General features: G+C 61.3%; 35 protein-coding genes and 1 pseudogene. 27 read left to right on the forward strand and 9 right to left on the reverse strand.

What is annotated here, in order from left to right; all coding sequences use genetic code 11:
* Together BFL40_RS07545 and BFL40_RS07550 are read right to left on the reverse strand one after the other, a co-directional pair.
* The coding region (locus BFL40_RS07545; RefSeq protein WP_071483370.1) for an IS256 family transposase at positions 1–1,204 on the reverse strand (1,204 nt) is incomplete at its 3' end.
* Positions 1,205–1,306: 102 nt separating this feature from the next.
* On the reverse strand, positions 1,307–2,302 hold the full coding sequence (locus BFL40_RS07550; RefSeq protein WP_071483371.1) for a P1 family peptidase: 996 nt from the start codon (positions 2,300–2,302) through the stop codon (positions 1,307–1,309).
* Positions 2,303–2,610: 308 nt separating this feature from the next.
* Between BFL40_RS07550 and BFL40_RS07555 the strand changes: the two genes are divergently transcribed.
* The 5 genes from BFL40_RS07555 to BFL40_RS07570 all read left to right on the forward strand — a co-directional run bounded on the left by BFL40_RS07555 (position 2,611) and on the right by BFL40_RS07570 (position 8,801).
* Positions 2,611–5,049: a TonB-dependent receptor plug domain-containing protein gene (locus BFL40_RS07555; RefSeq protein ID WP_071483372.1), complete on the forward strand. Its 2,439-nt coding sequence runs from the start codon at positions 2,611–2,613 to the stop codon at positions 5,047–5,049.
* Positions 5,050–5,106: 57 nt separating this feature from the next.
* Positions 5,107–6,444, forward strand: coding sequence for an LLM class flavin-dependent oxidoreductase (locus BFL40_RS07560; RefSeq protein ID WP_071483373.1), 1,338 nt, complete (start codon positions 5,107–5,109; stop codon positions 6,442–6,444).
* Positions 6,441–6,572 carry a hypothetical protein gene (locus BFL40_RS34295; RefSeq protein WP_256254387.1) on the forward strand — a complete coding sequence of 44 codons (132 nt, stop codon included), beginning with the start codon at positions 6,441–6,443 and terminating at the stop codon, positions 6,570–6,572. Before BFL40_RS07560 ends, BFL40_RS34295 begins: the two co-directional genes overlap by 4 nt.
* A gap of 145 nt (positions 6,573–6,717) precedes the next feature.
* On the forward strand, positions 6,718–7,692 hold the full coding sequence (locus BFL40_RS07565) for an LLM class flavin-dependent oxidoreductase (RefSeq protein ID WP_235864684.1): 975 nt from the start codon (positions 6,718–6,720) through the stop codon (positions 7,690–7,692).
* A complete protein-coding gene (locus BFL40_RS07570; protein ID WP_071483374.1) occupies positions 7,689–8,801 on the forward strand; it encodes an LLM class flavin-dependent oxidoreductase in 1,113 nt (370 codons plus the stop codon). Before BFL40_RS07565 ends, BFL40_RS07570 begins: the two co-directional genes overlap by 4 nt.
* Here the strand turns inward: BFL40_RS07570 and BFL40_RS07575 are convergent.
* From BFL40_RS07575 to BFL40_RS07595, 4 genes are all read right to left on the reverse strand, one after another.
* Complete coding sequence (locus BFL40_RS07575) at positions 8,753–9,715, reverse strand: LysR substrate-binding domain-containing protein (RefSeq protein ID WP_071483375.1); 963 nt, start codon at positions 9,713–9,715, stop codon at positions 8,753–8,755. The genes BFL40_RS07570 and BFL40_RS07575 overlap by 49 nt on opposite strands.
* Positions 9,715–10,563: an EamA family transporter gene (locus BFL40_RS07580; RefSeq protein ID WP_071483376.1), complete on the reverse strand. Its 849-nt coding sequence runs from the start codon at positions 10,561–10,563 to the stop codon at positions 9,715–9,717. The genes BFL40_RS07575 and BFL40_RS07580 overlap by 1 nt, the downstream gene beginning before the upstream one ends.
* 53 nt (positions 10,564–10,616) lie before the next feature.
* Positions 10,617–10,922, reverse strand: a complete 306-nt coding sequence (locus BFL40_RS07585) for a hypothetical protein (RefSeq protein WP_071483377.1) — start codon at positions 10,920–10,922, stop codon at positions 10,617–10,619.
* 597 nt (positions 10,923–11,519) lie between these two features.
* Positions 11,520–17,789, reverse strand: a complete 6,270-nt coding sequence (locus BFL40_RS07595; protein ID WP_071483379.1) for a non-ribosomal peptide synthetase — start codon at positions 17,787–17,789, stop codon at positions 11,520–11,522.
* Positions 17,790–18,279: 490 nt separating this feature from the next.
* On the opposite strand from BFL40_RS07595, the gene BFL40_RS07600 reads away from it, so the two are divergent.
* Together BFL40_RS07600 and adeC are read left to right on the forward strand one after the other, a co-directional pair.
* Positions 18,280–19,074 carry a helix-turn-helix transcriptional regulator gene (locus tag BFL40_RS07600; protein WP_071483380.1) on the forward strand — a complete coding sequence of 265 codons (795 nt, stop codon included), beginning with the start codon at positions 18,280–18,282 and terminating at the stop codon, positions 19,072–19,074.
* The gene (gene adeC, locus BFL40_RS07605) at positions 19,074–20,543 is read left to right on the forward strand and encodes an AdeC/AdeK/OprM family multidrug efflux complex outer membrane factor (RefSeq protein ID WP_071483403.1); all 1,470 of its coding nucleotides are present in this window, start codon (positions 19,074–19,076) and stop codon (positions 20,541–20,543) included. The genes BFL40_RS07600 and adeC overlap by 1 nt, the downstream gene beginning before the upstream one ends.
* On the opposite strand, the gene hpaA is transcribed toward adeC, so the two are convergent.
* Positions 20,470–21,330 carry a 4-hydroxyphenylacetate catabolism regulatory protein HpaA gene (hpaA, locus tag BFL40_RS07610; protein WP_071483381.1) on the reverse strand — a complete coding sequence of 287 codons (861 nt, stop codon included), beginning with the start codon at positions 21,328–21,330 and terminating at the stop codon, positions 20,470–20,472. The genes adeC and hpaA overlap by 74 nt on opposite strands.
* A 128-nt stretch (positions 21,331–21,458) precedes the next feature.
* Here hpaA and BFL40_RS07615 point away from each other — a divergent pair, with 128 nt between their 5' ends.
* From BFL40_RS07615 to hpaI, 8 genes are read left to right on the forward strand one after another with little or no spacing between them, the layout of a single operon-like run.
* Positions 21,459–22,124 (forward strand): fumarylacetoacetate hydrolase family protein, encoded by a 666-nt coding sequence (locus BFL40_RS07615; protein WP_071483382.1) that lies wholly within the window; start codon positions 21,459–21,461, stop codon positions 22,122–22,124.
* Positions 22,121–22,891 carry a fumarylacetoacetate hydrolase family protein gene (locus BFL40_RS07620; protein WP_071483383.1) on the forward strand — a complete coding sequence of 257 codons (771 nt, stop codon included), beginning with the start codon at positions 22,121–22,123 and terminating at the stop codon, positions 22,889–22,891. The genes BFL40_RS07615 and BFL40_RS07620 overlap by 4 nt, the downstream gene beginning before the upstream one ends.
* Positions 22,892–22,896: 5 nt before the next feature.
* Positions 22,897–24,357 carry a 5-carboxymethyl-2-hydroxymuconate semialdehyde dehydrogenase gene (gene hpaE / locus BFL40_RS07625; protein ID WP_071483384.1) on the forward strand — a complete coding sequence of 487 codons (1,461 nt, stop codon included), beginning with the start codon at positions 22,897–22,899 and terminating at the stop codon, positions 24,355–24,357.
* 48 nt (positions 24,358–24,405) lie between these two features.
* Entirely contained in the window at positions 24,406–25,263 is an 858-nt protein-coding gene (hpaD, locus tag BFL40_RS07630) for a 3,4-dihydroxyphenylacetate 2,3-dioxygenase (protein ID WP_071483385.1), read from the forward strand.
* A gap of 15 nt (positions 25,264–25,278) precedes the next feature.
* Complete coding sequence (locus BFL40_RS07635) at positions 25,279–25,671, forward strand: tautomerase family protein (RefSeq protein ID WP_071483386.1); 393 nt, start codon at positions 25,279–25,281, stop codon at positions 25,669–25,671.
* Between the two features lie 46 nt (positions 25,672–25,717).
* Complete coding sequence (locus tag BFL40_RS07640) at positions 25,718–27,022, forward strand: MFS transporter (RefSeq protein ID WP_071483387.1); 1,305 nt, start codon at positions 25,718–25,720, stop codon at positions 27,020–27,022.
* Positions 27,023–27,033: 11 nt separating this feature from the next.
* Positions 27,034–27,837 carry a 2-oxo-hept-4-ene-1,7-dioate hydratase gene (gene hpaH, locus BFL40_RS07645; RefSeq protein ID WP_071483388.1) on the forward strand — a complete coding sequence of 268 codons (804 nt, stop codon included), beginning with the start codon at positions 27,034–27,036 and terminating at the stop codon, positions 27,835–27,837.
* 16 nt (positions 27,838–27,853) lie between these two features.
* Positions 27,854–28,654, forward strand: coding sequence for a 4-hydroxy-2-oxoheptanedioate aldolase (gene hpaI / locus BFL40_RS07650; protein ID WP_071483389.1), 801 nt, complete (start codon positions 27,854–27,856; stop codon positions 28,652–28,654).
* Between the two features lie 178 nt (positions 28,655–28,832).
* On the opposite strand, the gene BFL40_RS07655 is transcribed toward hpaI, so the two are convergent.
* A complete protein-coding gene (locus BFL40_RS07655; protein WP_071483390.1) occupies positions 28,833–29,792 on the reverse strand; it encodes a helix-turn-helix domain-containing protein in 960 nt (319 codons plus the stop codon).
* Between the two features lie 285 nt (positions 29,793–30,077).
* On the opposite strand from BFL40_RS07655, the pseudogene BFL40_RS07660 reads away from it, so the two are divergent.
* The 6 genes and pseudogenes from BFL40_RS07660 (at position 30,078) to BFL40_RS07685 (ending at position 36,770) form a co-directional block, all read left to right on the forward strand.
* Positions 30,078–30,615 (forward strand): annotated as a pseudogene (locus tag BFL40_RS07660) (2,4'-dihydroxyacetophenone dioxygenase family protein).
* Between the two features lie 69 nt (positions 30,616–30,684).
* The gene (locus tag BFL40_RS07665) at positions 30,685–31,944 is read left to right on the forward strand and encodes an MFS transporter (protein ID WP_071483391.1); all 1,260 of its coding nucleotides are present in this window, start codon (positions 30,685–30,687) and stop codon (positions 31,942–31,944) included.
* Positions 31,941–32,999: a 2,3-butanediol dehydrogenase gene (locus BFL40_RS07670; protein ID WP_071483392.1), complete on the forward strand. Its 1,059-nt coding sequence runs from the start codon at positions 31,941–31,943 to the stop codon at positions 32,997–32,999. Before BFL40_RS07665 ends, BFL40_RS07670 begins: the two co-directional genes overlap by 4 nt.
* A 10-nt stretch (positions 33,000–33,009) precedes the next feature.
* The gene (locus tag BFL40_RS07675; protein ID WP_071483393.1) at positions 33,010–33,735 is read left to right on the forward strand and encodes an SDR family NAD(P)-dependent oxidoreductase; all 726 of its coding nucleotides are present in this window, start codon (positions 33,010–33,012) and stop codon (positions 33,733–33,735) included.
* Between the two features lie 95 nt (positions 33,736–33,830).
* Positions 33,831–35,105 carry a carbohydrate porin gene (locus tag BFL40_RS07680; RefSeq protein ID WP_071483394.1) on the forward strand — a complete coding sequence of 425 codons (1,275 nt, stop codon included), beginning with the start codon at positions 33,831–33,833 and terminating at the stop codon, positions 35,103–35,105.
* Positions 35,106–35,138: 33 nt separating this feature from the next.
* A complete protein-coding gene (locus BFL40_RS07685; protein ID WP_071483395.1) occupies positions 35,139–36,770 on the forward strand; it encodes a GMC family oxidoreductase in 1,632 nt (543 codons plus the stop codon).
* Positions 36,771–36,877: 107 nt separating this feature from the next.
* Here BFL40_RS07685 and hpaR read toward each other — a convergent pair whose 3' ends face one another.
* Positions 36,878–37,300, reverse strand: a complete 423-nt coding sequence (hpaR, locus tag BFL40_RS07690) for a homoprotocatechuate degradation operon regulator HpaR (RefSeq protein WP_071483396.1) — start codon at positions 37,298–37,300, stop codon at positions 36,878–36,880.
* Between the two features lie 208 nt (positions 37,301–37,508).
* Between hpaR and BFL40_RS07695 the strand changes: the two genes are divergently transcribed.
* The 6 genes from BFL40_RS07695 to BFL40_RS07720 form a co-directional block, all read left to right on the forward strand.
* Positions 37,509–38,807, forward strand: coding sequence for an NAD(P)/FAD-dependent oxidoreductase (locus BFL40_RS07695; protein WP_071483397.1), 1,299 nt, complete (start codon positions 37,509–37,511; stop codon positions 38,805–38,807).
* 30 nt (positions 38,808–38,837) lie between these two features.
* Positions 38,838–39,203, forward strand: a complete 366-nt coding sequence (locus BFL40_RS07700; protein WP_071483398.1) for a cupin domain-containing protein — start codon at positions 38,838–38,840, stop codon at positions 39,201–39,203.
* 12 nt (positions 39,204–39,215) lie between these two features.
* The gene (locus tag BFL40_RS07705) at positions 39,216–40,037 is read left to right on the forward strand and encodes a molybdenum cofactor biosynthesis F family protein (protein ID WP_071483399.1); all 822 of its coding nucleotides are present in this window, start codon (positions 39,216–39,218) and stop codon (positions 40,035–40,037) included.
* Positions 40,030–40,833 (forward strand): SDR family NAD(P)-dependent oxidoreductase, encoded by an 804-nt coding sequence (locus BFL40_RS07710; RefSeq protein WP_071483400.1) that lies wholly within the window; start codon positions 40,030–40,032, stop codon positions 40,831–40,833. The genes BFL40_RS07705 and BFL40_RS07710 overlap by 8 nt, the downstream gene beginning before the upstream one ends.
* A complete protein-coding gene (locus tag BFL40_RS07715; protein ID WP_071483401.1) occupies positions 40,823–41,578 on the forward strand; it encodes an SDR family oxidoreductase in 756 nt (251 codons plus the stop codon). Before BFL40_RS07710 ends, BFL40_RS07715 begins: the two co-directional genes overlap by 11 nt.
* Before the next feature lie 243 nt (positions 41,579–41,821).
* Positions 41,822–42,002, forward strand: a 181-nt coding sequence (locus BFL40_RS07720; RefSeq protein ID WP_071483402.1) for a helix-turn-helix domain-containing protein, incomplete at its 3' end; no start/stop codon positions are given.

The raw sequence follows: 42,002 nt of genomic DNA on the forward strand, positions 1-42,002 counted from the left end.
CATTCTTCCAATCATGAGCTGCGCTGCCCCAGTTCGCAGTGATATTGCGTAAGCCCAGCCAGATCAACTTTGTCGCTGCTTCGTCCGTCGGGAAGTGGCCTCGGGTCTTAATGATCTTTCGCAATTGAGCATTGATACTCTCGATGGCGTTCGTTGTGTAGATCACTTTTCGTATCGCCGGGGGAAACACGAAGAACGGAATGACGCGATCCCAAGCGCGCTTCCAAGCAGCTACCACCGTCGGATATTGCCTGCCCCAAGGCCCTGTTTCGAAGGCCAGAAGCGCTTGTTCGGCCGTGTCCGCGTTAAGCGCTTGATAGATCGGCTTCAGTGCTTTTGCCAGTTCGCGACGCTTATCCCACGGTGCGTACTCAAGGCTGTTACGGATCAGATGAACGATGCAGGTCTGCAATGTCGCGTCAGGAAACACTGCAGCCAGGGCTTCGGGCATGCCTTTCAGACCGTCAGTTACCGCAATCAAGACGTCCTCGACACCCCGGATCTTCAGGTCATTGAAGACTTTCATCCAGAACTTAGCGCCTTCGGTTGTCTCAATCCAAATGCCCAGAATATCTCGCGTGCCGTCTGGTAAAACACCCAGCGCCAAGTAGATAGCCTTGTTACGTACCAAACCTTCATCGCGAATTTTGACGCGTAAGGCATCGAAGAAAATCACTGGGTACATCGGCTCAAGCGGCCGTTGTTGCCAAGCGGTGACTTCCTCCAAAACGGCGTCGGTCACCGAGCTGATGAAGTTGTGCGAGACGTCTGTTCCGTACTGTTCCGACAGAAACGCACGGATCTCACGCACCGTCATGCCTCGGGCGTACATCGCAATGATTTTGTCGTCAAAGCCGGTAAAACGGCGTTCATGCTTGGGGATCAAGATCGGCGCAAAGCTTCCATCGCGATCTCGGGGAATATCCAGGCGAAGTGGGCCGTCATCGGTCAACACTGTCTTACCGCTTTTTCCGTTGCGCTGATTGCTCGACTCCTCAGGGCGCTCCGCGCCCTGAGGATAGCCAAGGTGATGACCCAGTTCGGCACCGAGGGCTCGTTCGATGAGCGCCTTTTTGAACGCCATCGAGGCGTCCTGAATGGCTTCGGCACTCATCGGGCCACTGACGAACTGGTCGATCAGCTCTTTTGGAATCGATGGAAGGTCGCGCTGGGCCTCACGGGCCGGTTTCTTTTTGGTCGGCATACATGCACCTCTTCAACATGTTATGCCCGAACACAAAATTTATGACAGTCCCCTGTAAGGGCGAAACCATAAGCCGCCGTTACCGCAGCAACGGATATACACTCACCCAGCCCGCCCAAAAAACACCCCCCGAGCAATCGCCCGCGCCACACAATCCGCCGCCGCGGCCCCAATACACCCAATCTCCACCTGCCGCCGCGGCCCGTCCGTCAACTCAACCGCCGCCGACGCCAACGCAAAAACCGTATCCCCATCAAACGGCAAATGCGCCGGCCGCACCGCCCGCGCAATCCCATCCTGCGCCATGATCGCCACACGCTTGCACTCAGCAACCGTCAACCGCGCAGTACTCGCGACCACCACCAGCGTGGTATTCGCCCCAGCCTGCAAACGGCCCATGGAATCCAGGCGTGACAACTCAGGCATCGGATCACTGCAATCCATCACCTCCTCCGGCCGCTGACCACCAAACTCCCCCGCCACCTCCCAGGGCCAGGCCCAGAAAGTTTTACCGTCGGGCATATACACCGAGCCAATCGGATTCGCGACCACCAGCGCCGCGACGATCAACCCATCGCCCAAGTCCAGCGATGCCGTGCCCAACCCGCCTTTCAACACCCCCGCCATGGCCCCACGACCAGCGCCGACCGAGCCCAGTTCAAAATCTTCACCGACATTGGCCAGCGCTTCAAAGCCCAGGCGTCGATAAGGCGGCTCCAGGCCCCAATCCTTGTCACCACCATTGGCCAGGTCATGCAAGACGGCGGCAGGCACGATGGGAATCGCCGGCGCACCGGGTTTCAAATGCAGGCCCACTTCATCCTGGGACAGTTTCGCCGCCACCGCATCCGCCGCCCCCAGGCCGAATACCGAGCCGCCAGCAAACACCAGGGCGTGGAGCTGACCGACCATGTTTTCCGGTTCCAATGCGGCGGTTTCGCGCCCGCCTGGGCCGCCGCCGCGAATGTCGATGCTGGCGGTCCAGAAACCATCGGGGCGGATCACCGTGACGCCGGTGTCGACGTGCAGGTCTGTGGCGTGGCCGACCGTGAGGCCTGGGATATCGGTGAGGGCGTTGCGCGGGCCAGGTCTAGGCATACAGAAAAAGCTTCCTTGGGTTTAGGTATGGCGTGGGGTGAGCAAGGCGTGTGCCAAGCAGCGCAGTCCCGGCATTGCGACGCATAACTCGGGTCATGGAAAAACTCCCTGCACAAAAACCAACACCCTGCCCTCCTGCCTGTTAGAAAAACACCAACCCCGCTCTTAACACCATCACAACTCGTTGTTTTTAAACAGATTTACTAGATGGCACAGCCCTTGCTCTCCAGCCACTTACCAGAGCTTGAACCCAACAAGCCGACCTAGATCAAGGCCCAACGCCTTAACCCATTGGAGTGTTTCCCATCATGAATGCATCGCGCGCCGTCGGCCGCCGGCAACCCGGCAAGGTCTTCACCCACACCCTGTTGTTCCTCGCCCTGTGCGAGGCTGCGAGCTACAGCAGCCTGGCCCTCGCCGCCGACGCCCCGGCCAGCGACAACCCGCTGGACACCGTGGTGGTGATCGGCAACCGTGGCCAGGCGCGCACCCTGGCCGAGAGCCCGGCGCCGGTGGATGTGATTTCCTCCAAGCAACTGTTGGCCACCGGACAAGGTGACCTGACCCGAGCCCTGAGCAAGGTGCTGCCATCTCTCAACCAACCGGCCTCGTCGGGCTTCGGCTCCACCTCGGTGGTTCGCCCAATCAGCCTGCGAGGCTTGAACGGCGACCAAGTGTTGGTGCTGGTCAATGGCAAACGTCGCCACAACAGCGCGCTGCTGAACAACGGCACCTACCTCAACTCCGGCTCGCAACCGGTGGACCTGGACATGATCCCCACCGCCCTGGTGGATCACGTCGAAGTGCTGCGTGACGGCGCCTCGGCGCAGTACGGCTCGGATGCAATTGGCGGCGTGGTGAACATCGTGCTCAAGCAGAGCGACCACGGTGGCAGCTTGTCCACCAGCTACGGCCAGAACTTTGAAAACGGCGACGGCGAAACCGTACGCCAAACCGGCAACGTCGGCCTGGCCCTGCCCAACGACGGGTTTATCAACCTGGCCCTGGATGTGAAAAAGCAGAACGTCTCCGACCGTTCCGACGACGCGCCGTACACCGACGCCTCCGGCAACACCAGCCAGCGCCACACCTACTACGGCACCGGCCTGCCTGAGGCGAAGAACTTCAGCCTGGGTTACAACGCCGAGCTGCCGGTGGACGACGCCCTGACCTTGTATTCGTTCTCCACCTACACCCACCGCAACGCGGAAAAACCCCTGGCCTTCCACCAGCCATCAAGTTTCAACGGTATCCAGACCCCGTACCCGCAAGGCATCGAAGACAACCTGCGCTTCATCGAAGATGACTTCCAGGTTGCTGTCGGTGGCAAGGGCCAGGCCGCCGGCTGGGACTATGACGTGTCCAGCACCTATGGCCAGGACCATGCGCGGGCCACACTGACCGACACCTATAACTTGAGCTATGGCCCGACGTCGCCGACCTCAGTGGACACTGGCGTGAAGACCTTCAGCCAATGGACCAACAACCTCGACCTGACCCGCGCCTTCGACCTTGGCCTGTACAAGCCGACGCAGATTTCCTGGGGTCTGGAACAACGCTACGAAGACTACAAGATCGGCAAGGGTGACCTCGCCTCCTACGCCAGCGGGCCGTTCACCACCGGCGCCAATGGCGCGCTGATTGCGCCGGGAACCATTTCCGGGGCCGGTACCACCCCCGCCGACGCCGCCGAAAAAAGCCGCATCAGCCTGGCCGGCTACGGCGAAATCGGCCAGGACTTCACCGACAAATGGCACGTTGACCTGGCGGGCCGCTACGAGCACTACAACGACGGTTCCGGCACCACCACCAACGGCAAGTTCTCGACCCGCTACCAACTGACGCCGATCCTCGCGGTCCGCGGCACCTTCAGCACCGGGTTCCGCGCACCGTCGCTGGCCCAGCAGATCTACAGCTCCACCTCGCAAACCAGCGTCAACGGCCAATTGTTCGACTACCGCAACGTGGCGGTGAACTCCGATGTGGCCAAGGCCCTCGGTGCGACCAACCTCAAGCCCGAGAAGTCGACCAACTTCAGCCTCGGCCTGACCCTGCAACCCACCGATGCCACCAGCATCACCCTCGATGCCTACCAGATCAAAATCAAGGACCGCATCGCCCAGACCGGCTACCTTGGCGGTACCCCACAGATCAGTGCGATCCTCGCGGCGGCCGGGCTTAACCCGAACCAGGCGGTCACCTACTTCACCAACGCACTCGACACCACCACGCGTGGCGTCGACCTGGTCGGTGAGTATCGCCAGGACATCGGCGCCTGGGGCAACCTGAAATATTCCGCAGGCTTCAACTGGAACACCACCCAGATCGATGACATCCACGCCTCCGCCGTCGCCACCCAAGCACTCGGCCCAGATGGTGGCTACGATCGCCAGCGCCAGGGCAACCTCAAGTACGGCCTGCCGCAATCCAAGTTGCTGCTGGGCACGACCTGGACCTATGAAAAACTCGAAGTCGGCCTGAACCTGACCCGCTACGGCGAGTACACCCAGTACGGCACCGCCGCAGCCTTCGACCGCACCTTCTCTCCGGCGTGGATCACCGACCTGAACGTGGACTACCACCTGACCAAGGCGGTCACCCTGAATGCCGGTGCCAACAACCTGTTCAACCAGTACCCGGAACGCACCAAGCTGGCCAGCAGCTCGGGCGCCTTCCCCTACGGCAACTTCTCGCCTTACGGCACCACCGGCGGCTACTGGTACACCGGCGTGACCTACAACTTCTGACCCAGACCACAGGGCCGGTTCACTGGCCCTGTGCCTGACTTTGATGGGAGCCTGTTCATGACCCGCCGCACCGATCAACTCAAGCTGGGGGCTTTTCTTGCCAACAGCGGTCACCACGTCGCCGCCTGGCGACACCCCCTGGCCCAGGCCGACGCCAGCCTGGATTTCGAACATTTCAAACAGATCGCCCAGACCGCCGAGCGCGGCAAGTTCGACGCGCTGTTTATCGCCGATGTGGTCGCGTTGTGGGGTCACCATCACGATGCCCTGAGCCGTACCGCCCGTGCCGAACACTTCGAGCCGCTGACATTGATGTCGGCCCTGGCCGCCGTCACCACCCACATTGGCCTGATCGCCACTGCCACCACTACCTACAACGAGCCGTACCATATCGCGCGTAAATTCGCCTCCCTGGACCACCTGTCCAAAGGGCGTGCCGCGTGGAACCTGGTGACCTCCGTAGTTTCCGACGAAGCCTGGAATTTCGGCCGCGAGCATCACGTCGATCACGGCGACCGTTACCAACGCGCCGAAGAATTCCATGACGTGGTCAAGGACCTGTGGGACAGCTGGGACGACGACGCTTTCACCCGCGACAAGGCCAGCGGCGAGTATTTCGACCCAGCCAAATTGCACACCCTCAACCATCGCGGCGACCACTTTTCCGTGCGCGGCCCACTCAACGTCGCACGCCCGCCCCAAGGCCACCCGGTGCTGGTGCAGGCGGGTGCGTCCGAGCCGGGCAAGAACCTCGCCGCGCGTGTTGCCGAACTGATCTTTGCCCATGCCCATAACGTGGAGAGTGCCCAGGCGTTTTACCAGGACATCAAGCAACGCGCGGCCACCTTCGATCGCGACCCGGACCACATCAAGATCCTGCCCGGCGTCACCCCGTTTATCGCCGACACCCGCGAACAGGCCCAGGCGCTGTTCGAAGAGTTCCAGGCATTGATCGACCCGGTGCTGGGCCTGCGTTTGCTGGCCGACACCCTAGGTGATGACATTGACCTGTCGGGCCATGACCTTGACGGGCCATTGCCGGAAACCCCGGTAGGCCAGCGCGGCAGCCGCCGAGACAAAGTGTTGGAGCTGGCGCGCGACGAACAGCTGAGCATTCGCCAGTTGTACCTGCGCCTAGCTGGCGGCAACCCGGTGATCGGCACTGCCGAGGACGTGGCCGATCACTTCGAGGCCTGGTTCCAGGCGCGGGCCTGTGATGGTTTCAATGTGTTCTTCCCGTACTTCCCCGGTTCCATCGAGCTGTTTGTCGACCGCGTGATTCCGCTGCTGCAAGCCCGAGGGCTGTTCCGCCTGGAATATGAAGGCACGACCCTGCGAGGAAACCTCGGTCTGCCGCGCCCGGCCAATCGCTTTACCACCGGAGCAAGCGCATGAAACGCCGAACTCAGGGGCACAACGTGAAGATTGCCGCACCGCAAAGCGACCAAAGTGCACACGGCGGTGCATTCCTCTTCGGTCGCGAAATCACCGTCGGCCAGGCCTTGGGTTGGCAAAAACGATGAACGACACCGCCCACCGTAGCAGCTGTCGAGCCTTGGCTAGGCTGCGTAGCAGTGTATCTGACACAACGCGGTGCCCCCAACGCAGCCTCGCTGGCGCTCGACAGCTGCTACGCGGGAGTACGGAGATAATCGATGGAGCTTACGCATGCCCCTTGAATTCAGTTGGCTGATGCCCCTGTGTACCCCCGACTGGGCGGCGCGGCCTGGGCAGTGGATTCAACTGGCCCAGGCCGTGGAATACGCGGGTCTCGATGGCCTGTGGATTCCCGGTGGTGTGTTGTGTGCCGATAGCCTTGGCGTGGCGGCGGCGCTGTGCGCACATACGCGGCGGTTGCAGTTGTCGGTGAGCGTGCCGCCGGAGGTGATGCTTCCTGCCGCACTGGCCACCACCCTGCAAAGCCTGCAATCGATCAGCGGCCATCGGGTGCAGTTGCACCTACCGAATAGCGAGCGCAGCGCCTTTGGCGAATGGCTCAACCGTGACCAACGCAGCGAGCGCATTGGCGAGTACCTGGAAATCCTCCAGCAATTGCTCACGCCCAACGACACTGGACTCGACTATCAAGGCCGATACTTCCAACTGGAACACGCTGGCGTCGCCCGTCGCGAATTACCCGCGCCGCCCCTGGTACTGGACGACAGCCAAAGCCATACGCTGGTGGCCGCACATGCCCAGACCTGCCTGCTGACACCTGGGCATCCACAGTGGCTGGCCAAGGAAATACAACGCTGGCGGCAGATTCAACCGAACCTGGATTTTGCCTGCACCTTCGGCCTGATCCTCGGCGACAGCGAGGACCTGGCCTGGGAAACCGCCGCCAGATTGCTACCAGTGCCGGATCTGCCGGACGAACCGCTGGCCACCCTGCCCCGCGCCCGCCATCCGCTGCGCCAATGGGAGGTCCATCCGAACCTGCTGCAACTGCACCCTGGGCAACCGCTGATTCTGGTGGGCACCCCGCAACAGATCGCCACGCGCCTGCACGAACTGCACGGGTTGGGCTTGAGCCATTTGATCCTGGAAGGCGGGCCATCGGTGAGTGAGGTGCTTCGTTTTGGCGAGCAGGTCATGCCCCTGCTTTTTCCAACAAGCACTGCGCAAGGAGCGCCCGCACCATGAACGCTGATGTACGCCCGCCGATCCAATTGGATTGGTTTTTGCCCACCAATGGCGACGGCCGCCACCTCACCAGCAGCGGCCTGCCCAAGGTCGGGCTGTTCCAGCAAGGCGAACGCGCACCGACCCTGGACTACCTGCGCCAGATCGTACGCGCCACTGAACAGGCCGGTTTCGATGGGATCATGGTGCCCACCGCCAGCGGCTTCGAAGACCCTTGGTTGATCACCGCCGTACTGGCCCAAGAAGTACGTCGCCTGAAATTCCTGCTCACCCTGCGGCCCGGCACCGAACTGCCCGCCTACACCGCCCACCGCGCGGCCACTTTGCAGTTGCTCAGCGAAAACCGTCTGGCGTTGCACGTGGTGACCGGTTCTAGCCGCTTCGAACAGCGCTCCCTGGGCGACTTCCTTGAACACGATGACCGTTACGCGCGCACCGCCGAATTCCTGCAGGTGTTCCAAGCGGTATGGGCCGGTCAACCTGCGACGCATCCGGGGCGCTATTACCGTAGCGGCATCCCCACACCGATTGCGCCGGGTGCCGAGGTGCCGCCGATCTATTTTGGCGGCGCCTCCGAAGCCGCCGAACGCGTCGGCGCGGCCCATGGGCAAACCTACCTGATGTGGTGCGAACCCCCGGCCATGATCGCCGAGCGCATCCAACGCATGCGCGACCTCGCCGCAGCCAGAGGCCGCACCCTGCGCTTCGGTCTGCGCCTGCATGTGTTCGCCGCACCTACCGATGACGCGGCGTGGGCGCATGTGGAGCGCTTGCTGGAGGAAATCCCCAAAGACGCCATCGATCAGGCGCAACGGCAAATGGCAGCGTATGAATCGGTGGGGCAAAGCCGCCAGACACAACTGATGCAAGGCCGTGGCCGGGGCGCGCGGGAACTGGAAGTATCAGCCAACTTGTGGGCCGGGGTGGGTTTGGTGCGCGGCGGCGCGGGTACGGCGCTGGTGGGCAGTTATGCGCGGGTGGCGGAGCGGATCGAGGAGTATCACCAACTGGGGGTGGACAGTTTTATCCTGTCGGGTTTTCCCCATTTGGAGGAGGCGATTCATGTGGGAGCCGAGGTGTTGCCGTTGTTGCGCGTGATGGGTGGGTAGTGGGTGTGTACCTCACACATAAACTCCTTCGCTTGGACCTTGAGCCAATCAAACAGCCGGGCAATATCCGGCTCCGACTGTCGTCCATCTCGGCAAATAATGTAGTACGCAGCAGGTGACATCATTACAGGAGTGTTCAACGCCACCAATGCGTCGTCCTTCAACGCGTCATACACCAGTGCCGTCCTGCCCAAGGCAATCCCGCCGCCCTTTACCGCCAGGCTAATCGCCAGGCTGGAGTCCGGAAATCTGGGCCCATGGTGATACGGCGGCGCGGCCAGCCCCTGAAACGCAAACCAGGACTCCCACCCCGGACACACTTGATCATCAACCCGATGAATCAGCGGGTACCGCGCCATATCCTCCAACGCAATATCGCCATTCACACACAGAAACTCGGGTGAACAAACCGGGAAAACGGCATCGCGCATCAGCAGTTCGACATGGTGATCCGGATAGTCGCCATATCCCATCACAATCGCGACATCGAATTGATGAGCGCCTAGGTTGGCGCTACTCATGTCCGCACTGGTCAACACTAGATCAAGATTGAACGAGGCCTCGGTGTGAGAACCGTGCATCCTGGGAATCAGCCAGCTGGAACAGAGTGAGGAGGTGCACGAAAGATAAAGCGGCTGGGATTTGCTTGGGTTAAGCGAATGCAGCACAGCATCAAGTTCTTTGAAGAACCCATCAGTGACCGGCAACAGAGCCTGACCCGCTATCGTGAGTTTTACACCTCGCGAGTGCCGCTCGAACAACGGCACACCCCACCACTCTTCCAGACCTGCAATTTGATGGCTGATAGCACTGGCAGTGAGGTTCAACTCAGACGCGGCACGCGCAAAACTGCCTGTTTTCGCCGCACAGACGAAGGCTTGAAGCATCGGCGTAGGGGGCGGACGTTGGGCCATCAGGTGCTCACTTTGATCAGGATGATCCCGCAAACAATGACGAACGCTGAAAGCATCCGCCGCCAGCCGAACCCTTCATGGAAGAATAGCGCGGCAATAATGGCGCCGATAATAACACTGGTTTCCCGCAGTGCTGAGACCTTGGCCACCGCGGCCAACGAAAGCGCGAACAGCACCAGGCCGTAGGATGCCAGGTAAAAAATACCGCCCAACATCCCAACCCGCCAATGGCTGCGAATAGCCTGAGCGAGTGCCGCACGCTTTCTGAAAAATGCCAGCATCGGGATCGGAATGCTTTGGAATACTGTCAGGTAGATAATGTATTGCAGCACCGTCTCACTGGCTCTTACGCCTTTGGCATCCACAACTGTGTAGGACGCAATGAACGCACCCGCGCACACCGCCATCAGAATCGGCTTTAACATCTGGGCAGTCATCCTGCGTACAAACGTCAGGCTGATAATTCCCACACAAATCAGCAATACCCCCGCCATCGCCTGAAACGACAGCTGTTCATGCAGCAGAAAATAAGAGAACAGCGCAACCAATACCGGCGGTACGCCACGCATCACCGGATAAACCTGGCCGAAATCGCCCGTCTCATACGCCTTGATCAGAAATAGTCGATAGACCGTATTGAGTACGACGGAAATCAGCACATAGCCCCACACCTCCAGGCTCGGCAGATTGACCAATGGCAGCGCGGCCAAGCAGATCACCAACGCTGTGCCATCGACCATGGCCAAAGTTACAAAGCGGCTACTGCCGGCACGCACAACAGCATTCCAAGTAGCGTGCATAAGGGCGGAAATCAAGACCAATGTGATCGCGATGTCGGAGTTGTCCATGGGGCTCGGCTTTTGGAGGATATTGGAGGTTGTACGTTATGTGCGGCAGGGCATCATTGTTTGCGTAACCACATCCGTAACATGTAGCGATTTAGATCGTTCAAAAGCTCGGCATCATCAATCTCAGCGCGCGGGGCATTCATATCGATGAAATGCGTTCGGGTATGGAGAAACTTGTTGTCCACATAAATAAGGACTTGTGCGTGAAGCGGATCAATGCAAGCAGACTTCGTATCAAATCGATCTTTTTGGGTATCCGATTCGAACGTAGCTTTGACACTTAGCAGTTCACCAAATGCCACTTCTGAAAGCCTGACTTTAGATACTTCCTGGCGAAAGTTACTGAGATTAATGCTCATCGCAATCCGTTACGGTGGTTAGCTGGAGAAACTATTTAACTAAGCTTTCCGGGTTCGGAAAAAGCGAAACCTCATCAGGGCTGCCATCAAAATCCGTCATGGAAGCCCCTTCCTACAGACAACAACCATCACGTGATCGCTTGTGGCATTTGGTCATGGTTTGTAAAGATCACCGTGGACGCTCCATCGAGTGCCTGATACACCGAGGTGTCTGCATCGCAGGCAAGCCAGCTCCCACAGAAGAGCAAATCTGCGGCGTACACCAACTGCTTCTGATCTAGCTTTTGATCTACACCACTCAGGTCGGCTTTCAGGCCGCCGTGCTCTGCTTTTGACTTTGATCTTAGGCGCCCCATTAACCACGCTGGCCGTGCCGGAGTGCGGGCACACCGAGCCTAGGCGAGGTGCCGAGTGGTGGGGCAAGAGCGTTTTGGTTACTTTGCCGCTTTTGCAAAGTGACACGCCGTAAGGGCGTAACCAATAGCCGCCGTTACCCCAACAACGGATATGTACTCAAAAGCCTACCCCCAGACAAACGCCGCCCCGAACACCGCCATCACAGGCAAGCCCAGCCCCCACATTGACCGCATTCCAACGTCAGATCCGACGACGGCGGTTGAGTTGGGGGATCGCAGTTTGCGGCACCTCCACACGCTGTACCTGTGTCACGGCCCTGGCGGCAAGCTGCGCCAACGTCGGCTGGCTGAACAAAGCCCGCGCATCCACATCGAGCCCAGCCTTGCGCATCCGCGCCACCAGGCTTACCGCCAACAACGAATGCCCGCCCAATTCAAAGAAGTGGTCATGACGCCCTACCCGTTCCAATTTCAACACCTGCGCCCAGATGCCTGACATCAAAGTCTCCACCTCGCCCTGAGGTGCTTCATAGGCACGGCTGACCACCGCATCCAACCCCGGTTCAGGCAATGCCTTGCGGTCGAGTTTGCCGGCGGGGTTGAGCGGCATTGCGTCGAGCGGCACAAAGGCCGCCGGCACCATATATTCCGGCAATTGCTCCAGCACATGGGCACGCAATGCCTGAGGGGTCGGCGCCGGCTCGCGCAGGGTGAAATAGGCCACCAAACGCTCATCGCGAATCAATACCGCCACTTCACGCAACGCCGGATGCGCCGCCAGGCGTGACTCTATTTCGCCCAGCTCCAGGCGCACGCCGCGCAGTTTGACCTGGAAGTCATTGCGCCCCAGGAACTCCAGGTTGCCATCGGGCAGATAACGCACCAGATCACCCGTGCGATACAAACGGTCACCCGCCACAAACGGGCTGTCGATAAAGCGCTCGGCCGTCATGTGTTCCAACCCCAGGTAGCCCCGGGCAACGCCGACGCCGCCGATATGCAACTGACCGCTGACGCCCATCGGCACCGGCACATCGTGTTCATCCAGCACATACAAACGGGTATTGCTGATCGCCCGGCCGATCGGCAATTGCAGCGCGGGCACCGGCGCGCCGGGCTCCAGGGTCCAGACGCAGCTGTCCACCGTGGTTTCGGTAGGGCCGTAGACGTTGTGCAAACGCACGTTGGGCAAGCGCGCCTGTACGCCACGGGCCAAGGCTTCGGTAAGTTCGCCACCGCCGCACAACACGTCGGTGAGACTGGTACAGAGGGCCGACTCTTCGAGTTCGAGGAACTGCTGCAACATCGCCGGCACAAACTGGATCACCGTAATCTGTTGCTCGCGAATCACCTGCGCCAGGTAGGCCGGTTCGCGATGACCGTCAGGGCGCGCCAGCACCAGGCGCATGCCATGGGTCAACGGCCAGAACAGCTCCCACACAGAGCCGTCGAAGCTGAACGGCGCCCTTTGCAACAACGCACCGCCCTCGGCACTCGGACACAACCGGGAGGCCCAGTGCATCAGGTTGCACAGCCCGCGATGTTCGACCATCACGCCTTTGGGGGTGCCCGTGGAGCCTGAGGTGTACATCACGTAGGCCAGGTTAGCGACGCTCAAGCCTGGAACCAACGGGTTACCGGTCGGCGCCTGGCTCCAGCTGCAATGGTCGAAGTCGATGACCGGGATCGACACTTCGCCCGACACATCGCGGGTGGCCGCGTGTACCAGCAGCGCTACGGGTTGGCTGTCTTTGAGCATGTAGGCGAGGCGTTCGCGCGGGAAGCCCGGGTCCAGCGGTACATAGGCGCCACCCGCCTTGAGAATCGCCAGCAAACCCACCACCAGTTCCAGACCGCGCTCGACGCACAATGCCACCCGTGAATCGGGCTGCACCCCGCGCTCGCGCAGGTGGAAGGCCAACTGGTTGGCGCGTTCATTGAGCTCGCGATAGGTCAGTTGCCGTGCGCCCGCCTGCACGGCGATAGCGTGGGGGATTTGCCGTGCGCGGGCTTCAAACAGCGCCTGCAGGGTGAGCGTCTGGGGGGCGTCGGTTTCTGTGCTGTTGAAGTCAACCAATTGCGTGCGCAACTCGCTGCCGGGTAACACCTGTACCTCGCGCAGAAGGGTTTTAGGGGCGTGTTCAAGCGCGTCCACGAGTCCGTTCAACGCAGTATCGAGGTAGCCCAACAGTCGTTCGGCGCCGACCTTGCGCGGCGCCATAACCGTTAGACGCAAGCCGCTCGCGACGTCGTCCACCGTGATCATCAGCGGATAACTGAGGATGTCGTCACTGCTGAGCAAGGCGATGCCCGGCACTAGGTTCACATCCTTGTCGGCGCTCGTGTGACGGTAGTTGAGCAGGCTGTTGAACAGCGGCGTCGCGCTGCTGCAACGCTGCGCCAGCGCCAGGGACGCTTGTTCGTGGGCCAGCAAAGCGCTCAATTGGGTATGGGTATCGCTCAGCGCATCGGCCACGGTTTGCCCGACCAAACCTACCCGCAGCGGCAGGGTATTGATAAACATGCCCAGCGCACGGTCAGCGCCCTCGCCCGCCTGCAAGCGGCCCAGCAGCACGGTGCCGAACACCACGTCATTACGGCCTGATACGCGGCCAAGCACCTGGGCCCAGGCCAGGTGGAACAGGCTGGCCGCGCTGACCCCAAGGGCACGCGCCTGTGCTCGCAAGCGCTGGTTGAGGTGATCGGTTACCGGTCGCTCGAATGCTTCAATTTCAGCGCGATCCACCTGGTGCTCCTGCAAACCAAACGCCAGGGTCGGCTCGTCGACATCGGCCAGCCGCTCACGAAAGAACGCCTCATGCGCGGCCTGTTGCGCAGGAGAACGGCTCTGCGCCACCACATTGCGGTAGGGCACCGGCACGGGAAGCTGCGCCTGTTGACCGAGCAGATGCGCGCGGATTTCGTCCATCAGAAGCGTCACTGAGGTGGCATCATTGACCAGATGATGGAAGCGTAACCTGGCGATCCAGCGCTGGTGCTGCGGCTCTTCCGCGTAGTCCAGAGCCATCAACGGGGCCTGGCGCAAGTCGAGGGGTTGAGAGGGTTCGCGCAGCGGCTCAACCCGCAGTTGAGCCTCGCGCCACACCACCTGCATCGGCTGTTCAAGAGCGTCCCATACCAGGCTGGTGCGCAGGATATCGTGGCGGTTGATCACCTGTTGCAGGGCCTGGGCAAACGCGTCCAACTGCTCGCGGCGCGCAAAGCTGAACATCGCCTGCTGCTGGTACCGGTCGCGTTCATCGGTGATGTGGTGGTAGAGCAAGCCTTCCTGCAACGGCGCCAGCGGGTAGATTTCCTGCACGTTGGCAGCGCCGCCGGGAATACCGGCGACGATACGCTCAAGGCTGGGCGGGTCCAGTTCGGCCAGCGCGAGCATATCCGCCGTGATATGCGAGCAACCTGCCGGGATTCGATTGGCCGGCACCTCGACCTCGTTGCCTGCACTGGCGGCTGCCAACGCCACCAATGTCGGCTGGCCGAACAACACCTGCACATCGGCTCGCAGCCCGGCTTGACGCATGCGCTGCACCAATTGCACGGCCAACAGCGAGTGCCCGCCGAGTTCAAAGAAATGATCATGGCGGCCCACGTGCTGCACCTGCAACAGCTCGGCCCAGATCTGCGCCAGGGTGGTTTCCACGCCCGCTCGCGGCGCCTCAAACAGGCGTGTGACAAAGGCTTCCTGTGTGGGGGCCGGCAGGGCCTTACGGTCGAGTTTGCCGTTGGCGGTAAGAGGCAAGACTTCCAATTTCACATAGGCTGCCGGCAGCATGTAGTCCGGCAACGAGGCTTGCAGGTGGGCACGCAGTGACTCGACATCAACGCCGTGATGCTCGATAAACCATGCCAACAATTGCCCTTCGCGAAACTGCACCACGGCTTCTTTGATCGCCGGGTGGGTTGCCAACGCAGATTCAATTTCTCCCAGTTCGATGCGCACACCACGGATTTTCACCTGGTCGTCATTACGGCCCAGGTATTCAAGATTGCCATCGGGCAGCCAGCGCGCCAGGTCGCCGGTGCGGTACATACGGCCGTGGGTGAAGGGGTCGTCGAGGAAGCGCTCCAACGTCAGTTCGGGACGGTTCAAATAACCCCGTGCCACACCCTTGCCACCGACATACAACTCCCCCGCCACACCGATGGGCACTGGGCGTTGCTGTTCATCCAACAGGTACACGCGGGCATTGGCGATAGGGCCGCCGATATGCAATGGCTGGCCCACCTCAACACGCCCGGAAGTGGCGACCACCGTGGCTTCGGTGGGACCGTAGTTGTTGATCACCTCAAAGGTCTGCGCCCGCGTGTAGGCGCGCAACCGGTCGCCACCGATCAGCAAGGTGCGCAGGGTCGGATGCTCCAGGCGCTGGCTGAAGGCATATTCGGCCACCGGGGTCGGCAGGAAGCACACATCCAACGGCTGCGCGCGCCACCAGGTCAGCAGCGCGTCGATGTCTTCCGCGCCATCGTGGGCCGGCGGCAGGTGCAGCGTCGCGCCCACGCACAGTGCCGGCCAGACTTCCCAGGCCATCGCGTCAAAGCCAAACCCGGCCACGCTGGCGGTGTGGCTGCCCGCGTGCAGGTGAAAGGCCTGACAGTGCCAGTCCACCAGGTTCGACACCGTGTGGTGCTCGACCATCACCCCCTTGGGCAGCCCCGTAGAGCCGGAGGTGTAGATCACATAGGCAAGGTTCGACGGGGTGACCGCCACCCGTGGGCAGGTGCCAAGGTGGAAGGTCGGGCGGTCCAGTTGGATCACCGGCACCGCCAATGTGGGCAAGCGATGCAGCAAATCGTGCTGCGTCAGCACCACCACGGGGGCGCTGTCGTGCAGTAAATAATTCAGGCGCTCGTCGGGATGGGCCGGGTCCACCGGCACATAGCAAGCGCCGGACTTGAGGATCGCCAACAGCCCCACCAAAGTATCCAGCCCACGCCGGGCCAGGACCACTACGCGATCATCTGGCTGTACGCCGTACTCCAACAATCGGTGGGCCAAGGCATTGGCCTGTTGATCGAGCTGGGCGTAAGTCAGTTGCCGGCCCTGATACACCGCTGCGACGGCGTCCGGCGTACGCACGACTTGCGCTTCAATACGCCCGTGCAGGGTTTGCGGTGCGGCATTGGGCTGTGCGGTGGCATTCCATTGCTGCAGTTGTGCCTGTTCGGCAGGCGTCACCAGGGAAAACTCACCGACCGTCAACGCCGTATTTTCCAACCCTTGCTCCAGCAGCCAAGTGAAGCGCTGCGCCAGCGCCTGTACTTCGTCGTGCTGAAAGTACGCCTCGTTGTAGACGCAATGCAGGCACGCGGTGTCCTGGTAGCGGTTGCTGCGCAGGTGGATGGCAATCGGCAGCGGTTCATGGTGGTTGGACACCTTGATCGCACGCGCCTGGACGTTGCCGTAACGCAAGTCATGGTCATCCTGCTCGTAGGACACCGACAGGTCGAACAGTTGCCCGCGATCGGTACGGCGCAGGCCCAGCTCACGGTTCATCTCACTCAAGGGGAAACGCTGATGGCGGAAATCCTGCTTGAGCTGGTCGCGTACGCCACGCACCAACGCGCTGAAGGGTAACGACTCACTGAACTGAAAACGCACCGCGCTGACCTGGGTAAACAAACCGACGGTGGAACGAAAATGTGCGTTGGAACGGTTAAGAATCGGCAGCCCCACCACCCACTCATCGCGCTGGCTGGTACGGGTGAAATACACGTACATCGCCGCCAACAGCACATGGAAGGCCGAGGCCTGGTAACGGTTGGCGACTTGTTCCATACGGTTGAGCAACGCCACCGCAAAGGGCTGTACGAAGGTGTTGCTCAGCGCTTGGGCGTTGTGCCGAGGGGTTAGGAGCGGCTCGGGTAACACCTGGTATTTTCCCAGCCAATAGGCCCGGTCACGCGCGTAACGGGCGGATTGATGGTAGCGCTGGTCGATCTCGATAAAGTCGATATAGGACGGTGCCAGCGACTCCGGTTGCCGACCGTGTTCCAGGGCGGTGTACAGGTGCGCCAGGGATTGCAGCATCTGGCCAAATCCCCAGCCGTCGAGGATCAGGTGATGGGCCTGGGTGCCGAGGCGGTAGTGGTCTTCGTCGAGTTTGACCAGGAAGAAGCGAAACAGCGGCTCGCCTGCCATGGCATAGGGTCGGGCCATTTGCGCGTGCATCAATGCCTGGGTCGCGGCCTGAGGATCGGGCTGCGCGCAGAAATCATGCAGTGCCACGTCCACCGACAACACAGGGGCGAATGTTTGCCGAGGCAAGCCATTGGCGTCGCTGTGCAGTTGAATGCGCAGCGCATCGTGCTTAGCCACCAGAAGCTCGACGGCACGCTGGATCAAGTCGGGCGCTACGGCGCCGGCAAAGTCGACATAACCACCAATGTTGTACAGCGGCGAATCGCCCACACGCAGTTGGTCGAGCCAGATGTCCTGTTGAGCGCAAGTGAGGGGGAAGCTGGCCGGCAGGCTGGAGGAATGCTGCATAAGATCCTTCTCATGAGGGGCAGGCGCTGGCCGCGCAAGGTGGCCCATTACGACGAATTTGCCGGATTTGAGCATGGGGGTCGGGGGGTGTCTGTCACCCGAAACCCGGACATCCGAACCGACGAAAACGGGCTTGGCTGATGGTTCACTGCTGAAACGATTAAATGACTGTAGGAAATTGGCTACATCTGGCCGATGTCAGTTCTATCAGCGATTTAATGAAAATAAATATTTTCATTAACTATCAACTAGTTAATTAGATCTAAATATCATCCACCGCTTTTCGTAGGCGGAATACCCCATCAGAAGCGTCGAATTAATGACGTGGTTTTTGTGGCAGGTTGTGTCCCTAATTTCCGCTACATACGTAGGACAAATCCCTGTGGCTAAATAAAATCTCGAGTGCCGACTTACGTGCAAGCAACACGGACCGCCCCAAACAGACCCAGGGCGTCCGTCGACGGTTTTCGACATCAAGGATGAGATGGCTATGAGTCTGACCCGCAGTATTGGCAACACAGAAGGCCCGCATTTCTATGCCGAAATGGGTGAGTTGATTTCGAACAGTGGCGACGAGAACTTCGCTGCCAACATGCTGCATCTGGTGGACAAATGGGTGCCGATTCATCTGGTGGACCTCAGCGAATGGACGCTCGATGAACTGCGCGACAGCGTGCTCGACATCAAGCTGCTGGGTAGCGCCGGCCTGAAAAATGACCTGTCGCACACCCAAACCCTGCATTCACTTAAAGACCACCCGCTGCTGTGTGAAATGCTGCGCATGCAGGACCCGTTACTGATCCAGATGAAGGCCAAAGCCAACAGCGCGCACCCGCGAGGCACCTCGCACCAGTGCAATTTGGTTTCTCGTCAGGGCAATCGGCGCTGCGTGATTTCGTTCTACCGCCCGCCCAGCCAACTCGGGTTTTCCCTGCCTGAATTATCGTTTCTCAAGAGCCTGTCGGACACCTTGTTGCCGTTGATGGAGCGGCATGCGCAGGTCCTACGCCAGGCACCACACACGGAGGTCGAGCCGGCCCACAACCTGTTGGAACAGTCACAGTTGCAGCGCGAGTTCTACAAGCGTTTGTCCCTCAGTGATATCACCTTGTCGGCGCGGGAGCAGGAAGTCTGCCTCGGCCTGTTGACCGGCGGCACCGTGCCGCAAATGGCGGAAAAACTCAGCGTGAAAAACAGCTCGATCGAAACCTACCTCAAACGCGCCGCGGCCAAGTTAGGCGTGAGTGGCCGACATGGTTTGGCCAAATGGATGGTTGGCGCTTGATGAGCAAACGGACGATCACCACCGTAGGCTTTGCATGGATGCTCGGCGGTTGCTCGCTGATCCCAGAGTATCAGCGGCCCGCAGCACCGGTGCCTGCCCAGTACCCTCAAAGTGGGGTCTACAGCCTGGCTCAATCCGGCACCGTGGCAGTGAAGCCGGACTGGCAGCAACTGTTCCACGACCCCGCATTGCAACAGCTGATTGGCAGCGCATTGGCCAACAACCGCGACCTGCGAGTGGCTGCGTTGAATGTGGAGGCCTTCCAGGCCCAATACCGCATACAACGTGCGGACCTGTTCCCGGCGGTGTCCGCCACGGGTGCGGGCAAGCGTCAGAAGTTGCCCGCAGACGTCACCGGCACCGGCAAGTCTGCAATCACCTCCAACTATTCCGCCACACTGGGCATCAGCGCCTATGAACTGGATTTGTTCGGTCGAGTGCGTAGCCTCAGCGAACAGGCAATGCTCACCTACCTGGGCACCGAGGAGGCGCGGCGCAGCACACAATTGAGCCTGGTGGCCAACGTCGCCAATGCTTACCTGACCTGGCGCGCCGATCAGGAACTGTTGACCCTGGCACAGCAAACCCTGGTGGCTAACGACCACAGTTGGCAACTGACCAGCCGCAGTAAAAATGCGGGCAAGGCCTCGGCGCTGGACGTGGTGCAAGCCCGCACGGCCGTCGAAAGCACCCGCGCCAGCGTGGCCCGCTATCAACGCCAAGTCGCCCAGGACCTCAACAACCTCTCGTTGCTGGTGGGCGGCCCGGTGGATGAAAACCTGCCGTCGCGTCCACTGGCCGATGACCTGGTGGCGCGCTTACCTGCGGGCCTGCCGTCGGACTTGCTGCAACGTCGCCCGGATATCCTCCAGGCCGAATACCAGTTGCAAGCCGCCAACGCCAATATCGGCGCAGCCCGCGCCGCGTTCTTTCCTTCGGTCACCCTGACGGCCAACGCCGGCAGCACCAGCACAGAGCTGTCAGGGCTGTTCAAAGGCGGTTCGGGCACCTGGACCTTCCAGCCGCAGATCAACCTGCCGATCTTCAACGCCGGCAGCCTGCGCGCCAGCCTCGACTACGCGAAGCTGCAAAAAGACATCACGGTGGCAAAGTACGAAAAATCGATCCAGACGGCTTTTCAGGAAGTCGCCGACGGCCTCGCCGCCCGGCAGACGTTTAACGACCAGTTGGATGCACAACGGGATTTCGTCGCGGCCAACCAGGCCTATTACGACCTGGCGCAACACCGCTACCACAGCGGCGTCGACAGCAACCTGACGTTCCTTGACGCGCAGCGTTCGTTGTTCAGCTCGCAGCAGGCGTTAATTGTCGATCGCCTGGCGCAGTTGGTGGCGGAGGTGAATTTGTATACGGCCTTGGGTGGCGCGTGGAATGTCAGCGCAAGCCCGACTGCCGCAGCCGATACTCCCCCGGCGTCATCTGTGCGTAGCGAAGGAAAAACCGGCTGAAATACGCCGGGTCCTTGAACCCAAGCTGGTAGCAGATTTCATTCGCCGAACTGCCGGTGAACAGCAGCAGGCGCTTGGCTTCCTGCATCACTCGCTCAAGAATCAGGCGCTTGGATGGCAGGCCGGCCATGCGTCGGCAGACCTCATTGAGCCGCGCCTCTGTTACGCCGATCCCCTCGGCGTAACGCCCCAGCGGCCAGTGTTCCAGGTAGTGAGCCTCGATCAGTTCGTTAAAACGATGAAAGATGCGCAGGTCTTCATGCCGCGTCGGGCGCGCCGGCAGGCAGTTAGCGCAGAGGCGCAGCAGGCGAATCATGATCAGGCGCGTCAGGCTGTCCAATGCGCCAGCGCGCCCTGCCCGCTCGGCGTTGATCTCGCTGCACAGCTCTTCAAATAGCTGATCCAAGCCATCGGCATCTGCCGTAAGCGCCACACACGCAGCGCCTGAGGCGAGGCTGGGGTCGGCGTCAATCAATCCCCATACAAGCTGCTGGCGCACCGTCAGCACATGCCCGTCGGCATCGGCTTCAGTCACAAAGGCGTGAGGCACCGTGGGCGGCGTCAGGAAAAACATCGGCCCCGATTCAACGTACTGCCGGTCATCCAGATAAACCCGCACCGTCCCACTCTTCACGTAATGCACCTGGAAAAACCGGTCATGCCGATGCACAGGCATGTTGCGCCCGAAGAACCCCGCCAGGTTGCCGAGCTTGTCGTAATGCACCTCGGCGTCGCTGTAGCGCTGGTCGTAGACCTGCCCGATGTTGATGTTAGGAATCGGCTTCACGTTGCTCTCTTCTTGTTGTTTTCCGACTGAAGGATTTTGCCACGCTTGACGGTAGTTAACATATTAATTATAACGTTAACAACTTAACGAACTGCCTATGCAGCAGTCGTCACCGCCAGGAGAAACGCATGAGCCGTACCCTGCATGATGTTGCCAGCGGCACCCTGTTCGGCGTTGCGCTGAACTATCAGGGCCTGCTGGACCAGCATCTCGCCGCCTTCCAGCAGGCGCCATACCAGAAGCCGCCGACCAAGCCGGTGCTGTTTATCAAGACCCCGAATACGCGCAATCAGCACGACGGCGTGGTGCTGCATCCCCAGGGTGAACGCCTGCAACCTGGCCCGGCCTTGGGCGTGGTGATTGGCCAGCGCGCCAGCCGCGTCAGCCTGGAAAATGCCATGGCGCATGTGGCCGGTTACGTCGTGGTGAATGAGTTCAGCCTGCCGGAAGACAGCTACTACCGCCCCGCCGTCAAAGCCAAATGCCGCGATGGGTTTTGTGCCTTGGGGCCGGATCTGGTCGCACGGGATCAAGTCGCCAATCCCAATCAGCTGAGCCTCAAGCTTTTCGTCAATGGCGAACTGCGCCAGGAAAACTCCACGGCTAATTGGGTGCGGGATATTCCCCAGTTGATTGCCGAAATCAGCGAGTTCATGACCCTGTATCCCGGCGATGTGCTGATCACCGGCACACCGGAGGGCCGCGTGGATGTGCAGCCTGGCGACAGGGTTGACGTCGATATCAGCGGCGTGGGCCGCCTGACCAACACTGTCCAGGCGGAGGTATTGCCATGAAACACGCCCGTATCCGCTTTGAAGGTGAAGTCCATGCCGTGCAGGTAGAGGCCGATTACAGCGTGCGCCTGAACGATGGCCGGTTGCTCGCCGAAGAGCAGGTCGAGTGGCTGCCACCCGCCACCGGCAACATGTTCGCCCTCGGTTTGAACTACGCCGACCACGCCGCCGAGTTGGCCTTCACACCGCCCACCGAACCCCTGGCGTTCATCAAGTCCGTAGGCACCTACACCGGGCACCGCCAGGTCACCTGGCGCCCGGACAACGTCGCCTATATGCACTACGAGTGCGAACTGGTGGCGGTCATCGGCAAGACTGCACGCAACGTCAAGCGCGCGGATGCCTTGGACTACCTGGCCGGTTACACGGTGTGCAACGACTATGCGATCCGCGACTACTTGGAAAACTACTACCGCCCCAACCTGCGCGTTAAAAACCGTGACGCCACCACCCCGGTCGGCCCGTGGATCGTCGACGTGGCCGATGTGCCCGACCCGAGCAACCTGACCCTGCGCACCTGGATCAACGGTGAACTGCGCCAGGAAGGCAGCACCCGCGACATGATTTTCGATATTCCCTACCTCATCGAATACCTGTCCAGCTTCATGACCCTGCAACCTGGCGACATGATCGCCACCGGCACGCCTGAAGGCCTGGCCGATGTGGTGCCGGGCGATGAAGTGGTGGTGGAAGTCGAAGGCGTGGGCCGCCTGGTCAACCGAATTGTCAGCGAAGCGCAGTTCTTCAGCGCACGAAAAGAGGCTTGAGAAACGTGATCAAACATTGGATCAACGGCCGTGAGGTCGAAAGTAAAGACGTGTTCGTCAACTACAACCCGGCCACCGGCGAGGCGATCGGCGAAGTCGCCAGCGGCGGGCCTGAGGAAGTTGCCCTGGCGGTAGCCGCAGCCAAGGAAGCATTCCCAAAATGGGCCAACACTCCGGCCAAGGAGCGCGCACGCTTGATGCGCAAGCTCGGTGAACTGATCGAACAGAACGTGCCGCGCTTGGCCGAGCTGGAAACCCTCGACACCGGCCTGCCGATCCACCAGACCAAAAACGTGCTGATCCCCCGTGCCTCGCACAACTTCGATTTCTTCGCCGAAGTCTGCACCCGCATGGACGGCCACAGTTACCCGGTGGACGACCAGATGCTCAACTACACCCTGTACCAGCCAGTAGGCGTGTGCGGGTTGGTGTCGCCATGGAACGTGCCGTTCATGACCGCCACCTGGAAGACCGCGCCGTGCCTGGCCCTGGGCAATACGGCGGTGTTGAAGATGTCGGAACTGTCGCCGCTGACCGCCAATGAACTGGGACGCCTGGCGGTGGAAGCGGGCATTCCTAACGGCGTGCTCAACGTGATCCAGGGCTACGGCGCCACCGCGGGCGATGCACTGGTGCGCCACCCGGATGTACGCGCTATTTCCTTTACCGGCGGCACCGCCACCGGCAAGAAAATCATGCAGACCGCCGGCCTGAAAAAGTACTCGATGGAACTGGGCGGCAAATCGCCGGTGCTGATCTTCGAGGATGCCGACCTGGAGCGCGCCCTCGACGCCGCGTTGTTCACCATCTTTTCGCTGAACGGCGAACGCTGCACCGCCGGCAGCCGGATCTTTATCCAGGAAAGCGTCTACCCGCAGTTTGTCACCGAGTTTGCCGCCCGCGCCAAACGGCTGATCGTGGGTGATCCTCAAGACCCGAAGACCCAGGTCGGTTCGATGATCACCCAGGCGCACTATGACAAGGTCACCGGCTACATCAAGATCGGCCTCGAAGAAGGCGCCACCCTGCTCGCCGGTGGCCTGGAACGCCCGGCCAACTTGCCTGCGCACCTGAGCCGCGGCCAGTTTATCCAGCCGACGGTATTTGCCGATGTGAACAACAAGATGCGGATCGCCCAGGAAGAAATCTTCGGCCCGGTGGTGTGCCTGATTCCGTTCAAGGACGAAGCCGAGGCCCTGCAATTGGCCAACGACACCGAATACGGCCTGGCCTCGTATATCTGGACCCAGGACATCGGCAAGGCCCATCGCCTGGCGCGCGGAATCGAAGCCGGCATGGTATTTATCAACAGCCAGAACGTGCGTGACCTGCGCCAGCCGTTCGGCGGGGTGAAAGGTTCCGGCACTGGTCGCGAGGGTGGCCACTACAGCTTCGAAGTGTTTGCCGAGATCAAGAACGTGTGCATTTCCATGGGCAGTCATCACATCCCGCGCTGGGGCGTGTAACCCTCACACTCTGCACTCCAACAAGAATAAGTACTCAGGAGAATCATCATGGGCGAAGTGGTCCTGGCGGCGAAGATCTGCCACGTACCGTCGATGTACCTGTCGGAACTGCCCGGCAAGCATCACGGCTGTCGCGAATCGGCGATTGCCGGCCATAAGGAAATCGGCCGCCGTGCCCGCGAACTGGGGGCCGACACGGCGGTGGTGTTCGATGTGCATTGGCTGGTCAACAGCGGTTATCACGTCAATTGCGGCGAGCATTTCCAAGGCACCTACACCAGCAACGAACTGCCGCACTTCATCAAGAACATGGACTACGACTACCCCGGCTGCCCCGAACTGGGTGAGCTGATCGCTGCCGAAGCCAACCTGGCCGGCGTGCGCAGCATGGCCCATAACATTCCGAGCCTGGAGCTGGAATACGGCACGCTGGTGCCCATGCGCTACATGCACATGGACGTGCCGGAGGATGAAAGATTCAAGGTCATTTCCATCGCCGCGTGGTGCGCCTGGCACCGCCTGGAAGACAGCTTTGCGTTTGGCGCCGCAGTGCGCCGTGCAATCGAGAAGAGCGACCGCAAGGTGTTGGTGCTGGCGTCCGGCTCGCTGTCCCATCGTTTCTCGGACGATCGTCAGGCCGAAGCGAACATCCATAACTGGACCCGCGAATTCGACAAGCAGATGGACCTGCACGTGGTCGAGATGTGGAAGCAAGGTCGCTTCAAGGAGTTCTGCGCCATGCTGCCGGACTACGCCGAGCACTGCTTTGGCGAAGGCAAGATGCACGACACCGCCATGCTCCTGGGCCTGCTCGGCGGGCCCGACTACGCCAAGCCGGCGGAGATTATCACTGCGCCGTTCGGCAGTTCGGGCACCGGCCAGATCAACGCGATTTTCCCGCTGTAAACCTGGGAGAAACCCATGCCGCACTTTATCGCCGAGTACACCGACAACATCGAGCAACAGGCCGACCTGCCGGGCCTGTTTGAAAAGGTCCACCGCGTGTTGGGGGACAGTGGCGTGTTTCCCCTCGGCGGTATCCGCAGTCGCGGCGTGCGCCTGGACACTTGGCGCATGGCCGATGGCAAGCACGACTACGCCTTTGTGCACATGACCCTCAAGGTCGGCCACGGTCGCGACTTGGCCACACGCCAAGCGGTGGCCGAGGCGCTGTTCGCGCTTATCACCGCACACTTCGCCGAGCTGCAAGCGCAGCGGCTGCTGGCACTGTCGTTCGAGATGATCGAGCTGCACCCGCAACTCAACTTCAAGCAGAACAACGTGCATGCGTTCCTGAACAACCCGGCGGGCTGAATCCCGCCCTCCCCCTCACGGCCACTCAGACAAAAAGTACAACACCATGAGCACAGCCAATTCCACTGCCAGCCCTGTGCTGGCCGAGCACGACCGCACCCATCGTTTAGTGACCTGGCGCCTGATGCCCCTGTTGCTGGTGTGTTACCTGTTTGCCCATCTGGACCGCATCAACATCGGCTTTGCCAAGATGCAGATGAGCAGCGACCTGCACTTCAGCGACACGGTCTACGGCTTCGGCGCCGGGCTGTTTTTTATCGCCTACGCGCTGTTCGGCGTACCCAGCAACATCGCGCTGGACCGCATCGGACCGAGGCGCTGGATCGCCAGTTTGATGGTGGTGTGGGGCCTGTTGTCTACCGGCATGCTGTGGGTCGAGAGCGCCCGTGATTTCTACGTGTTGCGCTTTCTGCTCGGGGTAGCGGAAGCCGGGTTTTTCCCTGGAATCCTGGTGTATCTCAACCGCTGGTACCCGGCACGCCGCCGCGCCCAGGTCACCGCACTGTTCGCCATTGCAGTGCCGATGGCCGGAGTGCTGGGCGGGCCGATTTCCGGGGCAATTCTGGAGAATTTCCATGACGTGGGCAGCCTGCGCGGCTGGCAGTGGATGTTCCTGATCGAAGGCGCGCCGGTGGTGCTGTTAGGACTGGTGGTGCTCAAGTGGTTGCCGGAGAGTTTCGACTCGGTGCACTGGCTGACAGCCGAACAGAAACAGCAGCTACACGCCCAATTACGCAGCGAAGAACAACGCAAAACCATCACCTCGTTCGGCGGCATCCTGCGTGACCCGCAGGTGTGGCTGCTGGTGGCGGTCTATTTTGCGGTGATGCTGGCGGTGAACACCCTGGCGTTCTGGATGCCGACCCTGATCCACGGCGCCGGCATCGGCCGTGACAGCCAGGTCGGCCTGCTCAGCGCCGTGCCGTACCTGGCCGGCTGCTTTTTCATGATCGGTTGCGGACGTTCATCAGACCGTCATCGCGAACGCCGCTGGCACCTTTGCGTGCCGCTGCTGATGGCCGCCGTCGGCATCGCCGTGGCGGGCTTGGCGCCGGGCAATCCGTTGCTGGTGATGGGCGGGTTGGTGGTCGCCGGCATGGGCGCCAGCGCCGCGCTGCCGATGTTCTGGCAATTGCCGCCGGCGTTTCTCTCCACCACTACCCAGGCAGCCGGCATTGCCATGATCAGCTCATTCGGCAGCGTTGCCGCGTTCCTGGCGCCCTACCTGATCGGCTGGATGCGCGACGCCACCCAAAGCGCCAGCCTGGCGCTGTACGTACTTGCGCTGTTTATCGCCCTCGGCGGCCTGCTGGTGCTGCGCACCCACGCCGCCATCGTCAACCCACACTAGAGACCGTTGCCATGCTCGACTCCCAGCAAATCCTTGCGGCCGCCGCTAACCTCGACCGCGCCGAACGCAGCCGTGAACAAGTGCGCCAGTTTTCCCTCGACTACCCAGGCATCACGATTGAAGACGCCTACGCCATCCAGCGCGCCTGGGTGGCGCAAAAGATCAAGCACGGGCGCAAGCTGATGGGCCACAAGATCGGCCTCACGTCACGGGCCATGCAGGTGTCGTCGAACATCACCGAACCCGACTACGGCGCGTTGCTCGATGACATGTTTTTTGATGAGGGCAGTGATATTCCCTTCGATCGTTTCATCGTGCCCAGGGTGGAAGTTGAACTGGCGTTCATCCTGGGTAAACCGCTGAAAGGCCCGAACTGCACGGTGTTTGATGTACTCGACGCCACCGAATGGGTGATCCCGGCCCTGGAGATCATCGACGCGCGCATTCAGCAGATTGACCCGCACACCAACGCCACCCGCAAGGTGTTCGACACCATCTCCGACAACGCCGCCAATGCCGGTGTGGTGCTCGGCGGTCGCGCTGTACGGCCCACAGAGATTGACCTGCGCAAAGTGCCGGCGGTGCTGTACCGCAACGGCGTAATCGAAGAGTCCGGCGTCTCGGCGGCGGTACTTAACCACCCAGCCAAAGGCGTGGCTTGGCTGGCCAACAAACTGGCGCCGTATGACGTGACCCTGCTGCCGGGGCAAATCATTCTCGGCGGTTCGTTTACCCGGCCGGTGGCGGCCAACCCTGGCGATACCTTCCATGTCGACTACGACATGCTGGGGTCGATTGCCTGTCGTTTCGTTTGAACCCTGGAGGATTGTCATGGACATGCCCGTCAACCGCTTCAAACAACGTCTGCACAATCGCGAAGTCCAGATAGGCCTGTGGCTCGGACTCGCCGACGCCTATTGCGCGGAACTGGCCGCGAACGCTGGCTTCGACTGGTTGCTGATCGACGGCGAACACGCGCCCAATCAATTGCGAGACATGCTTGGTCAATTGCAGGCCATAGCGCCCTACTCCAGCCAGGCGCTGATCCGCCCGGTCATCGGCGACAGCGCGTTGATCAAGCAACTGCTGGATATCGGCGCCCAGACGCTGCTGGTACCGATGGTGGAAAGTGCCGCCCAGGCGCACGAACTGGTGCGCGCCATGCGTTACCCGCCCCATGGTATTCGCGGGGTCGGCAGTGCCTTGGCCCGGGCGTCGCGCTGGAACAGCATTCCTGGCTATCTCGACAGGGCCGATGAGCAAATGTGCCTGCTGGTGCAGATCGAAAACCGCGAGGGCCTGGCCAATCTGGATGCGATTGCCGCCGTCGACGGGGTAGACGGGGTGTTTATCGGGCCGGCGGATTTGAGCGCGTCCATGGGGCATCGTGGCAATCCGGGGCACCCTGAGGTGCAGGCGGCGATTGAGGAGGCCATCATGCGCATCGTTCAGGCGGGTAAGGCGGCGGGGATTCTCAGTGCCGATGAAAGCCTGGCGCGGCGCTATATCGAACTGGGTGCGACGTTTGTGGCGGTGGGGGTGGATACCACGGTGTTGATGCGGGGGTTGCAGGCGTTGGCCGGGAAATTCAAAGGTGCGCCTGTGGTTGCAGAGGTAGGCGCGGTGTACTGAGATTTCCTGTGGGAGGGGGTCTGCTGAGTACATATCCGTTACTTGGGTAACGGCGGCTGTTGGTTACGCCCTTACGACGTGTCACTTTTGAACAGCGTGTGCGGACCGGACACATAGTGGACACGTGTGCGGGGACATGGTTGACACATTATGGTCCGCAATCCGGTTTCGACCGCATCTAGCGGGCGCGCGCCTCGCTGGGGGTCATTCCGAAGCGTCCCTTGAAGGCGCGGGCGAAATGCGCCTGGCTGGAGAAGCCGTGGCGATAGGCTATTTCGGCGATGTCCAGGCGGCTTCCGCGAGGCGAGGCGAGTAACTGGCGGGCGCGCTCAAGGCGCTTCTCTTGCAGGTAGCGACTGGGTGCCCCGCCCTCCTGGGCGAACAGCCGCGCGAGGTGGCGACTGGAGATGCCGGCGGCGGCGGCCACTTGTTCACAACTGAGCGATGGGTCGTCGAGGTGTTCCTGGATGTGCTGCTTGGCTGCCAGTAGGTAAGAGGCGCTCAGCGCACTGGCCCGATGCTCGCCGGTGTGGTCACTGATGATGCTCGCCAGCAGGTTGTAAGCCTCTTCCTGGAAGCGTCCTGCGCCGTCCTCCCGAGGAGCGTCGAAAAATCCCTGGGTGCGCTCGCCGAGGGAGCGCACCAGCAGGCGCTGCACCGGGGTCTCGGCGCCAAGCTTCAGCGGTCCTTTAAAGTCACGCAAACAGCGCTCGGCGAAGTCATCCTGGGGAATGTCGAAGATGAGCTGACGCATCGGTCCTGAAAAGCCGAATACGTAGGGTTTGTCGGTTCGGTAAATCACCAGTTCGCCCGGCTGCAGCAGGTTGCAGCCATTGTCCTGGTAGAAGAACGATTGGTTGCCCAGGACCAGGGACACGAAGATCGACTCCTTGGGGGCCGCGCGGACCATCGAGCGGTCGCGCTCCACCACGTGTTCGTTGCCGCCGATGTTGGCCACCCGTAGGCGCTCGAGGCACACGTTGTCCTGGGTCGCGGTGAAACCGAATGGGGAATACGACGAACATTTCAGGCCAACCAGGATGGAGGAATTGTAGTCCTCCCAGAACTCCAGGCGTTGTTCCAAGGGCGTGTCCTGGGTGCTGGCCCGTCGGATTTCGAGCAAGGCATTTGCGGTCATTTTTATTCTTCTCGTTGAACGCTACGTGGACCTCCCGGACTTCAGGCAAGGCGTCCGGGTCAAGCCGCCGACGTTTCTCGATCGGCCGGAATGATGGGTGGCGTACGAACATTAATATCTTAATCAAGGCCGCCGTCAATCGCCCACATGATCGACGGCAGGGAGCTGCGGCGCTCCCGTACCAGCGATGTCCGAAAAAGCTAAGCATCCCGGCCGACAGGGTCAAACCCGCTCATCGGGTCCTCGTTATATTCGCCTCACCCATAACAACGTCAGATGCCAATCATGCCCGAAGCCGCCAACCGTGAATTCTGGAAAGACCTGCAACCCATCCCTAACTGCTTCAAGCCCGACGCAAAACCGGAAGTCTACCTGCACAACGCACCGACTGAGGACGAGAGCCTCTACGTGCCCTTCACCGAAACCGTGAAGTCGCGGCCGCTGTGGATCTCGCCGAGCGAGAACCGCTGGTGCGACATCCTGATGTCGACAACGGCGGGCTTGGTCAACCGNCCGCCACTACCACCCTCACGAGGTGTTCGCCTACACCATCAGCGGCAAGTGGGGCTACCTGGAGCATGACTGGACCGCCACCGCTGGCGACTTCGTCTACGAAACACCCGGCGAAGGCCATACCTTGGTTGCCTACGAGCACGAAGAGCCGATGCGTGCGTTCTTCATCGTCAAGGGCCCGCTGATCTGGCTCGACGAGAAGGGCAACCCTGATGGTTTCTTCGACGTCCACGACTACATCGCCATGTGCCGCGAGCACTACGAGAAGATCGGCGTTGGCGCCGCTTATATCGACTCCCTATTCCGCTGATCCGAGGCGCGCCGTTCCTTACCGACGCGCCCTTCCCTGCTGGCCGGCCAACCCGGCCTGGAGACCGACATGGCACATAATAAAAAATCCGCCAGTTACGAAAACGTCCTCCTCAGCGTGCTGTTCCTGACCTTCGGATTCGTCTTCTTCGACCGCCTCGCGCTGTCGTTCCTGTTCCCCTTCATGCAGAAAGAGCTGCAACTGAGCAACAGCCATCTAGGCATGCTCTCCTCAGTGCTCGCCCTGGCCTGGGCGGTGTCCGGCGCGCTGGTCAGCGCCTGGTCAGACCGCCGCGGCCAGCGCAAGCCGCTGCTCGTCGCTGCGGTGATCCTGTTCTCACTGTGCTCGGCGCTGTCCGGGCTCGTTGGCGGCTTCTTCAGTCTGCTGCTATTCCGCGGCATCATGGGCCTCGCCGAGGGACCGATCCTGCCGCTCTCGCAGTCGCTGATGGTGGAGGCCTCTTCACCGCATCGGCGCGGTCTGAATATGGGCTTGCTGCAGGGCTCGGCAGCCGGTCTGCTAGGCGCGGTCATTGGCCCGCCGTTGCTCGTAGCCTTGGCCCAGGCCTTCGGTTGGCGCCATGCCTTCATCGTCTCACTGCTGCCAGGTCTGCTAATCGCCTGGCTGATCTGGCGCTATGTACGCCCGGACCCAGCCCGCGAAAAGGTGCCGGCCGTCAGCGCAGACGCTTCGAAAGGCAGTCGCCTGGCGCTGTTGAAGAGCCGCAATATCCTGCTCTGCACCCTGATCAGCTGCGTGTTCGTCACGTGGTTCATCGTGCTGATCTCCTTTACCCCGATCTTCCTGGTTAACACCCGCGGCTTCAGCCCGACCACCATGGGCAACCTGATGAGCTGCCTGGGCGCCGCGTGGGTGGTCTGGGGGTTTGCCGTGCCGGCGATCTCCGATCGCATCGGCCGTCGGCCGACCCTGGTGATCTTCTCCCTGCTCGCCGCCTGCTGCCCATTGGCCATGCTCTACGCACCGGACGCCACCAGCCTTGGCCTGCTGTTGCTGCTGACTTACACCGGGCTCGGCTGCTTCACCCTCTTCATGGCCACCATTCCAGCAGAGACCGTGTCGCGCGCAATTGTTGCCACGGCCCTCGGCCTGATCATGGGGTTGGGGGAACTGATCGGCGGCTTCGTCGCGCCCACCATCGCAGGCTTCGCGGCTGACCGCTTCGGCCTGTCCATCGTCATGTGGATATCCTGCGGCGGCGCCCTGCTCGCCGCCGTCCTCTCGCTGTTCCTGCGAGAAACCGCACCGGCCGTACTCGCTCGCCGCGGCGCCCCGGTTACCACCGCCATGCAAGGAAACCAATCATGAAAGCACTGCGTTGGCATGCTGCTCGCGACCTGCGCCTGAGCGACCTGGAACTCCAAAGACCGGGTATTGGTGAAGTCGAACTACGGGTCGCCTACTGCGGAATCTGCGGCAGCGACCTGCACGAGTACCAAGACGGACCGCACTCGATTCCCCAAGCCGAGCCCCATCCCCTCTCTGGCTGCCGCGCACCGCTGACCCTCGGTCACGAGTTTTGCGGCGTGGTCAGCGCCCTGGGCGTCGGCGTCGTGGACCTGAAGGTCGGCGACCGGGTAGCGGTAGAGCCGGAATACCGCTGCGGCGAATGCCGCTACTGCCGGGAAGGTCGTTACAACCTCTGCGAGTCGATGGGCTTCATCGGCCTGATGGGAGACGGCGGATTCGCTGAACGGGCACGGGTGCCGGCCTACATGCTGCACCGCCTGCCGGAGACCGTGAGTTTGCGTCAGGCAGCCGTGCTCGAACCGGCAGCCGTCGCCCTGCACGCCTTGCGCCGCAGCAGCCTGGCGCCCGGGCAACGCTGCGTGGTGTTCGGCCTCGGCCCGATCGGTTTGCTGCTGGTGATGCTGGCCCGCCTTCGCGGCGTGGACGACATCACCGTCGTCGACCTCAGCCCGGAACGCCTGGCCCTGGCCGGTGAATTCGGCGCCACCCAGGTGCTCGACGCCAGGGACGGCGACGTGGCAGCGCGGCTGCGAGAAGGCGGCGCCATGGATTGCGCCTTTGAGGCGGCCGGCAGTCAGGCCAGTCTCAACGCCGCCCTGGCCAGCCTGCGCAAGGGCGGCGAGTTGGTCTTGGTGAGCCTGATGGGCGAGATCCGGCTGGACGCCTTCGACCTTGTCAACCGCGAGCTGCGCCTGCTTGGCAGCGTCGGCTACCGGAACGTCTATCCCGAACTGATTGCCCTGATCGCCGACGGCCATCTCGACCTGACCCGTGCGGTGACTCGCAGCGTATCCCTGGAACAGGCGGTGGAGCACGGTTTCGAAGCGCTGCTGCGGGACAAGTCGCAGATCAAAATACTGGTCAACCCCAATCCGGACCTGGCCGACGCCTAAGGAGCAACGTATGGTTTTTCAGGACAATCTCTATTCGCACCAGCAGGTGCTGGTCACCGGCGGCACCTCCGGCATCGGTGCCACGATTGCCGTCCATTTCGCAGAGCTCGGCGCCGAGGTCCTGGCCGTTGGCCTGGCCGCTGACGGCGAACACGCACTACGCCACCCACGGGTCCGACACCTGGAACTGGACATCACCGACCACCCACAACTGGAGCAAGTGTTCGCCGAACTGCCGGGCCTGAACGTGCTGGTGAACAGCGCCGGCATCAGCCGCGACCGTGACGAATACGACTTGGCGACCTTCGAGCGAGTGCTGCGCCTGAACCTGACCGCCGCCATGCACACCAGCCAGTTGGCCCGACCTCTGTTGGCAAAACAGGGCGGAAGTATCCTCAACATCGCGTCGATGTTTAGCACCTTCGGCTCAGCCGATCGCCCGGCTTACAGCGCCAGCAAAGGCGCCATCGTGCAACTGACGAAGTCCCTGGCAGGCGAGTACGCCACCGAAGGCATTCGGGTCAACGCCATCGCACCCGGCTGGATCGACACGCCGTTGGGTGCCGGCCTCAAGGCTGACGTCGAAGCCACCGGCCGGATCATGCAACGTACACCGCTGGCGCGATGGGGCGAGCCGGTTGAAGTGGCCAGTGCCGCCGCGTTCCTTTGCAGCCCCGGCGCCAGCTTCATCACCGGTGCCGTGCTGGCGGTGGACGGCGGCTACCTCTGCGTCTGACGCCTTATCGAAACGGGCTGGCCATCGCCCGGAACCGCCTGCGTGGCGCAGGCGGACGTGCGCAAAAAAAACAATAACAAGACGAGTACCTTGCCATGAAAACCCTTCGCATTCTGCCGGTGCTGTTCTGCACCAGCGTCCTGAGTCTGTCTGCGTATTGCGCCGAGAACACCCGCAGCGGGCCGCTGGCCGAACTCGGTGAACAACTCGAGCTGAACGGCGTGAGTCCCCACGTACAACTCTGGAGCCTGTCGATGAAGAACCTCGACACCGGCCCAAGGCCTAACAGTTTTGGCAACAGTGGCGACCTGTTCGTCGGTGCTGATGTCAACCTCGGCACCCTGGCCGGCCTCGAAGGCTCGGCATTTCATGTCGAAGAAACGGTCTTCATCCTCGATCAGGGCACCGGACAACCCACCTCACGCAACTGGCAAGGTGCCGCCGGCAGTTACTTCGGCGGAGCACCGATTCACAACGACATCACCAGCAACCAACTGAGCCTGCTGACCTTCGAACAAAAATGGCTCGACGGCCGGCTCGACCTGCACCTGGGACGCACCAATGCCCGGCGCTATTTCTACATCTACAACTGCGACACCGTGGTCACCTGCAATGACCCGATCATCGACGCCTCAACCGGCGTGCTGCCACCGCCCTACGGCGCCTGGGGCGGCTACCTGAAATACCAGGTGAACCCAAGCCTCTACGTACACGCGGGGGCGTTCGAGTCCAACCCGGTGGACTACCTGAAAAAGCGCAAGGGCCTGGACTTCAGCACCGACGACGCCAGCGGTACCAGCTTCCTGCTGGGGATCGGTAGCAAGCCGGGCGACGACACCACCCAGTACGAACTCAACGCTTATTTCAACTCATCAAAGCAGGTTGATCCCTTGACCGGTGCCAGTGACCACGGCACCGCCGGCGCGTTCTTCAAGTTCCGTCAAACGCTGTGGCGCGCCAACCTGCAAGGTGTGCAAGTGTTCGGTTCGCTGTCGGCGGCCGCCGATGACAAACAGCCCTTCAGCCATTTTGCCGAAGCCGGGTTGACCTATCTCGCGCCCTTCGACCGGCCCCAGGACAAGCTCAACTTCAAGACCAGCTACCTGCGAATCAACCCGCACCAACTGGAATTTCAGCAGCGGATGCGTACCGACAACGGCGGCGACCCGCGCCTGGGTGACCGGGATGTCTATGCGCTGGAAGCTAACGGTCACTTTGCCCTTAGCCGCAACGTGTCCATTGAGCCGAGCGTGCAGTACCTGATCAATCCGGACAACTTCTACAACCCTGGTGCCCGAGAGCTGAGCGGTAATGGCTTTGTTGTTGGGCTGCAAGTGATGTTGGATGTCGGCTCGATGCTGGGGCTCTGAAGCTGTTTTTCTATCGTCAACGAGGTAATTGTCATGACCCAATCCCCCGCGCGCACGTTCGACTACATCGTGGTCGGCGCAGGTTCGGCCGGCTGTGTGCTGGCCAACCGACTGTCTGCCGAACCCGGGGTTTCGGTGTGCCTGGTCGAAGCAGGGCCCAGTGATCGCACATTGTTTCCCGGGGCCTACATACGCACACCGGCGGGCATCATCCGCTTGATCGCCAATCCGAAATGGAACTGGATGCATCAGTTCGAACCCCAACCGGCCAGTGGTGACCACCCGATCCCCTGCCCTCGCGGTCGGGTCTGGGGCGGTTCCAGTGCGATCAACGGCATGATTTATGTGCGGGGCCACCGCAGCGATTACGATCGCTGGGGGGCGGCCGGCAACCGAGGCTGGGGCTACGACGACCTGTTGCCGTACTTTCGCCGCTCCGAGCATTTCGAGCCAGGGCCTTCGCCGTGGCATGGGCAGAACGGCGAACTGAACGTCACCCACCAACGCAGCCCAAGCGCAGTCAACTCAGTGTTCTATGAGGCGGCGGCGCAAATGGGCTGGCACTACAACCACGACTTCAACGGCGAGGAACAGGAAGGGTATGGCGCGTTTCACGTCACCCAGATCAACGGCGAGCGCTGCAGCGCTGCCCGGGCGTTTCTCTACCCGGCGTTGTCTCGACCGAATTTGACCGTGCTCAGCGAGACCCTGACTCATCGGGTGTTGCTCGATGGCAAGCGTGCCGAGGGTGTCGAAGTCAGCCAGGGAGATCAGACGTTCACGCTCAAGGCACGGCGTGAAGTGATCCTCAGCGCCGGCAGTATCAACTCACCCCAGCTGTTGTTGCTCTCCGGTATTGGCCCGGCCGAAGAACTGGCACGCCACGGGATTACCCAGCACCACGAACTGCCGGGAGTCGGGCAAAACCTGCAGGATCACCAGGACATTGTCTTGATGTACCGCAGCGACAGCGACCTGGGTTACGGGCTGTCTCTGCGCGGGGTGTTGCCGTTGGCGGCCGCGCCGCTTCAGTACCTGGCGGCGCGACGCGGCCCATTGACCTCGAACACCGTGGAGTCCGGTGCCTTTTTGCGCCTAGATCCTGCCGATACCGCGCCGCAGTTGGGTCTGATTGTCGCCCCGGCATTGAAGAACCAGCCCCAACGCCTGATTCCCGTAGGCCACGGCATCAGTTTGCACGTGGCGGTGATGCATCCCAAAAGCCGTGGCCAGGTGCGCTTGCGCTCTGCGGATCCGAAGGATAAACCGCAGGTGGACGGCAACTTCCTCAGCCATCCGGAGGATTTGAACACCCTGGTACAAGGCTTTCGCCTGGTGCGTAAATTGGCGGCGGCTCCAGCCTTTGCCGAGCGCTTGAGAGGCGAACTGGTGCCTGGGCCGAAGGTCAGCAGCACTGAGCACATCGAGCAGTGGATCAGGGAAAACCTGGGCACCGTGTTTCACCCGATAGGCACCTGCAAAATGGGCAACGACCCCATGGCGGTGGTCGATGACCAACTGCGTGTCCACGGCTTGCAACGGTTGCGGGTGGCAGACGCATCGATCATGCCGACCCTGATTACCGGCAACACCAACGCCGGCGCAATCATGATCGGCGAGAAAGCCTCGGACCTGCTGCTGGGCAAAGTACCGCCGCAGCGGTAGCACGTCAGATGCGCCTGTGGGTGGCCCATCGCGGCGACCCACGGATTCAAGCCTGCGTGCGACAAGTGGTGGGGCACATGTTGATCAGCCGGGTTTGAAAGATCACCTCAACGCTTGATGTTCTTCAAGTCATCCAGCAGACCCAATAGGGCCTCAAACTTCTCCGCCCCCAACTGATCCTGCAAACGCTGATAGTTGGCCTCCATGCAATGGCTCATCGACTCGAAACTCGCCTTGCCCTTGTCCGCCAAGGTCACCAGCACCCGGCGCTGATCCTGTTCGGCCTTACGCCGGTGCACCATGCCTGCGGTTTCCATGCGCACCAGCACCCCAGTCATGCTCGGTTTGAGGATGCAGGCCAGTTCCGCCAGCTGATAAATCTCCAGCTCACCGTGCTGTTCAAGGATGCGGATGATCCGCCATTGCTGTTCAGTCAGGCCGTGTTCATTCAAGGAGGGGCGGAAAAAACTCATGGCTGCTTCACGGGCTTGCAGCAGGGCCAAGGTCAGGGATTGACGAGGTTTAAGCATAGGGATCAGGGTCACGAAGTATTTAGTTAATAATTTAACGAAACTCTAGCATTCCCCGCCGACGAGCGCGCTATAACTTGTTTGTCGCACCGGCCCGTGGCGCGCTGAATCAAAAGCCTGGGCACGCAGGATCAAGACTTCCATCCCGTCAGGGCCCCTAATGGAGGCATCCGCTTTAGAGCCTTCCTTCACCTTTTCAGGCTGCGCCATGATCAACATTGAAACCCCCACGTATTACACCGCGACCAAGAAATACAACCTCAGCTTCCCGACCCTGGAACAGGATATCGACGCCGACGTCGTGGTGATTGGCGGCGGGTTCTCCGGCATCAACACCGCCCTGGAGCTGGCGGAAAAAGGCATCACCAATATCGTGGTGCTCGAAGCACGTTACCTGGGGTTTGGCGGCACCGGTCGCAACGGCGGGCAGATCATGGCAGGCATCGGCCATGACCTGGAGAAGATCAAAAAGGATGTGGGCGAAGACGGTCTGCGCCAGGTGTTCGAAATCAGCGACCTGGGCGCCGACATCATCAAGAGCCGCATCGCCAAGTACAACATCGACGCGGATTTCTGCCACGGCTACGGCTATATGGGCTTCAACGCCCGCCAGGAAAAGACCCTGCGCGCCTGGGAAAAGGACTTCAAGTCGATCAACAGCCAGCACGAAATCCGCTTTCTTGGCGGCTCCGACGTGCAGCAGATCATCGGTTCCAAGGCCTACAGCAGTGCCCTACTGCACATGGGCGGCGGGCATGTGCACTCGCTGAACCTGCTACTGGGCGAGGCCACCGCGCTGGCCAGCCACGGTGTGCGAATTTTCGAAAACAGCCCGGCCCTGGAAGTCAGCTACGGCGAACGCATCACCGTGCGCACCGGCCGTGGCTCGGTGCGCGCCAGCAAATTGCTGTGGGCCTGCGACAGCTTCCTCAACAAGCTGGAACCGGAGCTGCACCGCTCAACCATCAACACCTATGCGTTCCAGATGATGACCGAGCCGTTGTCCGAGGAGCTTATCCAGCGCATCAGCCCGATCCGCGGGGCCTACAGCGATATTCGTCCGGTGATCGACTACTACCGCGTCACCAATGAAAACCGCCTGCTGTTCGGCGCCGCTACGCCGTTGGTGGAGCATATTCCCGGCGACCTGAAAGCCTGGAACCGCAACCTCATGCTGAAGATTTTCCCTTACCTCAAGGACGTGAAAATCGATTTGGCCTGGGGCGGCCCAATGGCCTGCAGCCCCAACTTGTTCCCGCAGATAGGCACCTTGCCGGGACGCAGCAATGCGTTTTTCGTGCAGGGCTATTCGGGTTTTGGCGTCACCCCCAGCCACATCATCTGCAAGGTCCTGGCCGAAGGCATGAGCGAAGGCTCGGCGCGCTATGACCTGGTCAGCTCGATCCATCGCCCGACCATTATCGGCAAGGACGCAATCCGTCCCTTGCTGCTGACGGCGGGTAAATCCTGGCACCAACTTTCCGGCTACTGGAACGGGCGCCGCTAATTCTTTTTTCACTCATCAGGAGTAACTGCCATGACCCTTACCACCCTCAAGCACAACATCCAGCTGTCGGAACTCGACGCCTGGGGCACCGTGGCCGACCTCGGTTCCGAAATCCTCGAAGGCGAGGTTCGCGCCTTCGGCAAGATGACCTTCGGCGCACCCACCGACCCAGTCAGCAGCGCCTACTTCGGCACCACCCAGGGTAAATTCCGCATGGTCTACCCGTTCACCGAACAGGCCACAGTGGTCACCGGCGAAGTGGTGCTGACCGATGAGTCCACCGGCCAGTCCACACGCTACAAGGCCGGGGACAGCTGGTTCGTGACCAAGGGCACACCAGTGCTGTGGGAAGTGGCCAGCGAGAGCTTCGTCAAACACTACTTCGCCGTCGCGTAAGGGAGCGTTGCCATGACGAGTTCCCCAGACTGGATCACCGTGGGCGCACTCGCCGACGGTTTCGCCCCGCAAGCCTTTATCCTGCCGAACCTCGCTGATCTGGCCGGCCAGACCTTCACCCTGCACTTCGCCAATGGCTGGCAGATCGAACACCGTTTCGAGCAGGACCGCCTGGCCTGGCACGCCGCCGATGGCCACTCCAGCTGCAGCGCGACCTACCGCGCCACCTCGATTCGCCCGGGCCTGTACTTAGTGGACTTCATCAAGCATGAGGCTGGGCAAAGCTGGTCCATCAGCTTGGTGCTGGATACCGTCGGCGCGTCGTTCACCGCCGTGATCGGCAGCCTGCCGAACCAGCAGGAAACCCATGAAGGCCTCTACCACCGAGCCCTGGCCGGCAAGCCGCTGACCTCGGTTCAAGTCGACTTCCTGCACGGCAGCCTCGACCGTCCGTGGCAGGACGGCCACTGCCTGCACGCCCCGACCGACGAACTGGTGGGCCTGCGTAACAGGTATCGCTACAGCCCCAGCGAGGTCTACGAGCACATCTACCTCAACCCGCGCTTCTACGCCTGGCAATGCTTGAAGGGCGTGGAACAAGGCCTGTGCGACACCGACCGTTGCCATTACTACAAAATCGCCGACCAGCTGTACCTGTTTGTATGGCAGGAAAAGATCGTGCCCACCCTCGGCCTGGTGCTGATCGACCTGCAACAGCACCGCAGCGACGGCAAGATCTTCGGTTATGCCGGGGCGTCGTTTGATGCGCTGTCGAACTTCCCGGTCAGTTCCTATTGCGAGGTACTCAACCGCACGGAATACCCCCATGACTGAACCGCGCACAGTGGTGATCACCGGCGCCGGTACCGGTATCGGCGCCGCGTGCGCACGGTTGTATGCCAAGGAAGGCGCGCGGTTGGTGCTGATCGGCAGACGCCGTGAACCGTTGGAACAGGTCGCGCGTGACACCGGCGGCCTGATCCTGGTGGGCGACGCCGCCTGCCCGACCACCTGGGACGGCTTTATCCGGCAGATCAGCGAACACTACGGGCGACTCGATGTGCTGCTGGCCTGTGCCGGTGGCCATGGCCTGGGCAGTGCGACCCAAACCAGCCCCGCCACGTGGGAAGGTGCACTGCGCAGCAACCTGGACAGCGCGTTCTACAGCGCCCGCGCCTGTTTGCCGCTGTTGCAGGAAAGCGCGGGCAACATCGTATTGATCGGCTCCATCGCCTCTTTGGCAGCCGGGCCCGAGGTGTGTGGCTACACCACCGCCAAACACGCGTTGCTGGGGCTTAATCGCTCGCTGGCACGGGATTACGGGCCCCACGGCGTGCGGGTGAACGCGGTGTGCCCGGGCTGGGTGCACACACCCATGGCCGATGCGGAGATGCAGCCGTTGATGGACACCTATGGCGACACGTTGCAGCAGGCCTATGCACGGGTATGTGCTGACGTGCCGCTTCGCCGTGCCGCGCAAGCCGAGGAAATCGCCAAGGTGTGTCGCTTTCTGGCGTCCAGTGATGCGTCGATCATCACCGGGGCCACGTTGGTGGCTGACGGCGGCTCAAGCATCGTGGATGTACCGACGCTGGCCTTTACCCACATGGAGAGCGCGCATGCCAGATGATTTGGATTTCAGCGGGCAAGTAGTGCTGGTCACCGGCGGCGCCCAGGGCATTGGCCTGGGGATCGTCGAAGCCTTTGCGCAGCGCGGGGCGCGGGTGGTGATTGCCGACCGCCTGCTCCCACAGGCCCAGGAGGTGGCCGCCGCCTTGTGTGCGCAGGGTTACCGTGTCGAAGCCGTAGGCGTCGACCTGGCCGAGGCCGAGGCGGTGTTCGACTGCGTTCAAGGGCTGGCGCAGCTGGATATCCTGGTGCACAACGCCGGGTATTTTCCGCTGACGGCGTTTGCCGAAATCACCCCGGCGATCCTGCAACGCACCTTGGCGGTTAACCTGTCGGCGCTGTTCTGGCTGACTCAGGCGGCGTTGTCCAAGTTTCGTCAGCAGGGCCGTGGCTGTGTGCTGGTGACGTCTTCGGTCACCGGCAACCGGGTGGGTTATCCGGGGCTGAGCCATTACGCGGCGTCCAAGGCAGGGGTCAATGGTTTTATCCGCAATGCGGCGCTGGAACTGGCGCCGTTGAATGTGCGGGTGAATGGCGTGGAGCCGGGGATGATCGCCACGCCGGCGATGGGTAACCTGGGTGATACCGCGTTGAATGACAGCATCGCTGGCCGAGTGCCTCTCGGCCGTCTGGGTTCGGCGGCGGACATTGCCGGGGCGATGCTGTTTCTGGCCTCCGACTTGGCCAGCTACATTACCGGCCAAACCCTGGTCGTGGACGGTGGGTCTACTCTTCCAGAAGTCTGAAAACCGATTCAAATGTGGGGATGGCTTGGGCTTTGTGGTTGTTGCTGGCTCGCTGAGTACATATCCGTTTCTGCGGTCACGGCCACTTATGGTTCCGCTTTTACAGCGGGTCACTTTTGGAAAAGAGCCCCAAAAGTAACCAAAAGGGCTCTTGGGTATGACTCACCCACATAGGTAACAAATCAGTTCAAGCACATAGGTAACAGTTTTTAACTGGTACTGGTCGATTCCGAGGATCTGACCATGCCGTGGCGAGAGCTGAAACCTATGGATCTGAAAGTGATGTTCATTGCCGACTATTTGTCCGAGCGACTTAATTTCAGCCAGCTTTGTGCGGCTCATAGCATCAGTCGCAAGACCGGTTACAAGTGGGTGGCACGCTATAACGCAGACAGCGTTAATGGCTTGAAGGAATGCAGTCGCA

The sequence above is a fragment of the Pseudomonas costantinii genome (assembly GCF_001870435.1).
In the GTDB taxonomy this organism is placed as follows: domain Bacteria; phylum Pseudomonadota; class Gammaproteobacteria; order Pseudomonadales; family Pseudomonadaceae; genus Aquipseudomonas; species Aquipseudomonas costantinii.

Excerpts from the sequence above, each read along its gene's own strand:
- BFL40_RS07670 (WP_071483392.1), top strand. The coding sequence starts at position 31,941 with ATGAAAGCACTGCGTTGGCATGCTGCTCGCGACCTGCGCCTGAGCGAC.
- hpaR (WP_071483396.1), bottom strand. The coding sequence starts at position 37,300 with ATGCTTAAACCTCGTCAATCCCTGACCTTGGCCCTGCTGCAAGCCCGT.
- BFL40_RS07595 (WP_071483379.1), bottom strand. The coding sequence starts at position 17,789 with ATGCAGCATTCCTCCAGCCTGCCGGCCAGCTTCCCCCTCACTTGCGCT.
- BFL40_RS07635 (WP_071483386.1), top strand. The coding sequence starts at position 25,279 with ATGCCGCACTTTATCGCCGAGTACACCGACAACATCGAGCAACAGGCC.
- BFL40_RS07675 (WP_071483393.1), top strand. The coding sequence starts at position 33,010 with ATGGTTTTTCAGGACAATCTCTATTCGCACCAGCAGGTGCTGGTCACC.
- BFL40_RS07655 (WP_071483390.1), bottom strand. The coding sequence starts at position 29,792 with ATGACCGCAAATGCCTTGCTCGAAATCCGACGGGCCAGCACCCAGGAC.
- BFL40_RS07570 (WP_071483374.1), top strand. The coding sequence starts at position 7,689 with ATGAACGCTGATGTACGCCCGCCGATCCAATTGGATTGGTTTTTGCCC.
- BFL40_RS07695 (WP_071483397.1), top strand. The coding sequence starts at position 37,509 with ATGATCAACATTGAAACCCCCACGTATTACACCGCGACCAAGAAATAC.
- BFL40_RS07560 (WP_071483373.1), top strand. The coding sequence starts at position 5,107 with ATGACCCGCCGCACCGATCAACTCAAGCTGGGGGCTTTTCTTGCCAAC.
- BFL40_RS07580 (WP_071483376.1), bottom strand. The coding sequence starts at position 10,563 with ATGGACAACTCCGACATCGCGATCACATTGGTCTTGATTTCCGCCCTT.
- hpaD (WP_071483385.1), top strand. The coding sequence starts at position 24,406 with ATGGGCGAAGTGGTCCTGGCGGCGAAGATCTGCCACGTACCGTCGATG.
- BFL40_RS07575 (WP_071483375.1), bottom strand. The coding sequence starts at position 9,715 with ATGGCCCAACGTCCGCCCCCTACGCCGATGCTTCAAGCCTTCGTCTGT.
- hpaH (WP_071483388.1), top strand. The coding sequence starts at position 27,034 with ATGCTCGACTCCCAGCAAATCCTTGCGGCCGCCGCTAACCTCGACCGC.
- BFL40_RS07555 (WP_071483372.1), top strand. The coding sequence starts at position 2,611 with ATGAATGCATCGCGCGCCGTCGGCCGCCGGCAACCCGGCAAGGTCTTC.
- BFL40_RS34295 (WP_256254387.1), top strand. The coding sequence starts at position 6,441 with ATGAAACGCCGAACTCAGGGGCACAACGTGAAGATTGCCGCACCGCAA.
- BFL40_RS07680 (WP_071483394.1), top strand. The coding sequence starts at position 33,831 with ATGAAAACCCTTCGCATTCTGCCGGTGCTGTTCTGCACCAGCGTCCTG.
- BFL40_RS07685 (WP_071483395.1), top strand. The coding sequence starts at position 35,139 with ATGACCCAATCCCCCGCGCGCACGTTCGACTACATCGTGGTCGGCGCA.
- BFL40_RS07640 (WP_071483387.1), top strand. The coding sequence starts at position 25,718 with ATGAGCACAGCCAATTCCACTGCCAGCCCTGTGCTGGCCGAGCACGAC.
- BFL40_RS07565 (WP_235864684.1), top strand. The coding sequence starts at position 6,718 with ATGCCCCTTGAATTCAGTTGGCTGATGCCCCTGTGTACCCCCGACTGG.
- BFL40_RS07585 (WP_071483377.1), bottom strand. The coding sequence starts at position 10,922 with ATGAGCATTAATCTCAGTAACTTTCGCCAGGAAGTATCTAAAGTCAGG.
- BFL40_RS07600 (WP_071483380.1), top strand. The coding sequence starts at position 18,280 with ATGAGTCTGACCCGCAGTATTGGCAACACAGAAGGCCCGCATTTCTAT.
- BFL40_RS07715 (WP_071483401.1), top strand. The coding sequence starts at position 40,823 with ATGCCAGATGATTTGGATTTCAGCGGGCAAGTAGTGCTGGTCACCGGC.
- BFL40_RS07615 (WP_071483382.1), top strand. The coding sequence starts at position 21,459 with ATGAGCCGTACCCTGCATGATGTTGCCAGCGGCACCCTGTTCGGCGTT.
- adeC (WP_071483403.1), top strand. The coding sequence starts at position 19,074 with ATGAGCAAACGGACGATCACCACCGTAGGCTTTGCATGGATGCTCGGC.
- BFL40_RS07710 (WP_071483400.1), top strand. The coding sequence starts at position 40,030 with ATGACTGAACCGCGCACAGTGGTGATCACCGGCGCCGGTACCGGTATC.
- BFL40_RS07705 (WP_071483399.1), top strand. The coding sequence starts at position 39,216 with ATGACGAGTTCCCCAGACTGGATCACCGTGGGCGCACTCGCCGACGGT.
- BFL40_RS07665 (WP_071483391.1), top strand. The coding sequence starts at position 30,685 with ATGGCACATAATAAAAAATCCGCCAGTTACGAAAACGTCCTCCTCAGC.
- hpaI (WP_071483389.1), top strand. The coding sequence starts at position 27,854 with ATGGACATGCCCGTCAACCGCTTCAAACAACGTCTGCACAATCGCGAA.
- BFL40_RS07700 (WP_071483398.1), top strand. The coding sequence starts at position 38,838 with ATGACCCTTACCACCCTCAAGCACAACATCCAGCTGTCGGAACTCGAC.
- BFL40_RS07550 (WP_071483371.1), bottom strand. The coding sequence starts at position 2,302 with ATGCCTAGACCTGGCCCGCGCAACGCCCTCACCGATATCCCAGGCCTC.
- BFL40_RS07620 (WP_071483383.1), top strand. The coding sequence starts at position 22,121 with ATGAAACACGCCCGTATCCGCTTTGAAGGTGAAGTCCATGCCGTGCAG.